This is a genomic window from Anaerolineae bacterium, from assembly GCA_011176535.1.
In the GTDB taxonomy this organism is placed as follows: Bacteria; Chloroflexota; Anaerolineae; order Anaerolineales; family DRMV01; genus DUEP01.
Map to the genome: position 1 here is coordinate 1 of DUEP01000046.1, position 49,494 is coordinate 49,494.

Annotated in this window: 44 protein-coding genes; 34 read left to right on the forward strand and 10 right to left on the reverse strand. The window is 64.8% G+C overall.

Going from position 1 to position 49,494, the window contains the following annotated elements; genetic code table 11:
* Window positions 1–71: 71 nt before the first annotated feature.
* On the reverse strand, window positions 72–962 hold the full coding sequence (locus tag G4O04_05550) for a tRNA (adenine-N1)-methyltransferase (protein ID HEY57983.1): 891 nt from the start codon (window positions 960–962) through the stop codon (window positions 72–74).
* Window positions 963–1,111: 149 nt separating this feature from the next.
* Here G4O04_05550 and G4O04_05555 point away from each other — a divergent pair, with 149 nt between their 5' ends.
* From G4O04_05555 to G4O04_05585, 7 genes are all read left to right on the forward strand, one after another.
* Window positions 1,112–1,708 (forward strand): TetR/AcrR family transcriptional regulator, encoded by a 597-nt coding sequence (locus G4O04_05555; protein HEY57984.1) that lies wholly within the window; start codon window positions 1,112–1,114, stop codon window positions 1,706–1,708.
* On the forward strand, window positions 1,705–2,835 hold the full coding sequence (locus G4O04_05560; protein ID HEY57985.1) for an ABC transporter permease: 1,131 nt from the start codon (window positions 1,705–1,707) through the stop codon (window positions 2,833–2,835). Before G4O04_05555 ends, G4O04_05560 begins: the two co-directional genes overlap by 4 nt.
* 18 nt (window positions 2,836–2,853) lie before the next feature.
* Entirely contained in the window at window positions 2,854–4,197 is a 1,344-nt protein-coding gene (locus G4O04_05565) for an HlyD family efflux transporter periplasmic adaptor subunit (GenBank protein HEY57986.1), read from the forward strand.
* A 14-nt stretch (window positions 4,198–4,211) separates the two neighbouring features.
* The gene (locus G4O04_05570) at window positions 4,212–5,168 is read left to right on the forward strand and encodes an ABC transporter ATP-binding protein (GenBank protein ID HEY57987.1); all 957 of its coding nucleotides are present in this window, start codon (window positions 4,212–4,214) and stop codon (window positions 5,166–5,168) included.
* The gene (locus G4O04_05575; GenBank protein HEY57988.1) at window positions 5,107–6,078 is read left to right on the forward strand and encodes an ABC transporter ATP-binding protein; all 972 of its coding nucleotides are present in this window, start codon (window positions 5,107–5,109) and stop codon (window positions 6,076–6,078) included. Before G4O04_05570 ends, G4O04_05575 begins: the two co-directional genes overlap by 62 nt.
* 519 nt (window positions 6,079–6,597) lie before the next feature.
* Window positions 6,598–7,470 (forward strand): hypothetical protein, encoded by an 873-nt coding sequence (locus tag G4O04_05580; protein ID HEY57989.1) that lies wholly within the window; start codon window positions 6,598–6,600, stop codon window positions 7,468–7,470.
* Window positions 7,471–7,485: 15 nt separating this feature from the next.
* On the forward strand, window positions 7,486–7,767 hold the full coding sequence (locus G4O04_05585; GenBank protein ID HEY57990.1) for a hypothetical protein: 282 nt from the start codon (window positions 7,486–7,488) through the stop codon (window positions 7,765–7,767).
* Between the two features lie 7 nt (window positions 7,768–7,774).
* On the opposite strand, the gene G4O04_05590 is transcribed toward G4O04_05585, so the two are convergent.
* The 6 genes from G4O04_05590 to guaA all read right to left on the reverse strand — a co-directional run bounded on the left by G4O04_05590 (window position 7,775) and on the right by guaA (window position 13,176).
* Window positions 7,775–8,395 (reverse strand): hypothetical protein, encoded by a 621-nt coding sequence (locus G4O04_05590; GenBank protein HEY57991.1) that lies wholly within the window; start codon window positions 8,393–8,395, stop codon window positions 7,775–7,777.
* Complete coding sequence (locus G4O04_05595) at window positions 8,317–8,967, reverse strand: FAD-dependent oxidoreductase (GenBank protein ID HEY57992.1); 651 nt, start codon at window positions 8,965–8,967, stop codon at window positions 8,317–8,319. Before G4O04_05595 ends, G4O04_05590 begins: the two co-directional genes overlap by 79 nt.
* Window positions 8,968–8,973: 6 nt before the next feature.
* Entirely contained in the window at window positions 8,974–9,981 is a 1,008-nt protein-coding gene (holA, locus tag G4O04_05600) for a DNA polymerase III subunit delta (GenBank protein ID HEY57993.1), read from the reverse strand.
* Window positions 9,974–10,495 (reverse strand): hypothetical protein, encoded by a 522-nt coding sequence (locus tag G4O04_05605; GenBank protein HEY57994.1) that lies wholly within the window; start codon window positions 10,493–10,495, stop codon window positions 9,974–9,976. Before G4O04_05605 ends, holA begins: the two co-directional genes overlap by 8 nt.
* 84 nt (window positions 10,496–10,579) lie before the next feature.
* Complete coding sequence (locus G4O04_05610; protein ID HEY57995.1) at window positions 10,580–11,584, reverse strand: hypothetical protein; 1,005 nt, start codon at window positions 11,582–11,584, stop codon at window positions 10,580–10,582.
* A gap of 26 nt (window positions 11,585–11,610) precedes the next feature.
* On the reverse strand, window positions 11,611–13,176 hold the full coding sequence (guaA, locus tag G4O04_05615; GenBank protein HEY57996.1) for a glutamine-hydrolyzing GMP synthase: 1,566 nt from the start codon (window positions 13,174–13,176) through the stop codon (window positions 11,611–11,613).
* 68 nt (window positions 13,177–13,244) lie between these two features.
* On the opposite strand from guaA, the gene G4O04_05620 reads away from it, so the two are divergent.
* Window positions 13,245–14,396: a serine/threonine protein kinase gene (locus tag G4O04_05620; GenBank protein ID HEY57997.1), complete on the forward strand. Its 1,152-nt coding sequence runs from the start codon at window positions 13,245–13,247 to the stop codon at window positions 14,394–14,396.
* Between the two features lie 6 nt (window positions 14,397–14,402).
* The gene (locus tag G4O04_05625; GenBank protein ID HEY57998.1) at window positions 14,403–15,083 is read left to right on the forward strand and encodes a ribulose-phosphate 3-epimerase; all 681 of its coding nucleotides are present in this window, start codon (window positions 14,403–14,405) and stop codon (window positions 15,081–15,083) included.
* A gap of 63 nt (window positions 15,084–15,146) precedes the next feature.
* Here G4O04_05625 and rpmB read toward each other — a convergent pair whose 3' ends face one another.
* Window positions 15,147–15,341, reverse strand: a complete 195-nt coding sequence (rpmB, locus tag G4O04_05630) for a 50S ribosomal protein L28 (protein HEY57999.1) — start codon at window positions 15,339–15,341, stop codon at window positions 15,147–15,149.
* Between the two features lie 154 nt (window positions 15,342–15,495).
* Here rpmB and G4O04_05635 point away from each other — a divergent pair, with 154 nt between their 5' ends.
* The 7 genes from G4O04_05635 (at window position 15,496) to G4O04_05665 (ending at window position 22,978) form a co-directional block, all read left to right on the forward strand.
* Window positions 15,496–15,870: an Asp23/Gls24 family envelope stress response protein gene (locus tag G4O04_05635; GenBank protein HEY58000.1), complete on the forward strand. Its 375-nt coding sequence runs from the start codon at window positions 15,496–15,498 to the stop codon at window positions 15,868–15,870.
* A gap of 46 nt (window positions 15,871–15,916) precedes the next feature.
* A complete protein-coding gene (locus G4O04_05640) occupies window positions 15,917–17,560 on the forward strand; it encodes a DAK2 domain-containing protein (protein HEY58001.1) in 1,644 nt (547 codons plus the stop codon).
* 10 nt (window positions 17,561–17,570) lie between these two features.
* Complete coding sequence (locus G4O04_05645) at window positions 17,571–18,428, forward strand: DegV family EDD domain-containing protein (protein HEY58002.1); 858 nt, start codon at window positions 17,571–17,573, stop codon at window positions 18,426–18,428.
* 6 nt (window positions 18,429–18,434) lie between these two features.
* On the forward strand, window positions 18,435–19,274 hold the full coding sequence (locus G4O04_05650) for a DegV family protein (protein HEY58003.1): 840 nt from the start codon (window positions 18,435–18,437) through the stop codon (window positions 19,272–19,274).
* Between the two features lie 82 nt (window positions 19,275–19,356).
* On the forward strand, window positions 19,357–21,882 hold the full coding sequence (recG, locus tag G4O04_05655; GenBank protein ID HEY58004.1) for an ATP-dependent DNA helicase RecG: 2,526 nt from the start codon (window positions 19,357–19,359) through the stop codon (window positions 21,880–21,882).
* Window positions 21,882–22,409, forward strand: a complete 528-nt coding sequence (gene coaD, locus G4O04_05660) for a pantetheine-phosphate adenylyltransferase (GenBank protein ID HEY58005.1) — start codon at window positions 21,882–21,884, stop codon at window positions 22,407–22,409. Before recG ends, coaD begins: the two co-directional genes overlap by 1 nt.
* A gap of 98 nt (window positions 22,410–22,507) precedes the next feature.
* Window positions 22,508–22,978 (forward strand): ATPase, encoded by a 471-nt coding sequence (locus tag G4O04_05665; protein HEY58006.1) that lies wholly within the window; start codon window positions 22,508–22,510, stop codon window positions 22,976–22,978.
* 76 nt (window positions 22,979–23,054) lie between these two features.
* Here G4O04_05665 and G4O04_05670 read toward each other — a convergent pair whose 3' ends face one another.
* Window positions 23,055–24,038, reverse strand: a complete 984-nt coding sequence (locus G4O04_05670; protein HEY58007.1) for a ribonuclease Z — start codon at window positions 24,036–24,038, stop codon at window positions 23,055–23,057.
* A 155-nt stretch (window positions 24,039–24,193) separates the two neighbouring features.
* On the opposite strand from G4O04_05670, the gene G4O04_05675 reads away from it, so the two are divergent.
* Window positions 24,194–25,375: a hypothetical protein gene (locus tag G4O04_05675; GenBank protein ID HEY58008.1), complete on the forward strand. Its 1,182-nt coding sequence runs from the start codon at window positions 24,194–24,196 to the stop codon at window positions 25,373–25,375.
* A gap of 18 nt (window positions 25,376–25,393) precedes the next feature.
* Here the strand turns inward: G4O04_05675 and G4O04_05680 are convergent, their stop codons facing one another.
* The gene (locus G4O04_05680; GenBank protein ID HEY58009.1) at window positions 25,394–26,812 is read right to left on the reverse strand and encodes a tetratricopeptide repeat protein; all 1,419 of its coding nucleotides are present in this window, start codon (window positions 26,810–26,812) and stop codon (window positions 25,394–25,396) included.
* A 71-nt stretch (window positions 26,813–26,883) separates the two neighbouring features.
* Between G4O04_05680 and G4O04_05685 the strand changes: the two genes are divergently transcribed.
* From G4O04_05685 to queG, 17 genes are all read left to right on the forward strand, one after another.
* Window positions 26,884–28,086: a butyryl-CoA dehydrogenase gene (locus G4O04_05685; protein ID HEY58010.1), complete on the forward strand. Its 1,203-nt coding sequence runs from the start codon at window positions 26,884–26,886 to the stop codon at window positions 28,084–28,086.
* 142 nt (window positions 28,087–28,228) lie between these two features.
* Window positions 28,229–29,014 (forward strand): electron transfer flavoprotein subunit beta/FixA family protein, encoded by a 786-nt coding sequence (locus tag G4O04_05690; GenBank protein HEY58011.1) that lies wholly within the window; start codon window positions 28,229–28,231, stop codon window positions 29,012–29,014.
* Window positions 29,014–30,060 (forward strand): electron transfer flavoprotein subunit alpha/FixB family protein, encoded by a 1,047-nt coding sequence (locus tag G4O04_05695; GenBank protein HEY58012.1) that lies wholly within the window; start codon window positions 29,014–29,016, stop codon window positions 30,058–30,060. Before G4O04_05690 ends, G4O04_05695 begins: the two co-directional genes overlap by 1 nt.
* 186 nt (window positions 30,061–30,246) lie before the next feature.
* Window positions 30,247–32,424, forward strand: coding sequence for an aldehyde:ferredoxin oxidoreductase (locus G4O04_05700; GenBank protein ID HEY58013.1), 2,178 nt, complete (start codon window positions 30,247–30,249; stop codon window positions 32,422–32,424).
* Window positions 32,425–32,602: 178 nt separating this feature from the next.
* Window positions 32,603–33,421 carry a DUF4388 domain-containing protein gene (locus tag G4O04_05705; GenBank protein ID HEY58014.1) on the forward strand — a complete coding sequence of 273 codons (819 nt, stop codon included), beginning with the start codon at window positions 32,603–32,605 and terminating at the stop codon, window positions 33,419–33,421.
* Between the two features lie 15 nt (window positions 33,422–33,436).
* Complete coding sequence (locus G4O04_05710) at window positions 33,437–33,970, forward strand: ATP/GTP-binding protein (protein HEY58015.1); 534 nt, start codon at window positions 33,437–33,439, stop codon at window positions 33,968–33,970.
* A gap of 32 nt (window positions 33,971–34,002) precedes the next feature.
* Window positions 34,003–34,812 carry an alpha/beta hydrolase gene (locus G4O04_05715; protein ID HEY58016.1) on the forward strand — a complete coding sequence of 270 codons (810 nt, stop codon included), beginning with the start codon at window positions 34,003–34,005 and terminating at the stop codon, window positions 34,810–34,812.
* On the forward strand, window positions 34,809–35,357 hold the full coding sequence (locus G4O04_05720) for a hypothetical protein (GenBank protein HEY58017.1): 549 nt from the start codon (window positions 34,809–34,811) through the stop codon (window positions 35,355–35,357). Before G4O04_05715 ends, G4O04_05720 begins: the two co-directional genes overlap by 4 nt.
* A gap of 13 nt (window positions 35,358–35,370) precedes the next feature.
* On the forward strand, window positions 35,371–36,654 hold the full coding sequence (locus tag G4O04_05725) for a multidrug transporter (GenBank protein ID HEY58018.1): 1,284 nt from the start codon (window positions 35,371–35,373) through the stop codon (window positions 36,652–36,654).
* A gap of 15 nt (window positions 36,655–36,669) precedes the next feature.
* Window positions 36,670–37,776 (forward strand): shikimate dehydrogenase, encoded by a 1,107-nt coding sequence (locus G4O04_05730; protein ID HEY58019.1) that lies wholly within the window; start codon window positions 36,670–36,672, stop codon window positions 37,774–37,776.
* Window positions 37,773–38,669: a response regulator gene (locus G4O04_05735; protein HEY58020.1), complete on the forward strand. Its 897-nt coding sequence runs from the start codon at window positions 37,773–37,775 to the stop codon at window positions 38,667–38,669. The genes G4O04_05730 and G4O04_05735 overlap by 4 nt, the downstream gene beginning before the upstream one ends.
* A 12-nt stretch (window positions 38,670–38,681) precedes the next feature.
* Window positions 38,682–45,602 (forward strand): GAF domain-containing protein, encoded by a 6,921-nt coding sequence (locus tag G4O04_05740; protein ID HEY58021.1) that lies wholly within the window; start codon window positions 38,682–38,684, stop codon window positions 45,600–45,602.
* Window position 45,603: 1 nt separating this feature from the next.
* The gene (locus tag G4O04_05745) at window positions 45,604–45,981 is read left to right on the forward strand and encodes a response regulator (protein HEY58022.1); all 378 of its coding nucleotides are present in this window, start codon (window positions 45,604–45,606) and stop codon (window positions 45,979–45,981) included.
* Window position 45,982: 1 nt separating this feature from the next.
* A complete protein-coding gene (locus tag G4O04_05750; protein HEY58023.1) occupies window positions 45,983–46,771 on the forward strand; it encodes an alpha/beta hydrolase in 789 nt (262 codons plus the stop codon).
* Window positions 46,772–46,794: 23 nt separating this feature from the next.
* Entirely contained in the window at window positions 46,795–47,691 is an 897-nt protein-coding gene (locus G4O04_05755; GenBank protein HEY58024.1) for an esterase family protein, read from the forward strand.
* A 25-nt stretch (window positions 47,692–47,716) separates the two neighbouring features.
* A complete protein-coding gene (locus G4O04_05760; GenBank protein HEY58025.1) occupies window positions 47,717–48,364 on the forward strand; it encodes a hypothetical protein in 648 nt (215 codons plus the stop codon).
* 11 nt (window positions 48,365–48,375) lie between these two features.
* A partial coding sequence (queG, locus tag G4O04_05765) for a tRNA epoxyqueuosine(34) reductase QueG (GenBank protein HEY58026.1) occupies window positions 48,376–49,494 on the forward strand: 1,119 nt, incomplete at its 3' end.

Sequence of the window (49,494 nt, forward strand, 5' to 3'; positions counted from 1 at the left end):
CATCGCGGGCCCGGGGCGGCCTATCAGCCGCCGCAGGGCACGGCGGGGGCGCCGAAAGCGTCGCCAGGCCATCACGCTTCCTCCTGCGGGGTGGAGAGGGCATCCGGGGGCGTTGAGTCCTCTAAGGGTTCGGCCTCGGAAGCGGGTTCCAGGGGGCGGGCAAAGATGAGGTAGCCGGTGTGGGCCACCATGCGATCCGTGGGGCGCAGGCGCTCGGGCACGGCTTTGTAGTAACGCAGCAGGATTTCCAGCACATCAATGAAGCCGAAGTGTTGGGCCTCCAGCGCCGTGATGAGGCGCGTGACCTGATTGGTGGTGGGAACCAGGCTGCCGAAAAAGCCCCCCGGTTTGAGGGCGGCCCGCGCCTGGGTGATGTAGTCTTCGGGGTTGGGCACATCCAGGAACACGGCGTCCATCATGGTCTCGTCGAAGCCCTGGGCGATGTCGCGCTGCTTGAAGATGACCCGGTCTTCCAGGCCCAGGCGGCGCAGGTTGCGCCGGGCCAGGGCCTGCATTTCGGGCCGCCGTTCGTAGGAGTACACCCGCCCGGCGGGGCCGACGGTGAAGGCAAAGGCCGTGGTCAGGGCGCCTGAGCCGGTCCCCGCCTCCAGCACCTGCTGCCCCGGCCCCACGCTGAGCCGCAGCAGCACAAAGCCGATGTCCTTGGGAAACATGATCTGCGTGTTGCGTTTGGTCTGACGCAACACCTCTTCCAGAGAGGGCGGCAGCAGATAGAACACCGCGCCCAGGTGAGAAGTCACCCGCCGCCCCCAGGTCTGGCCGATGAGGTCGTCGTGGCGCAGAATGCCTTTGTGGGTGTGCAGTTCTTCGCCTGGGGTCAGGCGCACGAAGAAGGATTTGCGGCCCTCGGCGGCCACCAGTTGGGCTAGATCGCCGGGTTGGGCCGTGGGTTCGCGCGTGGTCCACGGAGGGCGGAATGGGTTTTCGGGATGTTCGCTCATGAAAGGGGGTTACCTCGTCGCATGGGTTCGCTGTGGGTATCGCCCCGATTTTACCAGATGCCAGATGAGGCCGATGGCTGAGAGGAGCGCGTGGGCGTTTTGTGGTAAAATGGCGCTAAACGAACGACCGTTCATGTGGGAGAGCCGCGATGAAAAACCCGCCCCCTGTCTCACTGCGGGAAACTTTGCTTCAGGTCGCCATGCGCCGCTTTGTGCAGCAAGGCTATCACGGCACATCCATGCGCCAGATCGCTCGCGACGCCGGGGTGAGCCTGAGCAACATCTACAACTATTTCCCCGGCAAAGAAGCCCTCTTTGCCGCCGTGCTGGAGGCGTATCACCCCTATCACGACATTTTGCCGTTGCTGGAGCAAAGCAGCGGGGAGCGGCTGGAGGATTTCATCCGCCAGGCGGCGCAGCGCATTCACGAGGTGTTGCAACAACGCTCCGAGGTGTTGCATCTGATGCTCATCGAAATCGTAGAGTTTCAGGGCCGTCATACCCACGCCATCTATCAGGCCCTTTTGCCCCGCATCGAGGCCCTGACCCGTCGCCTGCGTGACTATCCCCGCCTGCGGTCCCTGCCGCCGATGACCATGGTGCGGGCCTTTCTCGGCCTTTTGTGGGCCGATTATCTGCTGACCCAGGGCGTGGGCGGCGCGGCGCGGGCCTCTCTGGACGATCTGGTGACCATTTTCCTCTACGGTGTGGTTCAGCGCGAGCCCGGTGACGAGGTGACGCCATGAGTTTCTACCGGCTGCTTTCGCTCATTCGCAAAGAGGTGCTGCAAATTTTGCGCGATCCGAACACCCTCTTCATCGCGGTGATGATCCCTATTGTGGAGTTGTTCCTCCTGGGGTACGCGGCCACCAACGATGTGCGTAATGTGCCGCTGGCCGTGTGGGACCAGGACCGCGGCCCGGCCGCGCGGGCCTTGCTGGATGCCTTTCAGGCGGCCGATTATTTTCGCCTGGCCTATGTGGTGGACTCCGGGCAGGCGTTGCAGGACCTCTTGGATGCAGGCCGGGCCCGTGCCGGTCTGATCATCCCCCCGGATTACACCGATCAGATCCGCACCCAGGGGCGCGCTCAGGTGGCCTTTGTGCTGGATGGCTCGGACCCCACGGTGGCGGCCAAATCCCTCTCGGCGGCCGAACTCATCGGCCAAGCCCACGCCACGCGCATTCAGAGCCAGCGCTGGCAGAGGATGCGGGGCGTCGTCCCCCAGCCGCCTCTGGAGGTTCGTACCCAGGTCTGGTACAACCCCGATTTGAAAGATGCCTATTTCATGGTGCCCGGCCTCATCGGTGTTATTCTCTCGGCCCTTTCCTCGGTGCTCACGGCCACCGCCGTGGTGCGCGAGCGGGAGCGGGGCACCATCGAGCAACTCATCGTCACCCCCATCCGCCCCTGGGAACTGGTGGTGGGGAAACTCATCCCCTATGTATTCATCGCCGTGGTGGACACACTGGAAGTTCTCTTCATCGGGTCGGTGTGGTTCAAGGTGCCCATCCGCAGCCCCTTGATGGACATTTTGCTCCTTTCGGGGCTGTTTTTGATTTCCGGGTTGGGGGTGGGCCTGCTGGCATCCACCCTGGCGAGCACGCAGCAGGAGGCCATCCTCATGGTCTGGATGACCATTTTGCCGTCCATCTTTCTCTCGGGCTTTTTCTTCCCCATTGAGGCCATGCCCAAGGCCTTGCAGTGGCTGTCTTATCTGTTTCCTTTGCGCTATTACCTGCGGATCATCCGGGCGCAGATGCTCAAAGGGGCGCCCCTGTCGTTGTTGCGGGGCGACATTGCCGCGCTGGCCCTGTTTGCCCTGGTCATCATGGGCGCGGCGGCGGTGCGGTTCCGCAAGCGTCTGGATTAGCCCCTGAGGAGGTGCGTGATGCGAAAGACCCTGCGCATGGTGCTCATCGCCCTTATCGTGCTGGTGGGTGGGGGTGTGGTGGCGTATCTCGGCGTGGTGTCGGGAGGCAAGGGGGACGGCCACTTGAGGGCCACGGGGACGGTGGAGGCCCAGGAGGTGGCCGTTGGAGCCGAACTCACCGGTCGGGTGGCCGAGGTGCTGGTCAGCAAAGGCCAGCAGGTCCATGCTGGGGACCTGCTCTTTCGGCTGGACGACACCCTGCTTCAGGCCCAACGCCGGGAGGCCGAGGCGGCGTTGGGCACCGCCCGGGCTCAGGTGGAGGTGGCCCAAGCCAATCTGGAAGCGGCGCGCCTGCAGGCGCAGATCGCCGAGCAGCAGGCGCACTTAGCGGAGCAACGGCAGCGGTTGGCCCCCTGGTTGGACAACGCGCCGGCCGATTTCGTCCAACCTTTGTGGTACTTCACGCAGGAAGAGCGGTTGGCCGCTGCTCAGCAGGAGGTGGAGGCGGCCCGGCAGGCCTGGGAGCAGGAGCAGCAAAGCTTGCAGGCCGTGCTCGATTTGGCCAGCAGCGCCAACCTCACCCAGGCCGAGGAGCGCCTGCAGCGGGCCCGGCAGGCCTATCTGGCCGCCAAGGCGGTGCTCGACCAGGCCAAAGCCAGCGGCGACCCTTCCTTGCAGGATCAGGCGCAGGCCCAGTTCGATGCGGCGCTGGACGAACTGAAGGCGGCCCAGACGGCCTATGACCGTCTGCTCACCACCAAGGCGGCGCAGGATGTGCTGGAGGCCCGGGCGCGCCTGGCCGTGGCCCGGGAGCGGTATGACGCGGCGCTGGACCGGTGGTATGCCCTGCAAACGGGCGAGCACGCGTTGAGCGTGCAGGCCGCCCGCCTGGCCGTGCAACAGGCCGAAAAGGCGCTGGCCCAGGCCCAGGCTGCTGTGGCTCAGGCTCAGGCCCGGCTGGACCTCATTGACCGCCAGCTGGAGAAGACCAGGGTGTTGGCCCCCACCGATGGCGTGGTCACGGCGCTCAATGTGGATCCGGGTGAGGTGCTGCAGGCCGGCGCCACGGCGCTTACCCTGGGGCGGCTGGACCGGCTGACCATCACCGTGTACATCCCCGAAGGCAAATACGGCACCCTGCGCTTAGGCGATAAGGCCACGGTCACCGTGGATTCCTTCCCCGGCGAGACCTTCGAGGCGCAAGTGGTCTACATCGCTCAGCAGGCCGAGTACACGCCGCGCAATGTGCAGACCAAGGAGGGCCGCACCACCACGGTGTACGCCGTGGAACTGCAGGTGTACGACCCGGCGGGGAAACTGAAGCCCGGGATGCCGGCCGATGTGGATTTCGGCGTGCGCTGAAGGGAAGGCTGACGATGATCCAGGTGGAGGGGTTGTGCAAGACCTTTGGGCCGGTGCAGGCCGTGCGGGGTTTGTCCCTGACCGTGGGTCCGGGGGAGATTTACGGCCTCATCGGGCCGGACGGCGCGGGCAAGACCACCACCATGCGCCTGATTTGCGGCGCGTTGCGCCCCGACGCCGGGCGGGTGGTGGTGGCCGGGCATGATGTGGCCCGCCATCCCGACCGGGCGCGGGACGAAATCGGATACCTGCCCCAACGCTTCTCCCTGTACGAAGAACTGACCGTGTTGGAGAACCTGCACTTCTTCGCCGAGGTGCGGGGCATTCCCCGCCGGGCGTGGTATCGCCGCAGCATGGAGATCCTGGAGTTTGTGGGCCTGGCTCCGTTCGTCCACCGCCGGGCAGGCCACCTTTCGGGAGGGATGAAGCAGAAGTTGGGCCTGGCCGTGGCTCTGGTGCACCGCCCCCGGGTGCTGTTGCTGGACGAGCCCACCAATGGCGTGGACCCGGTCACCCGGCAGGAGTTCTGGCAGTTGCTCATCCGGCTCATGCGGGAGGAGGAGGTCGCCATTTTGTTGAGCACGCCTTACATGGACGAGGCGGCCCGCTGCACTCGGGTGGGGTTGATGCTGGAAGGCCGCCTGGTGGTGGAGGATGCGCCTGGGGCGCTGCGCGACCGCCTGGCCGGGCGGGTGCTGGAACTGCGAGGCGAACCGGTGCACCGCTGGCGCGAGGTGGTCCAGGCCCTGGCCGCCGTGGAGGCGGCTTACGCCTTTGGCGACTGGCTGCACCTGCGGCTGGCACCGGGGGCCTCGGCGCGGCAGGTGCAACGTCAGGTGCGCGGCCTGGCGCGGCGGCACCCCGACCTCACCCTGACGCGCGTCCGGGAAATCCGCCCGGGCTTGGAAGATGTGTTCCTGCACCTGCTCATGCAGCGGGAGGTGGGCCGTGACCTGGAACGCAACGCCTGAATCCGCGGGACCTGTGGTGGTGGCCCGAGGGTTGACCCGCCGTTTTGGGGATTTTGTGGCGGTGGACCATGTGTCCTTTGAAGTCTACCCCGGCGAGGTGGTGGGCTATTTGGGGCCCAATGGGTCGGGAAAGACCACCACTATTCGTATGTTGCTGGGGTTGCTTCGCCCCAGCGAGGGAGAGGCCTGGGTGCTGGGGCATTCGGTGCGCACGGAGTCCGAGGCCATCCGCCAGAAAGTGGGGTACATGTCGCAGCGTTTTGCCCTCTACGATGAACTGACGGTGTACGAAAATCTGGCCTTTTACGCCGGGGTGTACGGTGTGCGGGAGTCTTCCCGTTTGCAGGAGGTGTGCCGCTGGTTGGGGTTGCACTCGCTGCGCGATACTCAGGCGCGCGCCTTGCCTGTGGGCTGGCGGCAGCGCCTGGCTCTGGCGGTGGCCATCATTCATCAGCCCCAGGTGCTCTTTCTGGATGAGCCCACCAGTGGCGTGGATCCTTCCGCCCGTCGGGCTTTCTGGGATTTGATTTACGACCTGACCGCGCAAGGGATGACGGCCTTCGTGACCACCCACTACATGGATGAGGCCGAGTATTGCCATCGGGTGGGGATCATGCGTCAGGGGCGTCTGCTGGCCATGGACACCCCCGGCGCCCTCAAGGAGCAGGCGCTGCCCGGTCACGCCTGGGATGTGTTCGCCCACCCCCTTCTGGCTGCTCTGGCCACTCTGGAAAAGGTGCCCGGCGTGTTGCGCGTGGGTCTGGCGGGGGATCACCTGCGGGTAGTGTCCCGCTCCGAGGTTTCGGGGGGCGCGTTGCGCCGGGCGCTTCGTCAGGCCGGGCAGCGCGTTGAGCGGGTGCTCGAGGTGGAGCCCAGCCTGGAGGATGTGTTCCTCGCCCTGGCCGGTTGAGGTTTGGAGTTGAGGTTTGGAATGCGGTGCCCGGGCCTGAGCCGCGTTGAAGGCCTGGCACCGCTTTGATTTGCCAGGGCCCCGGCGGGGCCATCCCGGAGCCAGAGCTCCGAAAACCAAAGCGGCACGAGCGTGCCGCACTTCAGAAAGACTTGTGAGGGCCTTGGGCACCCTCTTCTCGCCCTTTGGGAGAGGAGGGGCTGGGGGGGAGAGCCTGCACCGAGCCTGGCGAGGTGTGAGGGCGTTCCCCAGGCTTCTTTGGTGCGTCTCTTGGCATCCGCCCTCACCGCCTCGGCCTTGCTCGGCGCAGGCCCAACCCCTCTCCCAGAGGGAGAGGGGCTGTCCAGCAGCGCGGGGGGAACCTGCAGAAGGGGTGATTGACCAACAACGTTTGCGTGCAACCAACTCCGGGTCGCGCTTGCCTGGAGCCGGTTTTTCTGGTACAATGGAGCCGATGCAAGAACATTTGTTCTTATATCTTTTCTCTCTGAGTGTAGTCCGATGAGGAGGAGGTTTCCAATGTTGTCCAAACTGTTTGCCCCGCTCCAGCCTGTGGTGGAAGAGGATGCGTTGGCGGCGCAGCGTCCGGGCCGGGTGAGCCTCGAAGAGTACCTGGGCACGCCCTGGGACAGGCGGAAGCACCGTTATCTGGTGGTGCCCCCCTATGCCGGGATCATGGGCGTGGTGGCGTTCGACGGCGAGCCGCTGTGGTACGAACTCTTCCGCCAGGACCTGCAGCCCATGCTCTACCTCGCCTCCCGCCCTGAATCCCTCTTTTGGGCCCTGGATGTGCTCATGGGTTCCTTCACCTACGGCAGCAGCCCCCGCCATACGGCCATGTATCTCATCTCCCGCCGCCCCCCCTACGCCTGGTGGATCACCCGCCGGGGACGCCACGGCCAACCCTGGTTCTCCCGCCGCCAACAGGCCCTGGCCCGACGCTACGGCCAGCCCACCCACTACTTCCACGCTTACGGCGGGCCGGGCACCGATGCGGCCAACGGCAGCGTGCTGGGCCTGGCCGGGCTCGCCGAGCAGCGGCAATGGGGCCGCCACACCGATGGGGCACACCTGCTGGTCATCGAGGACCTGGCCGACGCTTGGAAGTGGTGGAGCCGCGACGCCAAAGCCATGCTGCCCTATCTGCTGCAGGTGGGCCAGTATTTCCACATCGGCGTGGTGGCCGGGCTGCGCTACCAAGACATCGGCCAGGTGCCGGATGAGATTTTATCCCTTTTCGGCTGGCATGTGTGGGGGCCGCTGGAAGGCCAGGACGGTGCTTTGGTGCCCGTGGCCTCCCGTGTCAACGACCTGCTCACCCTGGCCCCCGATGAGTTCTGGATGGACACCAGCAGCGATGGCTGGCTGAAATTCTATCTGCCCCAGACTTGAGCGGGAGACGGCTTGATGAAAATCGGTATGTTGTGGTTCGACGACAGCCCAAAGAAATCGCTGGCCGCCAAAGTGACTGAGGCGGTGGCATACTACCGCCGCAAGTACGGCGAGCCCAATGTGTGCTATGTGGCTCAGGGGGCGTTTGGGGGAGGTGAGCCGCCGGAGGTAGAGGAGGTGCGGGTGCGGCCTTCACCCACGGTGCCGCCGCATCATTTCTGGGTAGGGCGGGAGGAGACGCTTGCGCCCGAGCCGGCATATCCGGGCCCTGCCCAGGAGGGTGCGGTGGAGCGATGAAGGCCTGTCAGGCGAGCAGCCACCACCAGGTGGAGGGGGCCAGGACGGACATCGGCGAGGTGACCCCCAGCGTGATGCCCATAATGCGGCGCAACAGAGGGGGGTGACTTTGGGCCTTGCGCAGCAGCCGACGGAGCACCCTGGGCCGCATGACCAGGGGGCGCAGCAGGCGTAAGCCGTGCATGGCCAGGGCAAACCGTCGCCGGGCCAAGCGACGGTAGCGGGCCAGGGCGTCCTGGTCCGGCGCGCGCAGCGCCTCGGCGGCCAGGATGGCGCTTTCCAGCGCCAGGTCGATGCCCTCGCCGCTGACCGGGTTGACCAGCCCGGCCGCCTCACCGATGGTCAGCCAGCCCGGACCGCCTAAAGGGCCGTGAGGAAAGTCGCTGCGTAGCGGGTACGCCCGCACGGGTTCGCGTAGCCTTGCAGAGCGCAGCCTGGGGGCCAGCGCCGGGTGTTGGGTGGTCAGTGCCTTCAGCCAGCGGCGCACCGGCGGCGCGGGTTCCCCTGGGCGATGATAGAGGCCCAGGCCGATGTTGGCCACGCCGTCGCCTACGGGAAAGACCCAGGCGTAGCCGTGAGGGATTTCGGGCAGGAAGAAGAACTCCAGAGCGTCATCCAGGTCGGCCACGCTTTCCCAGTAGCCGCGGGCCGCGGCAATGTCGTGGGGGCTTGGGACAGAAAGCCCGAGCGGCGCAGTAGGCCGGTGGAAGCCCCGGTGGCGATCACCACCCAGCGGGCCCGCCAGGGGCGCCCCTGGCGCCCCCAGGCCACGCTGTGGGGGGCCTGGCGGTCGATGCGGGCAATGGGTTCGTTGGGGAAGAAATGGGCCCCGGCCTCGAGCGCCGCCTCGAGCAGGCGCTGGTCGAGGCGTTCCCGGGGCACCACCCAGCCGTAAGGCGGGAGTTCCTGGGGCAACGCGGTGAAGGGGGCGGTGACTTCCAAGTCGGGGCCGGCGTAAAGGCGGGCGCGGCGCACCTGATGCCCCCCTGCGGCGACCCGATGCTCCAGCCCTAAGTGGCGCAGGGTGCGCACGGCGCGGGGCGTCAGACCGTCGCCGCAGGTCTTGGGGCGGGGAAAGCGGGCTTTGTCCACCAGGGCCACGCGCTGTCCCTGGAGGGCCAGAAGCCGGGCCAGGGTGCTGCCCCCCGGCCCGGCGCCGACGATGAGGACATCGTAGACTGTCCGGTTCGCGTTCATCATGGGAAGTTACGGCCGCCGGGTGGCGGAGGCCGCGCGAGCACGCCCCGGCGCTCCTAAGGAGGCGAAGAGCGTATCCAGGGCGGTCACCAAGTCGGTTTCCCCGGTTTTCCGTTGGCGATCGATGTTCAGCAGGGCGCGGTGAATGCGCTTCAGGGTGGCCAGGTTGAAGCGGCCCACTTGCTGGGTGAGCTTGCGGGCCACGAAGGGGGGCACCCCCAGCGCTTTGGGCAGGTCACGCGGCGGGATGCCCTGATCCAGCGCTGCGCGGGTGAGCAGCAGCAAACGAAACTGGCGCACCACCATCCCCCAGAGCAACGGCGGTTCGGTGCGGGCCAGCAAATCGTGGAGTTCCCGCAGGGCCGTGCGGCTATCGCCGCGGCCCAGGGCGTCCACCATGCGGAAGATGTCGGGATGCGAGGCGGTGACGGCCACCTCCAGCACATCGTCCACATCCACAGGGCGGCTGTAGTTGACAAAGGCCAGCAGTTTGCGCAGTTCCTGGAGCGCTAAGGTGGTGTCGTCCCCCACCTGGTCGGCCAGCACCTGGGCGGCCTGGGGCGTCATCTGACCGCCCTCTTCCCGGGCCTGCTGCAGGATCCAGCGCGCCATGGCCGGCCCCTTGGGGCGTTCGGTGCGGCGCACCCAGGCTTTTTGGGGGTGTGCCGTGGCCCAGGCGAGCAGCCAGTGGCGCTCTTTCAAAGGATGCTCGAATTCGACGATCACCGCCGTGGTGGGGGGCAGGTTTTCGAGCAGGCGCAGCAGGGCCTGCTGTTGGTTTTTGCCCGGCCAGGCGGGGTTGACCAGGTGGACGATGCGCCGGGAGGCCAGGAAGGGGGCTGTCAGGGCGATGTCCCGCCAGGCGTCCAAGAGGGCGTCCTGCTTTTCCAGGCGCAGGTAGTTCATGGCGGCCACGGTGGCATCGCCTAAGCGGGCTTTCAGGCTTTGCACCACCTCGCGGCGCGCCTGCTCGTCTTCGCCGTGAAGGAGGTAGAGGACAGGGCGGGGTTCAGCCACGGGTCAGCACGCGGTAGGTGGGGAGTTGGCCCCGCTGGGAGGGGATGACTTCTACGATCTCCAGGCCGCCCGGGTCGCCCGAGGTGGTCAGGCGTTCCTGGAGCCACATGCCCACGGGTTGGGAGAAGATGAGGGCCACGGTGGCTGCCAGGACGACCAGGGGCAGCCGTTCGCGGCGGTCGCGACGGGTGCGGGCGCCGCTCATGGCCAGCGCACCGGCCAGCCCGGCCATGGCGCCCGAGGTCAGATAGTTGGTGCCGCAGCCGGGGTGCAGGGCCAGGTGGCGCTCGCCGCGGCGCAAGCGTTCCAGCGCCTCCTGGGCGGCCTGGGCCACGGCTTCCAGGGGCACCTGACCGAAAAGCCAGAACCCCTGGGTGTCGGAGTGCCCGGCTAGGAAGACGCCGGGAAAGCGTTGGGACAGCAGATGGATGGTGGCGTGTTCTAGGCCGTGGTTACGGCGGATGCGATCAAGGTGTCCTGCCAGCAGATGAAACAGCGGTTCGATGAACGACATGTTCTTCCCTCAGATGTGGTGCGGCTTTTTAGATCCGGAGGTGGGGCCGGACCCAGGGGTGGGGTGGTGCCCCAGGGGTGGGGACTAATCCTCTTCATCCGGGGGCGTGGGGGCCTCCGGGGGTTCGGGCGTGGGCGTGGGGGGCGGCGGGGGTGGCAGTGGTTCGTCTGTCGTGATGGGGAGGGAGACCAATTCGCGGTAGGTCAACGCCCAGGCGCTCAGGCGGAAGGTTGCCAGCACTCCGCCCACCATCCAGGCCAGCAAGGTATAGAGCAAGAGCAGGCCCCCGAAGAGCCATCCGATAGGGGCGGTGCCCTGCATGAAGGCCATCACCGCGCCGAAGATGAGTGCCGCTGCCGGGATGAGCAAAATCAGCCTCACGATGAAGCCGATGAGCCCCAGAAGGAGGCCCATGATCAGCCATTCCCAAAAGCGCTCGCGGAGCCGTTCCCAGGCCAGGCGAAAAGCCTCGAGGATGCCCGCTTCCGGTTCGGCCACCAGCACCAGATGCACCAGGTGGAAGTACAATTTGAGGAGCAGGGCGGCCGGGGTGAGCAGGCACATCATCAACACGACACCCAGGCCCAGAGTGAAGATGCTGAGGAGGATGAAGAGCGGCACGAGGACGAGCATGAGGCCGAACATGGCCACCAGGACGACCAGGTCGGCGAGGATCAGCCGAGCGGCGAAGTCCAGCGTCTCGCGGGCCAAGACGTCAAACGTCGGGGGTTCGCCGCCCTCGGCGATCGCCAGGGCCCCGCGCAGCACGCCGGCCTTGCCGTAGCGCCCCAGCACCCAGAGCACCAGGCTAATGCCCAGGGCCAGGGCGATGATCGCCCCGGCGAGCAGCAGGATCTGGGTGTCGCTGAGGCGGCGGAAGAAGAGGTCTATCTGGGTGAACCACTGGGCCATGCGGGGCGGCAGGTCCGGAGGAATCCCAGCGGAGCCATGGGGGCGGAGGTTGAAATTGAAGTTGTTGCTCATCCCGCCGTGGTAGGTGCCGCAGGTGGCCAGCAGGCCGAAAAGCCAGAGGGCCTTGAAGCGCCTGGTGTAGTCCCAGGCCTGGGCGAGGATGCGGGCGTAGTCCATGGGCGTTCCTCCTTGAGGGTGGGGCGTCATTCCCATTCGATGGTGCCGGGGGGCTTGCTGGTGATATCGTACACCACCCGGTTCACGCCGTCAACTTCGTTGACGATGCGGGAGGCCACTTTGGCCAGCAGGTCATGGGGCAGGCGGGCCCAGTCGGCGGTCATGAAGTCGCTGGTGGTCACGGCGCGCAGGGCGATCACCTCGTCGTAGGTGCGGTAATCGCCCATCACCCCCACCGAGCGCACCGGGAGCAGCACGGCGAAGGCCTGGGCGACGAAGCTCTCTTCGGGGTCTTCGGCCCGCTGGCGGAAGAACCCGGCCTGTGCCAGTTCGGTGGTGAAGATGGCGTCGGCGGCGCGTAGTCTGGCCAGCCGCTGGGGGGTGATTTCACCCAGACAACGCACGGCCAGCCCCGGGCCAGGGAAGGGCTGCCGCCAGACCAGGCTTTTGGGCAGCCCCAGGGCTTCGCCGATGCGCCGCACTTCGTCTTTGAACAGGTAACGCAATGGCTCGACCAGTTCAAAGCGCATGTCCGGGGGCAGCCCCCCCACATTGTGGTGGCTTTTGATGTGGGCGGCCTGGGCGCGCTCCGGCGCGCGGGATTCGATGACATCGGGGTAGATGGTGCCCTGGACCAGAAAGGGCGGTTCGCCCACCTGGCGGGCGGTGCGCTCGAAAACGCGGATGAAGGTCTCGCCGATGATGCGCCGTTTTTCCTCCGGGTCGGTGACGCCGCGCAGGGCGGTGAAGAATTCCTCGGCGGCGTCCACCACCATCAGGCGGATGTGCATTTGCTCGCGCAGGGCCTGCTCCACCTGCTCCCGTTCGTTGGCGCGCAACAGGCCGGTATCCACGAACACGGCGGTGAGTTGGTCGCCCACGGCGCGGTGCACCAGGGCGGCGGCCACGGTGGAATCCACCCCGCCGCTGACAGCGGCCAGCACCAGGGCGTCTCCCACCTGGGCCCGGATGGCTTCCACGCTCTCGGCGATGATGTTGGCCGGGGTCCAGGTGGGTTGGGCGCCGCAAATGTCCACGGCAAAGCGTCGCAGCATCTCGCGGCCGATGGGAGTGTGGTGCACTTCGGGGTGAAACTGCACGCCGAAGTAGCGGCGTTTCAGGTCGCCCATGGCGGCGATAGGGCTGTTGGCGGTGCGGGCCAGGGTCACGAAGCCCGGGGGCAGGGTCTCGATACGGTCGCCGTGGGACATCCAGACGCGGTGCTCTCCCGGAGGGATGAGGGGGTTGGGCCGCAAGAGGTGCAGGGTGGCCGGGCCGTACTCCTTTTGAGGCGCCGGGGCCACTTTGCCGCCCAGGGCGTGGGTCAGGGCCTGCATCCCGTAGCAGATGCCCAGCACGGGCTGACCGCTTTCCCACACATACTTGGGCACCTGGGGCGCGCCGGGCTCGTACACCGAGGCCGGACCGCCGGAGAGCACGAAGCCTTTGGGCCGCAGCGCCAGCACTTCCTCGGCCGGGGCGTTCCAGGGGAAGAGTTCGGCGTACACCCCTGCCTCGCGCAGCCGCCGCGCGATGAGCTGGGCGTATTGGGAACCGAAATCCAGCACAATCAGGGTGTCGTGAGCAGGCATGTTGACCTTCCGGGCAGGTGGTTGCTCCGATTATACCCGCTGGTGGTGCGGATGGGTGCGTTTTGGGCTTGGCCAGCACAAGCCGCGAGCCCCCTTACCTGGAAGAAACGGCCACTTTCCGTTACAATCATCTTGCCATGGACTGGACCGACGAACGTCCCATTCTGGCTCAACGTTACCGCCTGCTGCAGCGCCTGGGGCGCGGCGGGATGGCCGAGGTGTTTCGCGCCCACGATTTGACGCTGGAGCGCACGGTGGCGGTCAAGGTGTTGCGCGCCGAATATGCGCGCCGCCCGGCTTTTCGCCAGCGCTTTCATCAGGAGGCCAAGGCGGCGGCCAACTTGATCCACCCCAACATCGTCACGGTCTATGACTTTGGCTACGACGGCGAACGGTTGTTCATCGTGATGGAGTATGTGCCCGGAGGGACGCTGGCCCAGCGCATCCGGCAGGCGGGGCGGATTCCCGTCCAGGAGGCGCTGCGCCTGATGGTGCAGGCCTGCGCTGGGGTGGGGTTTGCCCATCGGGCTGGGCTGGTGCATTGCGATATCAAGCCACAAAACTTCCTGGTGACCCCCAGCGGCCGGCTCAAGGTGGCCGACTTCGGCATCGCGCGGGCGTTGGCCTCGATTCACGAAGGGGAGCGCCAGGAGGTGGTCTGGGGTTCGCCGCAGTACATGGCCCCTGAGGTGACCAGGGGCATGCCGCCCACGGCGGCCGCGGATGTCTACGGTCTGGGTGTGGTGCTGTATCAGATGTTGACCGGTCGGTTGCCTTTCATCGCCGACGAGCCCCGGGAATTGCTCCGGCAGCATCTGGAGACCCATCCCATCCCGCCGCAGGCCTTCAATCCCGATCTGCCGCCGGAACTGGAGCAGGTGATTTTGACGGTGTTGTCCAAGGAGCCTTCCCGGCGGTACCGTACCGCCGACCAGATGGGCCGGGTGTTGCTGCGTTTTTTGCGCGAAGAGGATCGCCGGCGCAGCGAGCGCACCTTCGTGGCTCCCGCCGCCATGGGCCGGCTGGGGCGGGACCTGGCGGCCTCACTGAGCGAGGCGCAGGGACGCCTCGCGGGGCGGAGGGCGTCCCCGCAAGGGGGCGCTGGAGAAGAGCCCTGGTCCATTGACTGGCCTACCCTGGGATTGGCTTTGCTGGCCACCCTGGCCGTCGGTGGGCTGGTGCCCCTTTGGTTGTATGTCTATCTGCTCTATACCCGTTGAGGTGTCATGACGAAACAGGCGTTGTTGCTGGCTCCATCGATTCTCTCGGCCGATTTCGCGTGTTTGGGGGAGGCCATTGCCGAAGCCGAACGCTACGGTGCGGATTGGATCCATGTGGATGTGATGGACGGGCACTTTGTGCCCAACCTGACGATTGGCCCGCCCGTGGTGGCGGCCATCCGGCGCGTCACGGCCCTGCCGCTGGATGTGCACTTGATGATCACGCCTCCGGAGCCTATGTTGAAAGCCTTCGCGGAGGCCGGGGCGGATTATCTGACCGTGCATGTGGAGGCCACGCCGCACATTCATCGTGCGTTGCAGCAAATCCGGGCGTTGGGCTGTCGACCCGGGGTGTCGCTGAATCCCGGCACGCCAGCGTCGGCCATCGGACCGGTGCTTCATCTGGTGGATCTGGTGTTGGTGATGTCGGTCAATCCGGGGTTTGGGGGGCAACGTTTTCTCCCCGAGGTGTTGCCCAAAGTGCGGCGCATCCGCGAGCGACTGGACGAGGTCAACCCCGAGGCGCTGGTGTCCATTGACGGCGGGATCAACGCCTCCACGCTGCCGTTGGCGCGGGAGGCCGGGGCGCAGGTGTTCGTGGCCGGTTCGGCGGTGTTCGGGCACCCGGAGGGGGTGCGGGGTGGGTTGGCCGCCCTGCGAGGGGCGCTCACTGCTGAGGTCCGATAACCAAAGCAAGAGGGCCACGGGTTTCCCGTGGCCCTGCGATGCGACGGAGTGGAACGAATGCGGTTAGGCTTTGACTTTCGGGGTCTTGGACAGGGTTCGCAGGCAGCGGGTGCACACGGTCTTGCGCACCTTGCGCCCGTTTTCCCAGAGCGTGACCTTCTGCAGGTTGGGGCGGAAGGTCCGCGGCGTGGATTTCTTGGACCAGGGGCGGTTCAGCCCGAAGGTGGTCTTCTTGCCACAAATCTCACACTTTGCCATGGTTGCCGTCCTTTACCATGAGGATGAACACAGGAAAGCGGAGCCGCGGGCCCCGCCAGCGGGCGCAATCTTACCACAGTTCGTATCTTCTTTCAACCTTCCAGGGTTAAAATTCTTTGAGCATCTTGCCCGACGGTTTTCTACGGAGGCAAAAATGACGCGACAATCGGAAAAGACCCCTCTGGGCCACATTTACATCTCCCCGCGGGCCATTGCCACCATCGCCCATCGGGCGGTGTTGCGCTCGTACGGCGTGGTGGGCCTGGCCCCCAAGAATGTGGTGCAGGGCCTGGCGCAGGCCATCGTCCACGACCCCTTGCAGGGGGTGGATGTGCGGTATCAGGACGATGTCATTGAGATCGATCTCTACATTGTGGTGCAGTACGGGACGCGCATCGCGGCCGTGGCCAACAGCGCGGCCAATGTGGTGCGGTATGAGGTGGAAAAGGCCACCGGACTGCCTGTGCGGGCGGTGAATGTCCACATTCGCGGGTTGAAGATTAACGGGGAGGAACAAGAGGAAAGGTAAGGCGACGAACACATCATCCGTTTTGGTGATTGGAGGAAACCGAAGCATGGGAAACAAACCAATCGATGGGCAGACCCTCAAAAAGTTAGTGGAAGCCGGACTACGATGGTTGCGCACCCACCAGGAGGTGGTCAATGCGTTGAATGTCTTTCCCGTACCCGATGGAGATACGGGGACCAACATGGTGCTGACCATGCAGGCCGCTTACGATGAAATCGCCGATTTCCCGGAGCGGCATTTCGGACGCATGGCGCACGCTGTGGCCCAGGGCGCCCTGATGGGCGCACGAGGGAATTCCGGGGTGATTTTGTCGCAAATCTGGCGTGGCTTTGCCCGGGGCACCGAGCAGGTGGAGCAACTGGACGCGGCGACCTTTGTTCAGGCCATGGCCCAGGCCCGGGATACGGCATACAAAGGGGTGGTGCGACCAGTCGAAGGCACCATCCTAACGGTGATCAAAGAGGTGGCCGCGGCGGTGGCCGAGGCCGCCCAGGAAACGGATGAGGTGACGGCCCTGTTGCAACGCGCCGTGGAGGCCGCCGATGCCGCCGTGGCCCAAACCCCGGAACTGTTGCCCATCCTCAAAGAAGCCGGGGTGGTGGATTCGGGCGGCAAGGGGTTGTTTTTCATTTTGGAAGGGATGTGGCGCTGGATCCAGGAGATGCCGCTGGACCAGCCGGTGGTGCAGGCGCAACCCCTGGCCAGTCTCGAGTTCGCTGAGGCTCATGAGCAAATCGAGCCGGGGCAGGATTTTGAGGTGGTGGTGGATTTCCGCCCGCAGGAACCTTTGGACCTCCAGTCCTTTTACGGTGAACTGGAGAAGATGGGTACTTCGATTCAGGTAGGCGAGGGCGACGGGATGTACCGGATGCACATCCATGTGCCCACCGAGAAACTGTACGACCCCATTGAGTATGTGCGCACTTTGGGCACGGTGACCAAGGTGCAAATCGAAAACCTGCTGGCTCAAATGGAAGACATGGAAGCTGAAAGCGTTTCCCGCGCTTCCTACGAGGTGCAGAACATCAAGCCCGGTCAGATCGCCGTGGTGGCTGTGGCACCAGGGCCGGGGATCGCCCGGGTGTTCGCCAGCCTGGGGGCCGCCGCCATCGTGGAGGGCGGGCAGACGATGAACCCCAGCACCCAGGATTTGCTCCGCGCCTTTGAGAACCTGCCCACGGAGCGGGTGATTCTTCTGCCGAACAATAAGAACATCATCCTGGCGGCTCAGGCGGCGGCCGAGGTCACGGTGAAGCAGACGCGTATCGTGCCCTCGCGCACCGTGCCTCAGGGGTTGGCGGCCATGCTTTCTTACGACCCCGATGGCGACCTGGACGAAGTGGCGGCGGCCATGGAAGCGGCGATGGCCGATGTGGTCACGGGCGAGATTACCCGCGCCACCCGAACGGTAGAAATCGACGGGGTGCGGGTGCGCGAGGGGCAGTACATCGGCCTGGTGGACGGCAAGTTGCTCCTGGGTGGAGATTCGCTGGAAGAGGTGCTGCTTGATTTGCTGGCCCAGGCGGACATCGAGGAGCGGGAGTTGGTCACCATGTTTTACGGCGGCGAATTGACCAAGGCCCAGGCCAATCGCCTGGGCGACGCCGTGCGTGAGCGTTTCCCCCATCTGGAAGTGGAGTTGCAGGAAGGCGGACAGCCGCACTACGCGCTGATTTTGTCCCTTGAGTAGGGAAGGGAGCATGAGGGTGGCCCAGCCGCGAACGGTCATTCTTACCGATGGCACGGTGTTGTTCGACCGGGACGACTTCCCCGGGCGGGAGTTGGTGGAGATTTTGCCGCTGGATATCGTGATCGACGGCGAGGTGCAAACGCCGGGCGATGACGAGGCCCTGTCCCTGAGGGTGCTGCCTGAGGTGGTGGGGCTGGCCCGACGGGTGCAGTTGCTTTCTCCGCCGCCGCAGGCCATCCGGATGCGTTTGCGCGCCCTGGCCCATCGTTACTGCGATGTGGTGGTGATGACCAGTGGGGACGGCTTGACCAGCGTGTTTTCCCATGCGTTGGAGGCCAGCGCCGGCACCCTGCATCGACTGCATCTTCAGGTGTGGGACAGTCAGACGATGGGCTTCTCGTTGGGATGGGCCGTGCAAGAGGCGGCGGCCATGGCCACCCAGGGGGCTAGTGCCCGGGAAATCATCACTCACCTGCGACGCATTCGGAACTCGTTCTACACGGTCATCGCCGTTCAGTCGCTCTCCTACCTTCACGAATCCCGTTTGCTGGACCCGGCGCAAGCCCTGGTAGGGGAGTTGTTGGGCATGACCCCTCTTTTCTTGCTGGAGGATGGGGGGCTGTTGCCGTTGTACAAGGCGCGGTCCTCGCGTCACCTCCTGGACCTGCTGGTGGAGTTTGCCGAGGAGTTTGCCCATGTGCGCCGGGTGGCGGTGATGGCCGGCGAGCCGATGTGCGACGAAGGGAAGGCCTTGCGCCAGCGACTGAGCGAGGTGTTCCCTGACCTGACCATACCCTGTTTGCCCCAGGCCGCTACCCTGCAGGCCCTGTTCGGCCCGCGGGTGTTGGCGTTGTTCATTCAGGAGTAGTGCACCTTGCCTTATGCTCTCGTGACCGATAGCACGGCTGACATTCCTCATGGGCTGGCCCGACACTGGAACATTGAGGTGGTGCCGGCCTTTCTGATCATTCAGGGGCAATCCTTCCGCGACCGGGTGGATATCACCCGCCAGGCGTTCTACCAACGGTTGCCGCAGTACGATCCCCCGCCTACCACGGCGGCCCCTTCCAGCGGTGTTTTCGAGCAGGTGTACGCCCGCCTGCTGGAGGTGGGTTACGAGGGGGTGGTTTCGGTGCATTGTGCCGTGTCGTTGAGTGGGTTGTACAACGCGGCGCGGTTAGGGGCCGAACCGTTTGGCGGGCGGGTGACCGTGGTGGACAGCGGACAACTGTCTATGGGGTTGGGGTTTCAGGTCCTGGCCGCGGCCGAGGCGGCCGCCGAAGGGGCCTCTTTGAGCGAGATTTTGGTCCGCATGGCCTCCGTGCGGCAGCGGGTGTACCTGGTGGCCATGCTGGATACGCTGGAATATCTGCGGCGCAGCGGACGGGTTTCCTGGGCCCAGGCTGGCCTGGGAGCTTTGCTGCAGTTGAAGCCTTTTGTGGAGGTGCGTGAAGGCGAGGTGCGTCGTTTGCCGCCGGTGCGCACCCGACGTAAGGGCCTGGCGCGCCTGCGGGCGTTGCTGGAAGACTGCGGCCCGCTGGAACGCCTGGCCCTGCTCCATACCGGCGCCCGCGAGGACGCGGAAGCCCTGGGGCGGGATTTGCCCCAGGGGCCGGGGCAGCCCCCTTTGGTGGTCTATGTCACCCCTATCATCGGAGCCCATGTGGGCGCTCGGGGGGTGGGGTTTGCGGTGGTGAGAGGGGCCTCTTCGTGACCACCGGCCCGAAGACGAAAACCTGCCTCAAGGAACTGCCGCTCGCCGACACGCGAGCGGCGGTCTGGTAAAATAGGCTCCCATGGATATGAAACCGAGTTTGGCGAAACTGCACAAGTTCCTGGCTCTGGAAGCCCAGCGCGGCTTTGACAACGGCGCCGTGGTGGGCGGACTGGGGCGGATGCTTTCCCCCTGGGAAGCAGAAGCCCGTGTGGACGGGGTGCCAGAGGAGATCATTCAGGCGGTGGTGGCCCGGTTGCGGGATTACGACCGCCTTAGCCCCAAATCGCGGGCCGAGGTGCTGCAGGGCCTCTGGCGGCGCATTCGGCGGGCGTTCCCTGAAGCGCCGCCGTTGGAGGCCCGGTCCCCCACGAGCGAGCCTTCTCCCGGCGATCGGGTGGCGGAACCAGCCTCGGGGGGGCAGAAACGCCCCCGGGAGGCGGCCCGACCCCAGCCGTCCCGACCCGCCCCCTCGGGGAAGAAGACCTCGCCGCGAGTGCGGGAGGCGCTTCCAGGGGGGGCGCCCGTGGCCCTCTCTGCCCCGGTCACCGTGATCCCCGGCATTGGCCCCCGGCGGGCCAGACGCTTAGAGCGCCTGGGCATCCGTACACTGGAGGATTTGCTCTACCATTTCCCCCGGCGCTACGATGACTACGCCCAACTGAAGCCCATTCGCCAGTTGCGTTACGGCGAGCAGGCCACGGTGCTGGGGACGGTGGAGCGCGTGGGCGTGCGGGAGTTGAAGGGCGGCAAACTGAAGGTGGTCGAGGCCTTCATCGGCGATGGCAGTGGCGTCATTCGGGCCACTTGGTTCAACCAGCCCTGGATCGCCGAGCAATTGAGCCCCGGCAAGGCGGTGGCGCTGGCCGGACGCATCGACCAGTACCTGGGCCGCCTGGTGCTTACCAACCCAGAGTGGGAGGAACTGGACGAAGACCTGCTCCATACCGGGCGCATCGTACCGGTGTATCCGCTCACTGCCCAGATCACCCAGCGCTGGCTGCGAGCCCTGATGGCCCAGGTAATCCCTGCCTGGACGCCGCGGGTGCCCGACCCGTTGCCGCCTGCAGTGCGGCAGGAAGTCGGGTTGCTCGACTTGTCCACGGCGCTGTTGCAGATGCATTTCCCCGATTCGTGGGAGATGTTGGAGGCGGCCCGCACCCGGCTGGCTTTTGAAGAGATTTTTTACCTCCAACTGGGCGTGTTGCAGCAAAAGCGCCGCTGGCAAAGCCGACCGGGACGGGTGTTTACGGTGAGCGATGCCTGGCTGGAGGAGCAAACGGCGCGCCTGCCGTTCCAATTGACCGGGGCACAGCAGCGGGCCCTGGCCGAGATTCGCCGCGATCTGGCCTCCGGGCACCCCATGAACCGGCTGTTGCAGGGGGATGTGGGCTCTGGCAAGACGGTGGTGGCCGCGCTGGCCATGGCCATGGTCACCCGGGAGGGGGCCCAGGCGGCGCTGATGGCCCCGACGGCTATCCTGGCCGAGCAGCATTACCGCAGCCTGTTGCGGCTGTTGACCGAGGGCGAGCAGGCTCCCCTGCGCCCCGAAGAAATTCGTTTGCTGGTGGGGAGCACCCCTAACGGGGAGCGACGGGCGATTTTGGAGGATCTGGCCGCCGGAAAGGTGAAGATTCTGGTGGGCACTCATGCCCTCATCGAGGAGCCGGTGCAGTTCGCTGACCTGCAACTGGCCGTGATCGACGAGCAGCATCGGTTCGGCGTGCGGCAGCGGGGCGCTTTGCGCCGCAAGGGCGAGAACCCCCACCTGCTGGTGATGACGGCCACGCCCATCCCGCGTTCGCTGGCGCTGACCGTGTACGGCGACTTGGACCTCACGGTGATGGACGAGATGCCGCCGGGCCGCAAGCCGGTGCGCACTTACCTCCTGTTCCCCAAGGAGCGGGAGCGGGCCTATCGCCTCATCCGGCGGGAGGTGGAGCGCGGCCACCAGGCGTTCATCATTTATCCGCTCATCGAGGAAAGCGAGGCCCTGACGCACACCCCCTCGGCGGTGGAGGCCCATCGGCGTCTGCAGGAGGAAGTGTTCCCCGATTTGAAGATGGGCTTGCTGCATGGGAAGATGCGTGATGAAGAAAAGGACGAGGTCATGCGTCGTTTCCGCGACGGGGAATACCACATCCTGGTCTCGACCGCGGTGGTGGAGGTTGGGGTAGACGTGCCCAACGCCACGGTGATGGTCATCGAAGGCGCCAATCGTTTCGGGCTGGCGCAGTTGCACCAGTTCCGCGGCCGCGTGGGTCGGGGCGGCGACGAGGCCTATTGTCTGCTGATCCCCGAGACGGAAAACGCGGCTGCGGAGAACGAGCGCCTGCGGGCGATGGTGGAAATCAGCGACGGTTTCCGCCTGGCTGAAAAGGACCTGCAACAACGCGGGCCAGGTGAGTTTTTGGGCACTCGCCAGTCGGGCTATGATGTGAGTTTCTTGCGGCTGGCCAACATGCTGGATGTGCGCCTCATCGAGAAGGCGCGCACGCTGGCGCAGCGCCTGCTGGAGCAAGACCCCGATTTGCAGGCGCCGGAGCATCGCCTGTTGGCCGAGACCTTAGCACGACGCTGGAGCATCGCCGAAGGAGACATGAGTTAATGAAAATCAAAGCCGTCTTCCCTGGCACCTTTGATCCGATTCATTACGGGCATATCGACATCGCCCTCCGGGCGGCGCGGTTGTTCGACCAGGTGGTGGTGGCGGTGTACGACAAACCTTTGAAAAATCTGCTTTTTTCGCCCGAGGAGCGCATCGCCCTGGTGCAGGAGACTTTCCAGGGCCACGACCGGATTACGGTGACCGGCTATAGTGGGCTGACGGTGGAGTTTTGCCGTCGCGTGGGGGCCCAGGTCATCGTGCGGGGGCTGCGGGTGTTTTCGGATTTTGAGAACGAGTTTCGGATGGCTTTGGCGAACCATCGTCTGGCCCCCGACATCGAGGTGGTGGCCCTCATCACCAGCGAGGAGCACACCTTTCTGTCTTCGACCACGGTGCGGGAAATCGCCTCCCTGGGCGGGGACATCAGCAGCATGGTGCCGCTGCATGTGGAAAAGGCCCTCCGGCGGCGCTTTTCCGAACTCAGCGAAGCCCAGCAAAACCGGCACATGACCTCACTGCGCGATTGAGGGCAGTTGACGATTTGAGGGTTTGCGTGTAATCTATTCTCAAGGATGGCGCGAACCTTGCACGGCAAGGCCGCACAACGAAGCGCGGGAGAGAGGCTATGGATATCTTAGAACTGGTCGATCGCTTGGAAGAACTCTTCAACGAAAGCCGCGCCGTGCCTTTTACCCATAGCGTGATGGTGGACGAGGATCGTTTTCTGGATCTCATTGACCAGATGCGGGTCACCATCCCTGAGGAGGTGCGCAAGGCCCAGCAGTTGTTGGCCCAACGGGAGCGCATTCTGGCCCAGGCCAAAGAAGAGGCCCAGCGCACCATTCAACTGGCTCAACAGAAGCGAGAGGAAATGCTCTCGGAGCACCGGCTGGTGGAAGAGGCGCAGCGCAAGGCGGCGCAAATCATCGCCCAGGCCGAGGCCGAAGCCGAACGCATTCGCCGCGAGGCCGACCGTTACGCGCTGGAATCTCTGGAGAAGTTGGCCGTCCAGTTGGATCGCATGCTCACTGAGGTGCAAAACGGCATCCGGGTGCTCCAGGAGGTCCAACAGGAGCGCCCGCCGGAAGGGTTTTAGCCCCTTGGGGTGGGGCAGGCTGCCGGGAAAAAACACGGGCAGGGAGACGTTTCCCTGCCCGTGTCGGATTTAACCCTCATTGGGAGGCATTGTCGGCAGTGTAAAGGCTCTCTCGCTCGTTGCGGCGATGTACCACCTCTTTGTTGCGCTTGATTTGCAGGGCGTCGAAGTCGCGGGCCACGATGGTGTGGGGGAAGACGGCCTGGGCTTCGGCCAGCACATCGCGCTCGCGGTACCGGCGGGAGATGTGGGTAAGCACCAGCAGGCCCACATGGGCTTCGGCGGCTAACTCGGCGGCCTGCCGGGCCGTCAGATGGCCGAATTTGCGCGCCAGGTCGGCCTCCTCTTGCAGGTAAGTGGCCTCGATGACCAGGGCGTCGGCGTCGCGGCAGACCTCCACCAGGTCATGGGTGCGGCCTACATCGCCCACATGGACATAGCGGGCGCCGCGCCGGGGCGGGCCCAGCACTTCGTCGGGATGGATGCGCCGCCCATCGGGCAAGGTGGCCACCTTGCCGGCCACCAGGTCGCGCCGCCAGGGGCCGGGGGGGATGCCCAGGGCCTCGGCTTTTTCCACCAGGAAGGGCCGCCGGGCCTCCTCTTCAAAAACGAAGCCGTAGCTGTCCGAGCCTCGGTGCCACACGGGGAAGGCGGTGATGTGGAAATCCTCGGCCTGGAACACCACGCCCGGCTCGATGGGGTGAAATTGCAGTTCCACGGGTGGGGATGCCCCCCGCAGCACCACGCCGAAGAGTAGGTCGTGGATGCGGTCCAGGGCCCAACGGCTGCCGTAGAGTTCCAGGGGGCCTTCCAGCGTTTCCCAGCGCATAAAGGTGGAAAGCAGCCCCCCCAGGCCCAGGATGTGGTCCAGATGGCCGTGGGTGATGAGCACCCGGTTGAGGCGTCGGAAACCGACCCCGGCGCGCAGGATCTGCCGTTGGGTTCCTTCGCCGCAATCGAGCAGGAAACGGTATTCGTTGTGCATGACCACATGGGCCGAGAGCCCGCGCTGGATGGAAGGCGCCGACGCGGAAGTGCCCAGGAACAACACCTCAAACACTTGGGCCTCCTGTGCGTAGGGTGGCGCAATTGTATCATGCCTGGCCCGGTTGGTCGGAAAGACCTGCCGGAAGCCAAACCCCGGCAAAGGTAGGGCAAATGTGTTACACTGAAACTGGGGGTTATTCTTCCGTTCATTCCGCGAGGAGGAGGCTCATGTTTATCTCGATGATGCGTACGAGGGGCAAAGGCATTGCCCTGGCGCTTTTGTTGCTGGCCGTGTTTGCGTGCAACCTGCCTTCGGGGCAGGCCGGGGAGCAGCTGGCCACGGGCGTGCCACCGGAAATCGCCACCAGCGTGGCGCAGACCGCCCAGGCGATTTTACAAGGCACACAGGCGGCCACGGCGGTGGCGGCAGCGCCCACCGATACTGCCGTCCCTCAAGCACCGACCGAAGCGCCAACGAGTGCGCCCTCGGATACGCCCGTCCCCTCGGTGCCCGCCACCCCAACCTGGACCCCTTCCCCCACGCCGTTGCCCTGTAATTGGGCCCAGTTTGTCGCCGATGTGACCTATCCCGATGGGACGGCGGTGGAGGCCGGGACGACTTTCGTCAAGACCTGGCGGTTGAAAAATGTGGGGTCGTGTGCCTGGACCACGGGGTACACGCTGATTTTCGACCACGGTGATCGCATGGGGGCGCCCGTGGATGTGGACTTCCCTCACACGGTGGCTCCGGGAGATACGGTGGACCTCTCCGTGGAGTTGACTGCCCCCGGTACGGCCGGCACTTACAAGGGACATTTCCGTCTGCGCTCGGATACCGGTGAGGTGTTTGGCATCGGCGCAGATCACTTGGGCGCTTTTTGGGTGGAAGTGCAGGTAATGGCGCCTTCCCCCACGCCGCCTCCCACCTCGGCCACCATGACGGTGACTCTTAACCGGAACGCGGCGAACAGCGGCACGATTTACCAGGATTACAGCGACACCATCGGTGGCACGGTGCTCGCAGGGGATACCGTTTCGGACCTCCAGGCCCGGGGGTACCTGACCTACGATCTGTCTAGTATCCATGGCACGGTGCTGGAGGCCCATTTGAACCTGACTTGTTCCCAGATGCGGAATCCCCTGACCGACCTGCAGGGGATCTGGCTGGCGCAGGTGGAGTTTGCGTTGCCGCTGCGCCCCCTGCATTACGACCTTCCGGGCACGGCCATCACCCTGCTCACGGCGCCCTTGCCGGCCACGGTGGATGTGACTGCGCAGGTGCAGGCCGACCTGGCTGCAGGGGATCCCTACTTCCAGGTGCGGATGCACCCCAAGGCGCTGGACGACGACGGGCAGGCGGATTATTTGCAGTGCACGAACACCACTCTGACGATTACCTACCAGCCGTAGGGCGGTAGGCGGAGCGCCTTAGGGGCGTTGCAGCCAGGCGCGGGCCTGTCGGGCCACGAAAGAGTTTGCCGGAGCCAGCCGGGCCGCCCAGCGGAAGTGTTCCTGGGCGGCCCGGGTTTGGTTTTGCCGCAGCAGGGCCACGCCCAGGTATAGGTGGGCGGGGGCATAGCCGGGGTCTTGAGCCAGGGCGCGTTCCAACAACCGTTGGGCGGTGAGAGGGTCCTCGGCCTGCAGCAGGGCCTGGCCCAGCAGGGTCAGCGCGGCCGGGCTGTTTGGGGCCAGAGCCGCGGCGCGGCGGGCCAGAGGCAGGGTTTGGGCCGGAGGCAGGCTCAGGCCGAGGGCCAGTTGGGCGGCTTGCTGCCAGACCTGGGGGGCGTAAGGGGCCAGGGCGGTGGCGCGTTGGAGCGCACCGGTGGCCCGCGGCAGGTTGCGGGCGATTTGCCCCAGGGCCTGGGCCAGCAGCAGGTGCAGGCGAGGGTTTTTGGGATCGGCGTTCACGGCGGCCTGGAGCCAGGGCAGCGCCTGTTCGGGGTGCCCGCGGCGCAGCCAGTAGCGCCCCAAAAGCAGGTTGGGCAGGGCGGCGTGCGGGGCCAATCGCTGGGCGTGGCGGAGCATCTTCAGGCCATCGTTGTCCCCCAGGGCCTCGAGGGCGGCGCCTAAGTAGGCCCAGGCGGTGGGGTCGTTGGGCGAGAGGGCGACGGCCCGGCGCAAGGCGGTCGCGGCCAGGGCGGGGTGGTTTTGGGCCAACAGGGCCTCTCCGGCCAGGGTGAGCCGTTGGGACGGGGTGGGCTGGCGCAGGGCCAGGTATAGTCGGTCGCGTAAGGCCCGCGCCGAGGGGCCGTACTCGGGGTGGGGGGCCAGGGCTTCCAGATGGGGCAGGGCGGCCTGCGGGTCGTGGGCGGTGAGCAAAAGGGCCAACCGCCAGCGCATTTCCGGCACAGATGGGCGCCGGGCCACCAGGTCCGTCAGGGCGGCGATGGCCAGGTCATCGTTGCCCTGGGCCTGGGCCAGCAGGGCCAGGCGACGCAGCAGGTCGGGATGATGGGGGTGAACCCGGAGGCCCTCCTGCAAGGCGTCCAGGGCGGCCTGGGGCTGGCCTACGGCCATGTGGGCCGCGCTCAGACGGGCATAGGCCCAGGCCGGTAAGGGGGCTAGGGAGGCGGCGTGACGCAGCAGGGCCAGGGCCAGCGCCGGGCGTTGGGCTGCCCAGGCGGCTTCGGCGGCCTGCAAGGCGATATCGGCGCGTTCAGGCCAGGCGCGATGGGCGGCCAGCAAGTCGGGAAGGGCGGCCTCGGGTTGGCGGGCCAGCAGCGCCAGGCCGCGTCGATAGGCGGCCTCGGCCAGTAACGGGCGCGGGTGCAGCCCCAGGGCGAGCCACAGCCCCAAGAGCGCGGCGCGGACCCAATGGGTCCGGAGAAGGCCCCAGGCGTTTTCCATGGAATGGATTATACTTCGGGATGTTGATGGTATAATAGCGAAAAGTTTCACCAATTCCCCCGGAGGCTGCCATGGATTTTGCATTCACCGATGAGCATCGTATGGTTCAGCAGATGGTGCGCGATTTCGCTTTGAAAGAGGTCGCGCCCATGGTGAAGGAGTACGACCGTAAGCACGAGCCGATGCCCGTGTTGGAACGGATGGCCGAGTTGGGCATCCTGGGGGTGGGCATCCCGGTGAAGTACGGCGGGCAGGGCATGGATTACATTTCGTTGGGTCTGGTGTGCGAGGAGTTGGAGTATGTGGATTCCACGCTGCGGGTGATCATGTCGGTGCACATGGGGTTGTGTGCCCAGACGGTATTTCACTGGGGCACCGAGGAGCAGAAGCAGAAGTTCCTGGTACCGCTGGCCAAAGGGGAGAAGATCGGATGCGGCGCGTTTACCGAGCCGGGGCATGGCTCGGATTTTGCGCATATTCAGATGACGGCCCGGCGGGAGGGGGATGTGTACATCCTCAACGGTGAGAAGATGTGGATTTCCCTGGCTTCGCTGGCCGATTATGCCATCGTGACGGCGCGCACGGACCCCAACGCCGAGCCGGCCTACCGAGGGTTGACTACCTTTATCGTGGGCCTCCGCAGCCCGGGGGTGACCCGGGGAGATATCAAGGGCAAACTGGGGGTGCGGGCTGGGTCCACCGGTTGGATCGCCTTCCAGAATGTGGAGGTGCCGGTGGAGAACCGCATCGGTGAGGAGGGCGAGGGCTTCAAAGTCACGATGAGCGCCTTCGACCGCGGGCGCTATACCGTGGCCGCCGGGGCCACGGGCCTGATCCGGGCGGCGCTGGATGCCAGCGTGCGCTATGCCAAGGAACGGCGCACTTTCGGGCAACCCATCGCCAATCATCAGTTGATCAAGCAGAAGATCGCCCAGATGGCGCAGGATTACGAGATGGCCCGCCTGCTTTACCTGGAGACGGGCTGGCTGATGAATCAGGGCAAACGCTTCACCCGCCTGGCTTCTATGGCCAAATGGTTCGCCACCGAGGCGTCCTTCCGCGCGGCCAGCGAGGCGGTGCAGATTCACGGGGCTTACGGGTTCAGCGACGAGTACGATGTGGAGCGCTTCATGCGCAACGCCCGCGGGGCGATGATCTACGAAGGCAGCAGCGAGATTCACATGCTGATTCAGGCCGATTACGCTCTGGGTTATCGGCACGACAAACCCTTGCGCAAGGAATTGCCGCCGTACGATCCGGAGGAGTGGCAGTAGGTTTGTTGTCAGGTTGCCTGGTGGGTGAAGTCGTTTTGAGTGCTGTGGCTTGATGGCCACATTTTTCGGGTTCTACCTGCAAACCCGTTGACGAAGTAACCAGTTGACAAGTTGACCAAAATTAGGATGGAGGAGGTGTCCCTTGAAGATCGTAGTAGCCGTCAAAGTGACGCCCGACACGGCCGCGACCATGCGGCTGGTGGACGGGCGGGCGGACTGGGGGGATGCACCCCTGGTGCTCAATCCCTGGGATGAGTTCGCCGTGGAGGCCGCCTTGCAACTCAAGGAGGCGTACGGCGGCTCGGTGACGGTGGTCAGTGTGGGCGATGCCAGCGCTGACGAGGCCATCCGTCAGGCCCTGGCCATGGGCTGCGATGAGGCGGTGCGTATCGAGGATGCGGCCCTGAGCCCCGATGACACGCTGAGCACGGCTAAGGTGCTCGCCGCCGCCGTGCAGAAAATCGGCGATGTGGACCTGGTGCTCTTCGGGCGCCAAGCGGTGGACGGCGACACCGGCCTGACCCCCGCGCAGACGGCGCGGGGGTTGGGCTGGCCGTATGTGGGCCTGGTGGCGGCCTTCCCTGGCGCTGACCCCGGCGCTGGCACCATCCAGGCCGAGCGGGTCATCGAAGAGGGCCGCCAGGTGGTGGAGACCCGCTTCCCCGCCGTGATGAGTGTGGCCAAGGAGTACGGCGAGCCTCGCTATCCGTCCTTCATGGGCATTCGCAAGGCCACGCGTAAGATGAAGCAGATGCCGGTGTGGAGCCTGGCCGACCTGGGCATCGAAGCCCCGGCGGTTAAGGTGCACACGGTGGAACTGGCCGAGCCGCCCAAGAAGGAGGTGGTGTGCGAGTTCATCGAAGGCGGCTCGCCGGAAGAGATCGCGGAGAAGTTGCTGGACAAACTCATGGCGGAGAAGGTGCTGTGATGGGCAACAAAGTATGGGTTTATATCGATCACTTCAAGGGTGAGGCGCTCAACCCCTCCTGGGAGGCCATGGGCGCCGCCCGGCTGGTGGCAGAGAAAATGGGCAGCGGGGTGACCGCTGTGGTGTTTGGCCAGGGTGTGGACGCGCTGGCGCAGCAGGCTTTCCATTACGGCGCCGATGAGGTGGTGGTTTCGGACGACGCGGTGTTCGCCGACTACCGCCCGGAGCCCTTTGCCGAAACGCTGGCTCAGGCGGTGAAGGAGCACGGCCCGGCGGTGGTGGTCTTCCCCAACAGCACCCGCGGACGGGAAATTGCGGCCATGGTTGGTGCTGCGCTGGACACGGGCGTGTTGGCCGATGTGGTGGAACTGGATGTCGAGGGCGACCGCCTGATGGCCGTGCATCCGGTCTATGCCGGCAAGTTGCTCTCCAAGGTGAAGAGCGATGCGGACCCGCAACTGGTCACCGTGCGCGTGCGGGCCTTCGCCAGGCCCGAGCCCGACACCAGCCGCAGCGGTGAGATGGTCAAGGTGGCCCCCGCCATGGCCGAGGATGCGGTGGTGACCAAGGTGAAGGATTACGCCACCACCGAGGGCGGCGTGAGCCTGACCGAGGCGGCCATCATCGTTTCCGGTGGGCGTGGTGTTTCGAACAACCCCAACCTGACCCCGCCGCCGGAGATCACCGACGACAAGGAGGCCGAGGTCTGGCGCGGCAAGCAGGGCTTCAAACTCATCTTCGAGTTGGCCGATGTGCTGGGCGCTGCGGTGGGCGCCAGCCGCGCCGCGGTGGACGCAGGTTACATCCCCTACGAGCATCAGGTGGGGCAGACGGGCAAGGTGGTGGCCCCCGACCTGTACATCGCCTGCGGCATTTCCGGTGCCATCCAGCACCAGGCCGGGATGCGCAACAGCAAGGTCATCGTGGCCATCAACACCGACCCCGAAGCGCCTATCTTCAAACTGGCCCGCTACGGCGTGGTGGGCGACCTGTGGGAAATCGTCCCGGCGCTGACCAAGGTGACCAAGGAGAAGTTGGGCAAGTAAGGTGGCACCGTGCCATCCAGCGGCGGGCTGCGCGACAGCCCGCCGTTTTTGTTACGCCCACGCACCGTCCCCTTTTTTAGAGGGCTGGGCGTTTGCGCCCGGCGCACCGTTGGCTGAGGATACGGTATAATCAAACCGCAGGTGTAACCCTACCCCTCATCAGTCAAGGAGGCTTTTATGGCCACGATGTCGGTGCCGGTGGAACAACTCAAGGCAGCCCATCGCGTGTTGGCTGAATATCACTACGAACTCCGCCCGGTCGAGCGGGGGTATGCCAATCGCACGCTGTATATCAATCTGGACGACAACACCATCCAGGAGAAGCCCGTCACCCAGCAGATGAAAGATTTGTTCACGGGTGGCCGCGGCTTTGCGCTGTGGCTTTTGTGGAACGCGGTCAAGGATGACACCAAGTGGGACGACCCGGAGAACGAGTTGGTCATCGCCAACGGCCCCATCAACGGGATCACGGCCTATCCCGGGAGCGGGAAGTCCACCGTGGTGTTCATCTCGCCCCTCACCGGGCAGGTGGTGGACAGCAATGTGGGTGGCTATTTCGGCCCCTACCTCAAGTTCTCCGGGTTCGACGCCCTGGAGATCCAGGGGAAGGCCAAGGAAGAGGTCATCATCTTCATCGACGGGGACACGGGCAAGGTGACCATTGAGGCCGCGCCGCTGGAGCCCCTGGACACCTACGAACTCAAAGAGCAACTGGCCGAGATGTACAAGGGTGACAGCAAGCGCGGGAAGATGGCCATCTCCACCATCACGGCGGGTCCGGCGGCAGACTACAGTCGCTACGGCGTGCTGAACTTCAGTTGGTACGACGTCCGGCGCAAGGAGATGCGCGTCAAGCAGGCGGCGCGCGGTGGCGCCGGGCGGGTGTTCCGCGACAAGCACATCAAGGGCATCGTCATCCGCTTCAGCAACTTGCGGGGCGACAACAACAACCCGGCCAAGCCTGAACTTATCCGCAAGGCGGGCACGCGCATCAACCGCGAAATTGCCCTGCTGGACGACAAGCAGAACCAGATGCGCCGGGTGGGGACGCCGTATCTGGTCGAGATCATGGACCACTTCGACCTGCTGCCGGTGCACAACTTCAAATTTGGCGCTCACCCGGACACGCACAAGATCGACTCCACGGTCTGGAAGAAACTCTTCACCCAGGGGATGCCTGATGGGTGCTGGGCCGGATGCCAATTGTCCTGCTCCCACGGCGTCGATCACTTCCACCTGCGCACTGGCCCCTTCAAGGGTAAGGCGGTCCTGGTGGACGGCCCGGAGTACGAAAACGCGGCCGGTCTGGGGGCCAACATCGGCACCTTCGACCCCCTGTGGGTGCTGGAACTCAACTTCTACTGCGACACCTACGGCGTGGACACGATTTCCTTCGCTAACACGTTGGCCTTCTGTATGGAGTGCTGGGAGAACGGCATCCTCAACGCCGAGCGCACAGGTGGCCTGGAACTCACCTGGGGCAATGGCGAGGCGGCGGTGGAACTTCTGCATCAGATGGCCCGCGGCGAGGGCTTTGGTGTGCTGGTCGGCCAGGGCACCAAGTATCTGGTGGACTACTTCGTTGAGCACTACGGAGCGGACCGGCAATTCCTGGAAGACATCGCCATGCACAACAAGGGCATGGAGATTTCCGAGTATGTGACCAAAGAGTCCCTGGCCCAGCAAGGCGGGTACGGCATGACCCTCAAGGGCGGGCAACACGACGAGGCCTGGCTCATTTTCCTGGATCAGGTGAAGAAGTACCTGCCCACCTTCGAGGACAAGGCCGAGGCCTTGCACTGGTTCCCCATGTGGCGCACCTGGTTCAGCCTGCATGGGCTGTGCAAGTTGCCGTGGAACGACATCATCCCCGAGGGCAACGAGGACACCCCGGAGCCCCACAAGGTGCCCGAACACCTGGAGAACTACACCTGGCTCTATGAGGGGATCACTGGCCAGAAGGTCACGGTGGACGACCTCATCCGTCAGTCGGAGCGGGTGTACAACTTCCAGCGGGTGTTCGCGTTGCGGTTGGGCTACGGCACGCGGGAGTATGACTATGTGCCCTATCGCGCCATGGGCCCGGTCACCGTGGAAGAGTACGAGTCGCGCCAGGAGCGTTACGACCACCAGCTGCGCGAACTGGGCTTTGATGTGGACAACATGACCACCGAAGAAAAGGTGGCGGCTTTGCGCAGGCATCGCTACGAGCAATACGAGCAGTTGATGGACGCGGTGTACAAGCGCCGTGGCTGGGATGAGCATGGCATCCCCACGGTGGAGAAACTGCGCGAACTGGGCATTGACCTGCCCGAGGTGGTCGCAGTGGTGGAGAAAGCACGCCAGCGGTACGCTCAGAAGTAACCTTTCGGAGGTGAGGCCGGTGTGGGCGGTTCAGCCGCCCACACCGACTTTTTGTCCCTGCCCGGAGCCGGTGTTGGGGATACCAGGGCTTTTTGCGGCGACCGCTCTTAGGGCAAGGGTACGGTATAATCAGAAGACCCATGTGCCAGCGGTAATTTTTCTTTGTCGGGATAATGGTATGGGCCTCAAAGGCAACCTGCGCGACTTCAGCATCACGCAACTATTGAACTTGATTAACCTGGCCCGGAAGACCGGCTTGCTTGTCATTCAGGGGCCCAACGAAAAAGCGGAGGTGTATTTCCGCGAGGGGCGTTTGGCCTATGCCGGGATCAGCGGTGAGGACAACAGTCTGGCCGGTATCCTGTATCGGGGTGGGAAATTGACCAGGGCGCAATACAATGTACTTCGTCAACGGGCGAGCAACCTCAGCGACAAAGAGTTGGGGTTGTTGCTGGTTAATGCTGGTTACCTGACCCAACAGGATGTGCTCGATGCGCTAAAAGAGCACTATGTGGCGGTGGTGCGGCGGCTGTTCACCTGGGCCGAAGGATTGTTCTCGTTTGAGCTCCAGGCTCCTTCGCCCAAAGGAAAGATCTTGACCCGCGTTAGTCTGGAGAATCTAATCATCGAGGGCTCCCGACAGATGCGGGAGTGGGAGCGCCTGCAAGACGAGATCCCCAGCTTGGAGATGGCGTTGAAGTTCACCGAGCGTCCGGGGACGAATCTGCGCAATCTCAACCTGAGTGTGGAAGAGTGGCGGGTGATTTCCCTGGTCAACCCCAAGAACAGCCTGCGCCAGATTATGAGGGCCACGAAGATGAATGAATTGGAGATTCGGCGCATTGTGTACGGCTTGCTTCAGGCGGGCATCGTCGAACTCGTCCGCCCGGAGGGTTATGCTCCCCCGAAGCCCATCAAACCGGCTTTGGCTGATGTAAAGCCCGAAGAACGGCGCTCGCTGGTGAATCGGCTCATTGAGCGCATTCGCAATCTGTAAAGGTGAGAGGTCCTTATGCAGACGGTAAAAATTGTGATCACCGGGCCCTTTAACTCCGGCAAAACCTCGTTCATTCAGACCGTGAGTGAAATCGATGTGGTCGCCACGGAGCGCAAAATCACAAGCGAGTCCGAGCGGGTCAAAGAAACCACCACCGTGGCCATGGATTTTGGCCGCATCACTGTGGACGACGACCTGGTGCTCTACCTCTTCGGCACCCCTGGCCAGAAGCGGTTCGACTTCATGTGGGAGATTCTCTCCGAAGGGATGCTGGGCTTTGTGGTCATGGTGGACAGCACCCGGCCGGAGACCTTCTATGAGGCGCGGTCCATTTTGGAAACCTTCCGCGCTTATGCGCCCACGCCTTATGTGGTTGCGGCGAACAAGCAGGACATGCCCGACGCCTGGGATATCGACGACATGCGCATTGCCTTGCGCCTGTCCAAGGAGGTGAAACTCCTTCCTTGTGTGGCCACCGACAAGGAATCGGTGAAGCGGGTGCTGTTGGAGTTGTTGTACAGCATTCTGGCCGAAATGGACGCCAGGTAAGCCGCATAGAAACCTTGCATCTGGGAGCAGCCGTGTCCTCCATCACCACCGATCAAGGCATTGTGCACTATGAAGTCTTCGGCCGCGGCCGACCAGTGATTTTGTTGCATGGTTGGCTGGGTTCGTGGGGGCTGTGGCAGGAGACCATGGCTTATTTGGGCCGCTATTATCGGACTTATGCGTTGGATTTTTGGGGCTTTGGCGAATCGGGCAAAAAGCGGGAATCCTACCGGGTCTCCGATTTTGTGAGCCTGGTTCAGCAGTTTATGGATCAATTGGGCATTGTCCGGGCCCCCCTGGTCGGCCACAGCATGGGAGGGACGGTGGCCCTCAGCGTGGCCATTCAGTACCCCCAACTGGTGAGCCGGGTGGTGGTCATCGGTTCGCCCATCGTGGGCTCTTCCCTGGCATTGACCCTCAAACTGGCCGGGTATCGCCCTATTGCCTGGCTGGTGTACCATTGGATGTGGGTCCTGAAACAGGGCATCCGGCTTTTTGCGCCGATGATCACGCGAGATGAGCGCTGGCCGGAGATGATGGATCGGGACCTCTCCCAGGTCACCCTGGAATCCTTCTTGCACAGCATCGCTTCCCTGCGTCAGGTGGATTTGCGGCCCTTCCTCGCCCAGATTCGGGTGCCCGTGATGGGCATGTACGGCGATCGGGATGTGATCGTCCATCCCCGGCAGTGGGTTTCTTTGAAAGCCGGTGTGCCCCATGCGCGCATCGAACGCTTTCCCGATGCCGGACACTTCATCATGCTGGACGCTCCCAAACGCTTCATGCGCCTCCTGCACACCTTCCTCGATGAAACCCGAACCGTGCCGCGATACACACGATGACCTCTTCCTCTTATGAGGCCTGTTGGGCTCAGGCCCTGGTCGAAACCTTAGGCGAAGAAGCCGCCCAGCGTTTCTGGTCCTCTCTGGCCCCTGTGGAGCCCCACGCCATTGCGGTCACATTGGGGCAGGCATTGGAACGGCATTTTGGCCGCCATGCCGGGCTGGGGGTGGCCGTGCGGGTGGGGCAGGCCTTGTTTCGCCACCTGCCGGCGTTGCACCCCCGCGCGGCCGATTTGCCGTGGCGGATGCTGCCGGTGCGGCAGCGGGTGCTCCAGGGGCTGACCTGGCTGCTCCGCGAGATCACCCCTGCGTTGGGGCTGGAGGCTCGGGTGGACGCCTCCGGAGCAGGGTGGTCGGTCGAGGCCCGTTGGCGTGTATCGGGAACCCCCTCGGCCACCGCGCCGCGTTGTCGCCTCTGGCAGGGCTTCTTTCAGGAGGCGCTCTACTGGCTGACGGGCCGGGTGTACCCTGTGTTTCTCCAGACCACCCAGGCGGAGGGCGAAGAACGGTGCACCTTTTTTGTCCCTGCTCAGCCTTTGTACTGATTGAGAGCCGGAAATGCTGAAGATCATCGTCCACGAACCGCGCCCCATCGCCCCCTTCAACGAGCCCGCGCGTGACCTGCGCATCCAGAATAAGCCCCTCTGGCTGGCCCAGCGGGACGCGCTCACGCCTTACACTGACCGAGAAATCGAGGTCACCGTCGGGTTGCCTCTGCCGGAAGTGCGGGACGAATGTCTGGTCTATCGCGACAACCTGTATTTCGACGAATTCTACATTGACGCGTTCATTCGAGAGGCGCGGCGGCGCAATTATCCGGTGCGGGCCGCGTTTGCGGCGAACGATCCGGCCTTCCGGGAACACGCACTGCCGCTCTCCATTTCCTACATCCCCTACGGTGACCTCTACCTGGCCGATCTGTGGTATTACCCCCGGGGGCTGGACCCCCATGTGGAGCCTGAACCCCTGGTCATCGACCTTCAGGCCCGGGAAATTGGCTACTACCATGTCCCTACCTACATGGCCACCGAGCAGGGCGACCTGGTGTTCCAGGTGCCCTTGCGCGCGTTGATTGCCATCGACTCCTGGGTGCACATTTTCATCGCCGATGTGGTCTTTGGCCTTTTCGCCCGGGGGGCGCGCTTTGAGGAGCGGCTGAACCGTGACCCATTTTTCAAGTTGAAAATTTTGGGAAAGGCCCTCTACGAGGGGAAGCAGGTTTTGGAAAGTTCGGAGTTGGTTAAGGTCGGGCGTAATGTGGTGATCGACCCCTCGGCGGTGATTCATGGGCCGACCATCATCGGCGACAATGTGACCATTGGCGCCGGGGCGGTGATTGACAACTGCGTCATCGGCAGCAATGTGAACATCTCGCAGGGTGTGCAGTTGATGCTTTCCGTGATCGGAGACGGCGCCTTTTTGCCCTTCCGTGCGGCGTTGTTCATGACCACCCTGATGGACAACAGTATGGTGGCGCAGAACACCTGCCTACAAATGTGTGTGGTGGGCCGCAATACCTTCATCGGCGCGGGTACCACTTTCACCGATTTCAATCTGGTCTCGGCGCCCATCAAAGCCCGGGATGGGTATGGCCGATTGAAGGATGCCAATCGCCCGGTGCTGGGCGGATGCGTCGGGCACAATTGCCGGTTGGGGTCCGGCCTGGTGGTGTATCCGGCACGCATGATCGAATCTGATGTGGTGTTGGTGGCATCGCCGGAGCGGCGGGTCATCATGAAGGATATTTCCTATGAGGAGAGCGATCACCATCGGCTGCGGGAGGGGCATCGGCATCCGCGCCTTTATCCTCGTCCGGGCGAGGAAGGCGGCGAGACCTGGTGAGAGGCAGTACTGCCTATGGACACCTTTGCCTTTATCATCCATCCCATTGACCCGAAGCGAGATGTGAGCCGCAAGTTCCCTTTGTTGGGGAAGGTGCTCACCGAAAGGCAAATCGACTTTTTTTCCACCTTCTTCCCCCCGGTTTACATTTCGGAGATCACCGGTATCGTCTCTCAGGCCACGGGCAAAGAGATCAAAGGATGGTTTGTGGCCTGCCCGCTGACGCCGCGGCGGATGCTGGAACTCCCGGAACGGGTGGTGTACCGCAAGATCATCCAGACGGGGCGCATGGCCGAGCGCCTGGGGGCGAAGATTTTGGGCCTGGGGGCCTTCACCTCGGTGGTGGGGGACGGCGGCGTGACCATTGCCCGGGCCCTGGACATCCCGGTCACCACGGGCGACGCTTACACCGTGGCCGTGGCCGTGGAGGCTCTCCTGGAGGCGGCCCGTCTGTTGGAGATCACGCTGGCCGAGGTCACGGCGGCGGTGGTGGGGGCCAGCGGCGCCATTGGCCGCGTGGTCGCCGAGATGCTCGCGGAGCGGGTGGGCGAGATAGTGCTCATTGGCCGCCGACGGGGTGCCCTGGAAGTGGAGCAGGCGCGGCTGCGTGACCTGGGCGTCCCGGCGAGGGTGCACATCAGCACCGATATCGCCGACCTGCAGCGGGCGCATCTGGTGGTGACGGTGAGCAGCGCGCTGGACGCCATCGTGGAGCCCCAGCATCTGCGCCCCGGAAGCGTGGTCTGCGATGTGGCCCGGCCACGGGATGTGTCGGCTCAGGTGGCCGCGGCCCGTGATGATGTGCTGGTAATCGACGGCGGCATGGTGGAGGTGCCCGGCCCGGTGGACTTTCATTTCGATTTTGGCTTTCCGCCCCGCCACGCTTACGCCTGCATGGCTGAAACCATGGCTTTGGCGCTGGAGGGACGTTTCGAGGATTACACGGTGGGCAAGCACATCACCCGCGCCCAGGTGGAGGAAATTGTCCGCATTGCCCGCAAGCACGGCTTTCGCCTGAACGGTTTTCGCTCCTTTGAACAACCTGTTACAATGGAATATATCGCGCGAGTGCGTGAGCGCGCAAAACGCCAGCGCGCCACGCTCAAAAGGAGGCACCCATGAGTCAACCTCGATTGCTCATCGTGGAAGACGACCCCGATATCGCCGAATTGCTGAAACTCTACTTTTCCAGCCAGGGCTACGAGGTGGATGTGGCGCCCCGAGGGACGGTCGCTCTGGAGAAGACGCGCCAGCAAATGCCGCACCTGATTGTGCTGGACATCATGTTGCCGGATATTGACGGCTATGAAGTGTGCGAGCAGTTGCGCACCAACGTGCGTACGGCGCACATCCCCATCATCTTTCTCACCCAGAAGGATGAGCGGAGTGACCGTTTGCGAGGGTTGGAGTTAGGCGCCGATGATTACATCACCAAGCCCTTTGACATCGAGGAGTTGCGCCTGCGGGTGCAGAACGCCATCATGCGCGCCGAGCGCGAGCGGCTGACCGACCCGCGCTCGGGGTTGCCGGGTGGGCGGCTCATCGAGGATCACCTGCGACGCATCATCCGCGAGAGCGGCTGGGCCATGATGGACATCCGCATCCTTCACTACGACGCTTTTCGGGATGTCTATGGCTTTGTCGCCGCCAGCGATGTGCTGCGTTTCATGGCCATGTTGTTGAGTGAGGTGGTGGACGAGTTAGGGACGTCCAACGATTTTCTGGGGCACCCCAGCGAAGAGAATTTCATCGTCATCACCTCGGAAGAAGCCGCTCCGGCCGTCCGGGCGCGCCTCAAGGAGCGTTTCGACAAAGAGATTCTGACCCATTACAACTTCATCGACCGGGAGCGGGGATACCTGGTGTTGCCTGATGAATCAGGCGAGGAAACCCAGGTGCCGTTGATGAGCCTGGCCATTGGGGTTGTCTTTTCGTCGCAGTTCGAGTTTGCCGATATTCGCGAGATCACCGAGTTGGCTGCTGAGGCGCGACGCCGCGATATGGGCGAGGAGTAGTGCATGGGAGGGATGGTTCCCGCAGTTGTGGGTCTGTGGGTCACGGTGCTGGGAGTGGGGCTGAGCCTGGTGGCGTTGGGTTTGGTGGCGCTGGTGGGCGCCGGTCTGCGCACGGGAGGCGTGCGTTTGCCGCGTTTCCCGTTGGCCGAGCCTTTGGACCGGGAGGGCGGTTCCCCCTCAGGTGAGGCGGCCGCCGGGGTGCTCTTGCTGCGCCCTGGAGGGCAGGTGGTCTACGCCAGCACCCAGGCGCGCACCTGGTTTGGCCTGCAACCCGGCGAGCCTCCCCATTTGGAGAACCTGGCCCGCCGGGTTCGCCCTGTAGAGGAGTTTTTGCGCCTTTGCGCCGTGCCCGGCCAGGGCGAGGTGACCCTGGCCCGGCGGATGTTCACGGTGATTTCCTTCCCCCTGCCCACCGTGGAGGGGGCGGCCATGGCCCTCCTCTTGCGCCCGGTTTCCTGGATGCCCGGCGCGTCCTCCGAAGCCTCGGACGGGGAAGCCGTGTTGGAGCGCCTGACCACCTTGAGCCGCGCCCTGACCGACACCCTGGGCGTGGAGGAGACCCTGCAGGCCATTTTCCAGGTGGTCGATCGTTTGCTCCCCACCGATTACATCGAAATTACGCTCTGGGATGAGGAAACCCAGACCCTGCGGCCTTATCGCTTTGTAGGGTTGGCCGGGATGGAGCATCATCTGGAGCGCCCTCAGGAACGGTATCCCAGGGGGGAGGGCTTGACGGGATACCTGATGACCCATCGCGAGCCTCTTCTGATCCCCGACATTCGCCACGCAGAGCATCCGGCCCTGGCGGTTTCGACCCACCGGCTCCCTGCGGGCGCACGGGCCTACCTGGGCGTGCCTTTGCTCGTGGGGGATACGGTGTTGGGCACTCTGGAGTTGGCCGCCGACGAGGCCGGGGCTTTCGATGTCGGTTCGTTGCGGCTCATGCAGTGGGTGGCCGAGCAGGCGGCCGCGGCGCTGCACCGCGCCCTGGCGTACACGAAAGTTCAGGCCCAGGTGGAGCAATTGCAGGCCCAGGTCACCGTGTTGCGCAGCGTGGCGGCCTTGCACGATGCCGAGGCCTTCGTGCGTCATCTGGTGGAAGGTATGCACACCCTGACCGGGGCCCGTTTGGTGGGGTTGCTGTTGTATCGTGAAGGGAGTCGGGTACTGGAGGCCCAGTGGCCTTTTTTAGGGGTGCCCCGGGCTTTTGTGGACTCGTACCGTGCCCCCCTCCCCGACGATCCCGCGGTGTGGGCGCCTCTGGAAAAGCCTTTTTGGACGCCGAATGCCGTGGAGGATGCCTGGTTCCAGCGGGTGGGGCTGGCCGACCTGGCGCGGGGAGCGGGGATTCACGACACCCTGGTCCTGCCCCTGCGCACCGAGGAGCGCTTCCTGGGCGTGTTGCAGTTGAGCAATCGCGCCGACAGGCCCTTTGGGAGCGAAGACCTGGCGCTGGCCGAGGCGATGGCTCGACAAATCGCGTCGGTGCTGGAGAACTTTGTGTTGCTTCAAGCGCAGCGTGAGCGGGCGTACCGTGCCGAGGCCCTGCGCCGGATTGCCAATCTGGTGGCCTCCGAGGCTACCCTGGATGAGACCTTCCGCTTTGTGTTGCAGGAGTTGAGCCGTCTGTTGAAGGCCTCCTGGGCGGCCGTGTTTCTGCTGGATGAATCCCGCGGCGTGTTGGAGGTGCACCGCCCTTCGGTGGTCGGCGTGGCCCCCGAGGTGGTGACCCGACTGGGGCAATTGAGCGTGCAGGACCCTTCCTTTGCCTACACGGTCACGCGCACCCGGCGGCCTTTTCTCTCCCGCGACATCCAGGGAGACCCGCGCATCGCGGCCTGGTATCGGCCTCTGGTGGAGGCCCTGCCCGAGGTGCGCTCGGTGCTGGTCGTGCCGCTCTCGGTGCGCGACCGGGGGGTGGGGGAGTTGTTGTTGGGATCGCCGTACCCCGGGGCCTTTCAGCGTAGCGATGTGCAGTTGGTGGCCAGCGTGGCCGGCCAACTGGCCCTGGCCATCGAGCAGGAGCGTTTGCTACACCAGAGCGACCACGCCCTGGCCGCGCGTGCTGAACAGATGCAGGCTTTGCTGCGCCTGAGCCGCGAGTTGACGCTGGCCCCCTCTCTGGAGCGGCTGCTGGAACATTTGCGCCGCGAGGTGGTCCACCTGACTGCGGCGGACTGTGCCACCCTGCGCCTGTTGACTCCCGAGGGTGAGGTGGCCGAGCAACATCAGTTGCTGTGTGCGCCGGAGCAGGACGCCGGGTTGAGCCCTCGCGAGCGGCAGGCGCTGGAGCAGGGCGAGGCGCTGGTGTTTGCCGCATTGACCGAAGAAGAACAACCCCATCCTGGCGTGCGTTCCGCTTTGGTGGTGCCCCTGGTGTATCGCCATCGCCCGATCGGGGTGCTGGACCTACACGCTCATACGGTGCAGGCCTTCGACGAGGAACAGATACGTTTTGCCCAGGGCGTGGGCTTGCAGGCAGCCCTGGCCGTGGGGCTTCACCGCGAGCGGGAGGCCCAGGTCCGGCAAATGGCCCAATGGCAGCAAAGGCTGGCCGCCATTGGCCTGATTCGCGAGTTCCTGGCTTCCCACCCGGTCTCCGAGTCCCCCGAGGCCTTGTTGCTTGAATTGACCGGCCTGGTCATGCAGGGCGTGGGGGCCTCCGGATGGGCGCTCTACGCTTATGACGAGACTTCGGGCATGCTGCTCCCTCTGGGGTCGTCGGAGCCATGGGAGGTCCGGCCGGAGCCCCTGGTGTGGGATCGGTTGGCGGCGCATTTGGAGCCAGTGGGAGCCGAGGGAATCTATCGCCTGCCGCCCTCGTTCCGGGCCGAAGTGCCCTGGCTGGAGGACACATCCCAGGAGCAGACGGCGGCAGGGTGGGTGATGCCCATCCGTTCGGCCGAGAAGGCGTTGTTGGGCGTGGTGATGGTACGCCCTCCGGACGAAACGGCGGAGACCTTGGACGCCGTGGGGGCTTCGCTGAGCATGACAGCCCCCGTGTGGGGACTGCTCTTCCAGTGGGCACAGGTCCATCGCGCCCACCAGGACGCCACCCGCGGACTAGAAGAGGCCTTGCGCCAGACCGAGACGGCGCTCCAGGCGGCCGAGGCGGGCGTGCGGCGCTGGTTGCACAAGGACCTGGAGCAGATGGTCGATACCAACGCCCTGGCGCGCAGCAAGGAGCGCCTGGAGGTGGCCCTGGCCATCGCCACCATCGTCAACCGGCAGCCGGATCGCCAGGCAGTGTTCGATGCCCTGGGGCACGAGTTGTTGGAACGCCTGGCCATGGAAGTGGTGGTTGTGGTGGAGCAGGTGGGCGGGCAGTTGCGCCTGCGGCAGGTGTACGGCACGGTGCCCGAGGGGATCCGGTTGGAGAGCCTTTTGGGGCAGCGCAATCCCATCCCCGAAGCCTTGCGGATGCAACAGGCCATCTTGATCGGCGATTTGCAGCACGAGGCCACCCCCTGGCAGGACGCGCCTTTGTTGCGGCGTTTGCAGGCCCGCGCGGTGTTGACCCTTCCCATCGGCATTGAGGAGCAACCCATGGCAGTGGCCCTGGCCGTTTCGGGCAACTCGCTGCCGCCCTTCTCCAACGAGGATGTGCAGGCGTTCACCTTGCTGGGACGCCAGGTGGGGATTGCCCTGCAAAACCTGCGCCTGCTCAACGAGGTCACCCGCCGCCTGGAAGAGGTGGATTTGCTGCTGGGCTTCAGCCGGCAACTGGGGGAACTGGACCTGGAGCGGCTGTTGAACAATTTGCTGGAAAGCGCCCTGGCGGTCATCCACCGCGCCCACGCCGGGTTTGTCGCCTTGTGGGATGAGCAGCATCGCGTGTTGCGCCTCCAGGCGGCCCAGGGCTACGGTTCGCCCGAGGCCTTGGTGGGCGTGGCGCTACCGGTGGAGGGTTTGCTGGGCGAAGCCTTTCGTACGGGGCAGGTTCAACGCATCGACGAAGTGGATTTTGTGCGCACTTACCCCTTCGACCAGGAAGCCCTCTTGCGCTATCAGCAGGCCACCTTGAACCGGCTACCGGTCTCGGCCTTGATGATCCCCATTGCTTCAGGCGAACAGGTGCTGGGTGTGGTGGTGGTGGAGAACTTCAACACCCTGGCCGCATTTCAGGAGAGCGACGAAAACCTGCTGCTGGCCCTGGCACGGCAGACGGGCCTGATGCTGGAAAACGCCCGCCTGTTGGAGGATGCGCAAACCCGTGCCGGTCAGTTGCAGGCCCTGACCAATGTGGCGGCCATCATCACCTCCACCCTGCAGACGGAAGAGGTGGTCGCGTCGCTTTTGCCACAATTGGCCACGGCGCTGCCTTACGATGCGGCCACGGTGTGGATGCGCGAAGCCGAGGATGTTTTTGTGGTGCAGAATGCCCGGGGCTTCCCCGATGAGGAAGAGCGGCGCGGGGTGCGTGTGGCGCTGAAGGACAGCGCCCTCTTGCAGGTCATTGTCACCACCGAAGAACCCTTGCTGGTCTCCGATACCCACGAAGACACCAGGTTCCCCTGGCCGGAAGCCTACCCCTATCGCTCCTGGCTGGGGCTGCCCCTGATTTCCCAAGGGGAAGTGATGGGGGTGATTGTGTTGGAGAAAGCCGAGCCGCGGTTCTTTACCGCGGAACGGGTGGAAATCGCCCGCACCTTTGCCGCGCAGGCGGCTGCGGCCCTGCAGAACGCCCGTCTGTACGAGGAGAGTTTACACCGCGCGCAGGAACTGCATGAGCGCACCGCCCGGCTGGAACTGGTGTACTCTTTCACTGCCGAACTGGGCGTCACCCTGAACCCCGAACACATTTTGTCGCTGACCCTGCGGCGCTTGCGCGAGGCCTTGCCCCTGGAACGCGTCGGGGTGGTGGTGGAGGATCGGGAAGGCCAGTTGACGCTGGTAATGGAGGAGCCAGCCTCGGGGCCGGTGCCGCGCCTGTTGCCGGCCCTGGAACTGGTGGAGCAGATGGCCGAATCCAAGGGCGTGGTGCTTTCCCTGGACCCTTTGCACGATGAGCGCTTGGCGCCCTGGAGGGAAGAACTGACCCGCGGTGGGTCGGCCCGGGCGGTGGTGTTGTTCCCGTTAGTGACGCGGGAGATTTTGCACGGCGTGGTGGTTGTCCAGGTGAAGGCGCAGGCGGCCTTGTCGCCCGCCGAACTGGACCTGGGCCGCACCCTGACGCAACAGGCCGCCGTGGCCTATCAAAACGCGCGCCTGTACGAGGAAATGCGCCGCCTGACTCAGGAACTGGAGCGTCGGGTGGCCGAGCGCACCCGCGAATTGACCCAGGAGCATCGCCGGGCGCAGATTCTGCTGCGCATCATCACCGAGTTGGCCAGCAGCCTGGACCTGGATCAGGTGCTCAACCGCACCCTTGATCTGATGAACGAGACCCTGGGCGCCGAACAAAGCACCATCTTGCTGCACCGGCCTGACGAACGTTACTTCTACCTGCGGGCGGCCCGAGGCTATACCGACTCGCCGCCTCCAGGAGGGCGTCCCACAGCCCTTTCGGTGGAGCAATCCCTGGCCGGATGGGTATTGCGCCATCGCGAGCCTGTGCTCGTGCCCGATTTACATGACGACCCCCGCTGGAAACCCGGCCCTGAGGGCCTGCCTCCCCATCGCGCGGCCATTGTGGTGCCTTTGCAGGTGGGCGAGGATGTGCTGGGCGCTTTTTGTCTCTTCCACCGCCAGCCGGGCTATTTCTCCCTGGACCATCTGGATTTGGCCATGGCCGCGGGGCGGCAGGTGGCCGTGGCCATCAACAACGCCGAGTTGTTCAACCTCATCCGGGATCAGTCCGAACGGTTGGGCCAGGAGGTGCGTCGTCGGGAGGTGGAGGCCAGCCGCGCCCGCGCCATCCTGGAATCAGTCGCTGACGGGATTGTGGTGACCGATGCCCGGGGCAAGGTCACGCTTTTTAACCCCTCGGCGGAGCGCCTGTTGGGGATTGCCGCCGAGCGCATTTTGGGCCAACCCCTGGAGCGGTTTTCCGGTCTCTTTGGTGCCGCGGCCGGGGAATGGCTTTCCAAGGTGAAGCAGTGGTCCGAGAACCCTGGCCTTTATCAGAGTGGCGAGGTTTACGAGCAGCGTCTGGATCTGGAAGACGGGCGGGTGCTCTCGGTGCGCCTGACGCCGGTGTTGACCAGCCGGGAGTTTCTGGGGACGGTCTCGGTGTTTCGGGATATCACCCATCAGGTTGAAGTGGATCGGCTCAAGTCGGAGTTTGTGGCCACGGTGAGCCACGAGTTGCGCACGCCCATGACGGCCATCAAGGGATATGTGGAGTTGCTCCTCAAAGGGGTGGCCGGGCCTTTGAACGAGCAGCAGTTGCGCTTCCTGGAAATCGTCCATACGAACACGGAGCGGCTGAGCAGCCTGGTGAGCGACCTGCTGGATATCTCCCGCATCGAGGCGGGGAAGATCACCTTCGTGCCCGAGGAGGTGGACCTGGCGGAACTGGTTTCTGAAGTGCTCACCGAAGCCCGACGCCTGGCTGAGGAGGATGGCCGCGCCGTGACCTTTGTCGCCGAGTTGCCCCCGGACCTGCCGCCGGTCTGGGCCGACCGGGAGCGCCTCTATCAGATTCTGGCCAATCTGGTGGACAACGGCTACCGGTACACGCCGGATGGGGGACGGGTGCTCGTCCGGGCCCGGCGACAGGGTGAAGAGGTCCAGGTTGATGTGGTGGACAACGGTATCGGTATTCCCCCCGATGAGCAGGAGCGGGTGTTCGAACGGTTTTACCGGGGTGAGCATCCGTTGGTCATGGCCAGCGCCGGGACGGGGCTAGGCCTGTCCATCGTGCGCACCCTGGTCGAGATGCACGGCGGCCAGATCTGGGTGGAGAGCGACGGTATCCCCGGAAAAGGAAGCACCTTCTCGTTCACTCTGCCGGTGGCCGAAGGGGGGCGTTTGCCAGCAGAAGGAGGCTAACATGGCGAAAATCGTGATCGCTGAGGACGAACGCGACATCCGCGAGTTGGTGACCTTTACCCTGCAGTTTGCCGGGCATCAGGTGGTGGCCACCAGCAACGGCGAGGAGGCCGTCGAGGCGGTGCTGCGGGAACGCCCCGATTTGGTCATCATGGATGTGCGCATGCCGCGCATGACGGGCTACGAAGCCAGCCGCCGCCTCAAGACCATGCCGGAAACCAAAGATATTCCGGTGGTTTTCCTCTCGGCCAAAGGTCAGGAAGCCGAAGTGCGAGAGGGCTACGAGGCAGGGGCGGTGGCGTACATCCTCAAGCCGTTCTCGCCCGACGAATTGATCCAACAGGTGGCCGAGATTCTGGGCCAGTTGGGCAAAACATAGCATGAGCGCTATTCTGATCGAAGACGGTGTGGTGCATTATGAGGTGTTGGGCCGGGGCCGGCCGGTGCTGCTGTTGCACGGCTGGGTGGGCTCGTGGCGGTATTGGATCCCCTCGATGCAACATGCGGCCATGCGGTTCCGGGCGTATGCCCTGGATTTTTGGGGCTTCGGTGACACCGACCACCTGTCCGAGCGCTACACCGTCAACGCGCAGGTCACCCTGGTGGCCCAATTCCTGGACAAACTGGGTATCGGGCGCATCGCCCTGGTGGGGCATGGTTTGGGCGCGCTGGTGGGCATGTTTTTCGCCCGGCGATGGCCGGAGCGGGTCGAGCGCCTGATGGCCATCGGCCTGCCGGAATCCTACGAGGCCATCTCCGCGCGCCTGCAGCGCGAGGACCTGAAAACGCTGTCCGACTGGCTGCTGACCCCCACTCCCAGCACCGAAGCCGCCCGAATGGAGGCCCCCAAAGCCGACCCTCAGGCCATCGTGGCCTCTTTAAAAGCCCTGCGCACCATGGATGTGGCCGGAGCCTTCGCCAATTTGCAGGTGCCCACCCTGCTGGTTTACGGCTTGAAGGACCCCCTCATTCGTTTGCCTGAGCGCCTCTCGCCGGAGCAGTTGCCCGAGCATGTGCATGTGATTCCCTTTGAGGCTTCGGGCCATTTCCCCATGCTGGACGAGGGAAGCAAGTTTCATCGCCTGTTGTTCGACTTCCTCACCCTGGCCCCTGGGGAAAGTCCCCGCAAATTGCAACTCAAAGAAGAATGGAAACGCCGCGTTCGTTGAGATGGGTCGGATGGGCGGGCCTTTTGTTCCTGGCCGCTTGCGGGATGCAGGTGGCCGAGCCTGTTTTACCCCCGGCCCCTACCCCCGCCGCCGAGCCTTACCCCTCGGTCACCCCATGGTTTGCGCCTCTGCTTCCCCTGGCGCCATCTCCCACACCCAGCCCCACGCCGCTCACCTGCTGGACCGCGGGGGGACGCATCGAGAAGCATCGTCTGAATCCCCCGGAGGATGTCTGGTCGTTGGATTTTCGGGTGTATCTGCCCCCCTGTTACGACGCCCAACCCGAACGGGCCTACCCCGTCCTTTACCTGATCCACGGGCAGAACTTCACCGACGAGCAATGGGACCGCCTGGGCGTGGACGAGACGCTGGATCGGCTCATCCCCACGGGGCAACTGCCCCCGTTTCTGGTGGTCATGCCCCGGGATCAGGGATGGGATCAGCCCGAAGAGGATGGCTTCGACGAGGCCTTTCTGCACACTCTGATGGCGTGGGTCGAGAGCCACTATCGCACCTTGCCCCAGCGGAAGTACCGCGCCATCGGTGGGCTTTCGCGGGGGGCGGCCTGGGCCTTGCACATCGGCCTGACCCATTGGGCGTTGTTCGGCGCCATCGGCGGCCATAGCCCGCCCGTGTTCTGGCGCGACGGCCCGTATGTGGCCGCCTGGCTGGATGCCATTCCGCAGGGCCAGTGGCCGCGCATCTGGCTGGATGTGGGTGACATGGACCGACAGGAAATCCTCGAATCGGCCCGTTGGTTGGAATCGCTGCTCACGGCCCGGGGCATCCCCCACGAGTGGCACCTTTACACCGGGCGTCACGATGAGGCGTACTGGTCGGCCCGTGTGGAGGAGTACCTTTTGTGGTATGCTGCTCCCTGGCAGGAGGGATCCCTTCCCGAGGGCGCGATGACGCCGTAGGAAAGGTGTACCGATGAGGCAAAGGATGTTCGTGCTGAGCGGGCTTTTCGCCCTGGTGGGGATGGCGGCGTGTGCGGTTTTCAACCCCGCGGCCACGCCTACCCCGGCGCTGGAGGCGGTCTATACCGCGGCGGCGCAAACGGTGGTGGCGGTGTTGACCCAAAGCGCGCCGGTCGCCACCTTCACACCGCCCGTCACGCCCACGCCTCTGCTGGCTAGGACGCCTTCGGCCGCCCCCACGGGAGCGCAAACCGCGACGCCCGCCTCCGAAACGGGAGAGGCCACCCTAAGCCCCACCCCGGCGCCGTGCCTTCAGGCGGCCTTCGTGCGGGATGTTACCCTGCCCGATGGCACGGTGGTGCAGCCCGGCGGGAAGTTGACCAAAACCTGGCGCCTGCGCAACATCGGTTCCTGTGCCTGGACGCCGGATTTCCACCTGATTTTCGTCCAGGGCGCTCTGATGAACGCGCCTCTGGAAGTGCCCCTCGGCGTGGTGGTGTTCCCCGGCGAGGAGGCGGACCTGTCGGTGCCCCTGGTCGCTCCCACCACGCCCGGCACTTACCGCGGGTACTGGCGCTTGCGCAGCGCCGGTGGTGAGGTTTTCGGTGTGGGGCCGGGGCAACAGCCCTTTTGGGTCGAAATCCGGGTGGTCGCCCCCTCGGCCACACCTTGAGGAAGGGGGCCATGACGCTCGCGGTGCTCACGCAGCGCATCAAGGCCCAGGCCCACCGCCTGGGGTTCGATTTGGTCGGCGTCACGGACTGCGCTCCTCCGGCCTCCTACCCACACTATGAAGCGTGGCTGGCGGCTGGCTACCACGCCGGCATGGCCTACATGGCCCGGCAGCGGAACCGGGAGCGCCGGGCGGACCCGCGGCGTATTTTGCCCGAATGCCAGAGCATCGTGGTGCTGGCCGTGCGCTATTTTGCCCCTCCGCCTCTCCCCGCAGCCTGGGGCAGGCGCACTTCTGCGGGCGGTTCTCCCTCGTCGGGCGCGGCGCCCCCCGGCGAGATCCGGAAGAAAGACAATCCCACGGCATCCCTCACCGGCCGGGTGGCGGCTTATGCCTGGGGAGCGGATTATCACGATGTGCTGGTGGAGCGCCTGCAGGCCCTGGTCGCCTTCATCGAGGAGCAGGTCGGGTATCCCGTCCCTCACCGCCTGTACACGGATACCGGCCCGGTTTTGGAGCGAGATCTGGCGCAACGGGCCGGTTTGGGCTGGATCGGCAAGAACGCCATGCTCATCCACCCCCGTTTGGGATCGTATCTGCTCCTGGCCGAGATCCTGCTGGGGTTGCCGCTGGAAGCGGATGCGCCCTTCCCGACGGACCATTGCGGCTCCTGTACCCGGTGTGTGGAGGCCTGTCCTACGCAGGCCATTCGACCAGGGCGCACGGTGGATGCCAACCGCTGCCTTTCGTACCTGACCATCGAACATCGTGGGCCCATCCCCGAGACGCTGCGTCCCGGCATGGGCGATTGGGTGTTTGGCTGTGATGTGTGCCAGCAGGTGTGCCCGTGGAACCGGCGGGCCCCCCAGGCAGGCGACGCGGCTTTTGCCCCGCGCCCCGATGTGCCCTGGCCCGATTTGCTGGCCGACCTGCAGCTGACGCCCGAGGCGTTCAGCCGCAAGTTTCGCGGCAGCCCGGTCAAGCGGGCCAAGCGGCGGGGCTACCTGCGGAACATCGCCGTGGCCTTGGGCAACCTGGCCGATCCTGAGGCCGTGCCCGCCCTGCGGCAGGCTCTGCAGGACCCCGAGCCCTTGGTGCGCGGCCACGCCGCCTGGGCCCTGGGCCGCATC

Excerpts from the sequence above, each read along its gene's own strand:
- G4O04_05595 (HEY57992.1), bottom strand. The coding sequence starts at position 8,967 with ATGATGAACGCGAACCGGACAGTCTACGATGTCCTCATCGTCGGCGCC.
- G4O04_05605 (HEY57994.1), bottom strand. The coding sequence starts at position 10,495 with ATGTCGTTCATCGAACCGCTGTTTCATCTGCTGGCAGGACACCTTGAT.
- recG (HEY58004.1), top strand. The coding sequence starts at position 19,357 with ATGGATATGAAACCGAGTTTGGCGAAACTGCACAAGTTCCTGGCTCTG.
- G4O04_05740 (HEY58021.1), top strand. The coding sequence starts at position 38,682 with ATGGTTCCCGCAGTTGTGGGTCTGTGGGTCACGGTGCTGGGAGTGGGG.
- G4O04_05555 (HEY57984.1), top strand. The coding sequence starts at position 1,112 with ATGAAAAACCCGCCCCCTGTCTCACTGCGGGAAACTTTGCTTCAGGTC.
- G4O04_05735 (HEY58020.1), top strand. The coding sequence starts at position 37,773 with ATGAGTCAACCTCGATTGCTCATCGTGGAAGACGACCCCGATATCGCC.
- G4O04_05645 (HEY58002.1), top strand. The coding sequence starts at position 17,571 with ATGAGGGTGGCCCAGCCGCGAACGGTCATTCTTACCGATGGCACGGTG.
- G4O04_05680 (HEY58009.1), bottom strand. The coding sequence starts at position 26,812 with ATGGAAAACGCCTGGGGCCTTCTCCGGACCCATTGGGTCCGCGCCGCG.
- G4O04_05760 (HEY58025.1), top strand. The coding sequence starts at position 47,717 with ATGTTCGTGCTGAGCGGGCTTTTCGCCCTGGTGGGGATGGCGGCGTGT.
- G4O04_05550 (HEY57983.1), bottom strand. The coding sequence starts at position 962 with ATGAGCGAACATCCCGAAAACCCATTCCGCCCTCCGTGGACCACGCGC.
- G4O04_05675 (HEY58008.1), top strand. The coding sequence starts at position 24,194 with ATGTTTATCTCGATGATGCGTACGAGGGGCAAAGGCATTGCCCTGGCG.
- G4O04_05745 (HEY58022.1), top strand. The coding sequence starts at position 45,604 with ATGGCGAAAATCGTGATCGCTGAGGACGAACGCGACATCCGCGAGTTG.
- G4O04_05720 (HEY58017.1), top strand. The coding sequence starts at position 34,809 with ATGACCTCTTCCTCTTATGAGGCCTGTTGGGCTCAGGCCCTGGTCGAA.
- G4O04_05625 (HEY57998.1), top strand. The coding sequence starts at position 14,403 with ATGACGAAACAGGCGTTGTTGCTGGCTCCATCGATTCTCTCGGCCGAT.
- G4O04_05575 (HEY57988.1), top strand. The coding sequence starts at position 5,107 with ATGTGTTCCTGCACCTGCTCATGCAGCGGGAGGTGGGCCGTGACCTGG.
- G4O04_05560 (HEY57985.1), top strand. The coding sequence starts at position 1,705 with ATGAGTTTCTACCGGCTGCTTTCGCTCATTCGCAAAGAGGTGCTGCAA.
- G4O04_05725 (HEY58018.1), top strand. The coding sequence starts at position 35,371 with ATGCTGAAGATCATCGTCCACGAACCGCGCCCCATCGCCCCCTTCAAC.
- G4O04_05635 (HEY58000.1), top strand. The coding sequence starts at position 15,496 with ATGACGCGACAATCGGAAAAGACCCCTCTGGGCCACATTTACATCTCC.
- G4O04_05565 (HEY57986.1), top strand. The coding sequence starts at position 2,854 with ATGCGAAAGACCCTGCGCATGGTGCTCATCGCCCTTATCGTGCTGGTG.
- G4O04_05705 (HEY58014.1), top strand. The coding sequence starts at position 32,603 with ATGGGCCTCAAAGGCAACCTGCGCGACTTCAGCATCACGCAACTATTG.
- G4O04_05665 (HEY58006.1), top strand. The coding sequence starts at position 22,508 with ATGGATATCTTAGAACTGGTCGATCGCTTGGAAGAACTCTTCAACGAA.
- coaD (HEY58005.1), top strand. The coding sequence starts at position 21,882 with ATGAAAATCAAAGCCGTCTTCCCTGGCACCTTTGATCCGATTCATTAC.
- G4O04_05640 (HEY58001.1), top strand. The coding sequence starts at position 15,917 with ATGGGAAACAAACCAATCGATGGGCAGACCCTCAAAAAGTTAGTGGAA.
- G4O04_05730 (HEY58019.1), top strand. The coding sequence starts at position 36,670 with ATGGACACCTTTGCCTTTATCATCCATCCCATTGACCCGAAGCGAGAT.
- G4O04_05700 (HEY58013.1), top strand. The coding sequence starts at position 30,247 with ATGTCGGTGCCGGTGGAACAACTCAAGGCAGCCCATCGCGTGTTGGCT.
- G4O04_05585 (HEY57990.1), top strand. The coding sequence starts at position 7,486 with ATGAAAATCGGTATGTTGTGGTTCGACGACAGCCCAAAGAAATCGCTG.
- G4O04_05580 (HEY57989.1), top strand. The coding sequence starts at position 6,598 with ATGTTGTCCAAACTGTTTGCCCCGCTCCAGCCTGTGGTGGAAGAGGAT.
- G4O04_05570 (HEY57987.1), top strand. The coding sequence starts at position 4,212 with ATGATCCAGGTGGAGGGGTTGTGCAAGACCTTTGGGCCGGTGCAGGCC.
- G4O04_05610 (HEY57995.1), bottom strand. The coding sequence starts at position 11,584 with ATGGACTACGCCCGCATCCTCGCCCAGGCCTGGGACTACACCAGGCGC.
- G4O04_05685 (HEY58010.1), top strand. The coding sequence starts at position 26,884 with ATGGATTTTGCATTCACCGATGAGCATCGTATGGTTCAGCAGATGGTG.
- G4O04_05750 (HEY58023.1), top strand. The coding sequence starts at position 45,983 with ATGAGCGCTATTCTGATCGAAGACGGTGTGGTGCATTATGAGGTGTTG.
- guaA (HEY57996.1), bottom strand. The coding sequence starts at position 13,176 with ATGCCTGCTCACGACACCCTGATTGTGCTGGATTTCGGTTCCCAATAC.
- rpmB (HEY57999.1), bottom strand. The coding sequence starts at position 15,341 with ATGGCAAAGTGTGAGATTTGTGGCAAGAAGACCACCTTCGGGCTGAAC.
- G4O04_05695 (HEY58012.1), top strand. The coding sequence starts at position 29,014 with ATGGGCAACAAAGTATGGGTTTATATCGATCACTTCAAGGGTGAGGCG.
- G4O04_05710 (HEY58015.1), top strand. The coding sequence starts at position 33,437 with ATGCAGACGGTAAAAATTGTGATCACCGGGCCCTTTAACTCCGGCAAA.